Raw genomic sequence first — 56790 nt, forward strand, 5'->3', positions numbered from 1 at the left:
GGGTGGGGGTTCTCGGTGGTGCGGGCCGGGTCGGTGGGTGGGGGTTCTCGGTGGTGCGGGCCGGGTCGGTGGGTGGGGGTTCTCGGTGGTGCGGGCCGGGTCGGTGGGTGGGGGTTCTCGGTGGTGCGGGGTCGGGTCGGCCGGCAGGGGTTCTTGGCGGTGCGGGTCGGGTCGGGGGCGGGGGTTCTCGGCGGCCGGGCCGGGTCGGCCGGCGGGGGTTCCCGGTGATGCGGGGCCGGGTGTTCGGCGGAGCCTCCGAGCCTGCTGGGCCCGGTCCTTCGGCGGAGCCTCCGAGGCCGTGGGGCCGGATCTCTCGGCGGACCCTCCGGTGGGCGGGGCCGCGGCCGACCCGCGCCTCGGTAGAATCGGCCGTACAGCCCCCGCCCGACCACCAGAAGGCACCCCGTGTCATCAGCGACTCACACTGCCGCCGCCCCCGACACCGTCCTGGTCGTCGACTTCGGCGCGCAGTACGCCCAGCTCATCGCCCGTCGAGTCCGCGAGGCCCGGGTCTACAGCGAGATCGTGCCGAGCACCATGCCGGTCGAGGAGATGCTCGCCAAGAACCCGGCGGCGATCATCCTCTCCGGCGGCCCCTCGTCCGTGTACGAGGAGGGCGCCCCCCGCCTCGGCCGCGAGATCTTCGAGGCCGGCGTCCCCGTCTTCGGCATGTGCTACGGCTTCCAGCTGATGGCGCAGGTCCTCGGCGGCACCGTCGACAACAGCGGCGCCCGCGAGTACGGCCGTACCGACATGCGCGTCTCCAAGTCGTCCTCCACCCTCTTCGAGGGCACCCCGGCCGAGCAGCACGTGTGGATGTCGCACGGCGACGCCTGCTCCGCCGCCCCCGAGGGCTTCACCGTGACCGCGTCCACGGACGTCGTCCCGGTCGCCGCCTTCGAGAACGACGACAAGAAGCTCTACGGCGTCCAGTACCACCCCGAGGTCATGCACTCCACGCACGGCCAGCAGGTGCTGGAGCACTTCCTCTACCGCGGCGCGGGGCTGAAGCCGGACTGGACCACCGGCAACGTCATCGAGGAGCAGGTCGCCGCCATCCGTGAGCAGGTCGGCGACAAGCGCGCGATCTGCGGCCTGTCCGGCGGCGTGGACTCCGCGGTCGCCGCGGCCCTCGTCGCGCGCGCCGTCGGCGACCAGCTGACCTGCGTCTACGTCGACCACGGCCTGATGCGCAAGGGCGAGACCGAGCAGGTCGAGAAGGACTTCGTGGCCGCGACCGGCGTCAAGCTGGTCGTCGTGGACGCCGAGGAGCGCTTCCTGGACGCGCTCAAGGGCGTCAGCGACCCCGAGGAGAAGCGGAAGATCATCGGCCGCGAGTTCATCCGCGTCTTCGAGCAGGCGCAGGCGGACATCATCGCGGACGAGGGTCCGGCCGTGGAGTTCCTGGTGCAGGGAACCCTCTACCCGGACGTCGTCGAGTCCGGCGGCGGCACCGGCACCGCGAACATCAAGTCGCACCACAACGTCGGCGGCCTCCCCGAGGACCTCGAGTTCAAGCTGATCGAGCCGCTGCGCAAGCTGTTCAAGGACGAGGTCCGCATGGTCGGCCAGGAGCTCGGCCTGCCGGAGGAGATCGTCCAGCGCCAGCCGTTCCCCGGCCCGGGCCTCGGTATCCGTATCGTCGGCGAGGTCACCAAGGAGCGCCTGGACCTGCTGCGCGACGCCGACGCCATCGCCCGTGAGGAGCTGACGGCGGCCGGCCTCGACCGCGACATCTGGCAGTGCCCGGTGGTCCTGCTCGCGGACGTCCGCTCGGTCGGCGTCCAGGGCGACGGCCGCACCTACGGCCACCCGATCGTCCTGCGCCCGGTCTCCTCCGAGGACGCCATGACCGCGGACTGGTCGCGTCTGCCGTACGAGGTGCTGGCGAAGATCTCGACGCGCATCACCAACGAGGTGCGGGACGTGAACCGCGTGGTCCTGGACGTGACGTCCAAGCCGCCGGGCACCATCGAGTGGGAGTAGGTCCTCCCGGGGCCTCCTAGGTCCTCCTAGGTCCGTTTGAGAGTGCGCACCGGCTCTCCGGGCTTCCAGACCTGGACGACCAGGTACGTGTCGTTCTCGACGCAGGTCCGCACGACCTCCGTCAGCTCGGTGCGGAAGAGGTGGAACGGCTCCGGCGGTTCCACCTCTTTCACGTACGCGCCCTTCGCCTCCGGATCGTCGACCTCGACCGCCCGCCCGCTGATCCTTACGTCCCCTCCGCCCATCCCGGTGCCCTCGCCCGGGTTCGCCTGGAGCGCGAAACGGGAGTCGCGACGCAGGTCGAGCGCCTTGAGCGAGTCCGGCATCATGCCGAGCCACAGCTCGCCGGCGAGGAAACGGACCTCCAGACCGCTGGTGCGGGGCGAACCGTCCCTGCGGAGCGTGGCGAGGGTGTGGTGGGTGAACGCCCCGAACCGTCCCTCGACGGTCCTGGCGAGATCCGGTGCGGCGGTGGAGAAGGTGTCCCAGTTCGCTGCCATACGGCGAGTGTGGCGCGGATACCCGACATCTTCTGTCGGGTATCCGGGTGGTTCGCGGCCCGGGGGCCCGGGGCCCGGCGGTGCGGGTGGCCTGGTGGTCCGGTGCAGACGGCTCGGCGGTGCGGTGCGGTGCGGTGCGGCCGGGGGCCGTGCGTCACGACTCGTGCGGCACCGGACGGACGTACCGCTCCCGTCCCTGCTGGTCCTGCACCGGCACGCACCCCGCGGCCGTGAGCCGTTCGGCCGTCTTCGCGCGCTTGGCCGTGTTGATCCGCAGGGCGCCCAGCAGGACGACCGGCGGCAGCGCGGCCAGCGGGACCAGTACGGCGTACTGCCCGGTCAGCACGGCCAGCAGCAGAAACACGAGCGGGAACGACCAGGACATCGCAATGAACTTCCTGCGGTCGACGGCCGAGCCGAACGCGTCGTACCGGATGAGGGCCATGAGCACGTCCACCTCCGCCTGCGCCTCCGGCAGCGGGGTGAGGGTGCCCTGCCGCATCCCGGGCACCGCGCCCCCCGCACCGGCCTGCGGGAACGCGGCCGCGTTGGCCGCCGCCCGGCGCAGCGCCCCCTCGTCGTGCTCCCGCACGAGGTAGACGTGCATCGTCTTCTGCTCACCCTCGACACGGGCGTCCGCGTACCGGAAGCCGTACGCCTCCGCGATGTACGCCAGCGAACCGACCGTCTGCGCCTTCGCATAGGGGTGGTGGAGCTCGACGACGTCCTGGGACGCGACCTGCCGCATGACGGCGGTGATGTGCTGCTCGGTGAGGCTCACGAGGGCTCCTGACTGCGGTGGCCGGAAACCGGCGCTGAACTGCTGATTCCGGAACCCAGACCGGTGAACCCTTCCCAAGGTTGTGTGCTGCTTCTCTGTTGCGTACGTCATCTTCACGCAACAACCTGTCCTCCCGGGCGGACCGGCGGTAACTTCCGCCCCGTACAGCACACCTCTCCTGGAGGACTCGATGCACGGGACGCCCGGGCCGACCCCACCCCCCGCCCTCCCGACGGACAAGCTGCGGTTCGCCATGCCGCCCATGCACGACTCGGTCGAGGACGAACGCCGGCACCGCAAGGAACGCCTCGCGGGCGCGCTGCGCCTCTTCGGGAGGCTCGGTTTCGAGGACGGGGTCTCCGGTCACATCACCGCCCGCGACCCCGAGTACAGCGACTGCTTCTGGGTGAACCCGTTCGGCATGCCCTTCCGCCATGTCACCGTGAGCGACCTCGTCCTCGCCAACTCCGACGGACAGGTCGTCGAGGGCCGCTACCACGTCAACCAGGCCGCCTTCACCGTCCACGCCCAGGTCCACGCCTCCCGCCCCGACGTCGTCGCCGTCGCGCACTGCCACTCGGTGCACGGCCGCGCCCTCGCCGCCCTCGCCGAACTGCTCGACCCCATCACCCAGGAGAGCTGCGCCTTCTACGAGGACCACGCCCTCTACGACGCCTACACCGGAGTCACCGTCGACGCCGAGGAGGGCCGCCGTATCGCCGCCGCGCTCGGCTCCGGCAAGGCCCTCGTCCTGCGCAACCACGGCCTGCTGACCGTCGGCGGCTCGGTGGACGCGGCGGCCTGGTGGTTCATCACCATGGAGCGCTCCTCCCAGGTCCAGCTGACCGCGCGCGCAGCCGGCCGGCCCGTCCTCATCGACCACCGCATGGCCGTCGCGACCCGTGAACAGCTCGGCGGCGACCTCGTGGCCTGGATCAACTACCAGCCCCTGTGGCAGGACATCAGCCGCAGCGAACCGGACCTGCTCGACTGAGCCGGCCTGGCCTGGCCTGGCCTGGCCTGGCCTGGGCTGGCCTGGGCTGGCCTGGGCTGGGCCGGACCGGACCGGACTGGTCCGCGGGTTCAGGCGTGGGGTCAGAGGCCGCGTGACACCGCCGCCCCGTCCTCGCGAGCTCCTCGTCCGCGAGGACTCCCTCCCGGTGCGACGCGCCCGGCTCCCGTCACGCCGGATGATCTCGGCCGTGGGGAAATCCTCCCAGGAGGGTCGACATGGACCCGTTCCCCTTCACCGCTCCTCGAAATTCCGGTAGTTCTCGGACTGAGCGGTACCTCCCTTTCCTACGTATCGTCGATCGGGGGGCACGTCACGTGGGCGAGAGGCGGCTGTCAGCGATGACTCACGGTATGCGCACCAATACTCATTCCTACCCGGACGGTCGCGACTGGCGTGCCACCGCCACCCATTACGCGCTCCTTCCGCTGCGGGTCTTCCTCGGCGTCACCTTCGTCTACGCGGGCCTCGACAAACTCACCGACAGTGCCTTCATGAAGGACTCCGGTGCCGGTTCCATCGGCGAGATGATGCGCGGCGTCCGTGACTCCGCCGCCATCCCCGCCCTGGTCGACATGGCCCTGAAGAGCCCCGTCGGCTTCGGCTACGCCATCGCCTTCGGTGAGCTCGCCGTCGGCCTCGGCGTACTGATCGGCCTCTTCACCCGCATCGCCGCCCTCGGCGGCGCGCTGATCTCCCTCAGTCTGTGGCTCACCGTCAGCTGGGCCTCCGATCCGTACTACTACGGCAACGATCTCGTCTACCTGATGGCCTGGCTCCCTCTCGTCCTCGCCGGTGCGCCCTATCTCTCGCTGGACGCGGTTCTGCGCGACCGGCGCGAGGAACGAGTCGGCGCCTACCGCTAGAAGCCGCCCTTCCGGTGCGCGCCGCCTCGGCGGCCCGGTGCGCCGCGAGAGGGCATGGCGGCTATTCAAGTTTTACTAATGTTGTCGCCGGGTATACGCTCCCCGTGGCCAGCTAGATAAACTTGACTAGCCCTTCTCCGGCCTCGCCCCTGTTCCCCTGGAGGAGCCTGTATGACCTTCCTGCCCGACACCGGATACACCCCGACCGCCGACGACCGCGCGAGCCTGGACGCCTGGTTCGCCGACTACGACGCCGCGAGCGGCCGACGTGACATCGAGCGCATGGCGGACATGGCGGTGTTCCCGCTCAACCTCGTGAGCGACGACTCGGCGGGCAACGGGCGCTCGGCACAGTGGGACCGGGATCAGTTCGTCGCGACCATGACCCAGGTGATGGGCGAGGGCGACCAGGACATCACCTTCGAGTCCACCCGGACCCCGGTGTTCCTGTCCTCCTCCATAGCTGTGGTCCTCACCGACTCGACCATGACCGTGGACGGCCACTCCCAGCAGCTCCGCTATGCCGACGTCCTGCTCAGGCGGGACGGGAAATGGTCCTTCCAGACCATGATCCAGAGCGGCTGGGGCGACCACCTGTAACCCGCCGCGGCAGCCTTCGTCCGTTCGCGCTCCAGGCCCCTTCGGCCCGAAGCCCGAACCTGGTCCGCGAGAAGGCGAGGGTGCGGCGGGCCCCGGCCCGGAGCGTGGTCTAGGACCCCGCTCCGGCCTCGGCCGTGCCGCCCCCGCGCCGACGTCTCATGCTCCGGCCCGCCAGACCCACCGCCCCCGCCAGACAGAGTCCGCCCACCACGACGGGGATGGCCACGAACCACGGCGTCTCCCAGGCGCCTCCCGCGTCACCGGCGTAGAGCACGCCCGCGACGGTGACGAAGAACCCGGCCACCAGCTTCCCCGGCCTGAACTCATGACGCAGCACGGCTCACCTCCGCCTGTCCGACACCGACCTGGAGGTCGAGTTCGATGATGCCCCCGGCCTTCGTGCCCTTGACCGGCGCCAAGGTCGTCTCCTTGCTCCTGCCCGCCGCCACATCGACGTCGTGCTTGCCCTCGCCCGGCAGCTGGATGTCGCCGACGCCGACCTCGATGTTCGCCTTCACGGTCACGTCCGGCGGCACGACGATCCGCAGCCGGCCCACCCCGACCTCGGCGTCGGTGCTCACCCGCTGCCCCTCGGCCAGGTCGAGCCGGGACAGGTCCAGCGTGCCGACACCGGTGCCCAGGTCGTACCGGGGACGGACATCGGCAACGGTGGCGGGCCGCCAGGTCGTGCGGTTCCACTCGGTGCCGATGTCCTTGGGCAGCGCGGCCGCCCCGGCCAGCAGACCGGCGGTGAGGATCGCGAGGAACACCGACCCGGCCCCCGTGCGTCCCAGGAACGCGCTCACCGTTATGCCCAGGCCGAGGACGATCAGCGCGCAGGCCAGCCCTGCCTGCACGCTGGTCCCCAGCGGATGCTCCTCCCAGGTCAGCCGGGTGGTCAGGGCGCCGCCGAGCAGGGCGAGCAGGAAGATCCAGCCGCCGATCCAGCGAGGGCCGCGAGGCTTGCGCGTCTCGGTCCGCGGGGAGTGGGGCGCCCGTGCGCCGTGCGGATAGCCGGCGAGGTCGAGATCGACGCCGACCGCGGCCGCGATGTCATGGTCGCCGGAGTCTCTCGGACCCCACAGATAGCCGGTGCCGCCGACATGGGTGCCGTCCTTGACAATCGGGTCCCGCCACCAGGACGGGTAGGAGGCGGGTGCGGGCGGTGCCTTGGCCTCCGGAGGGGCGTCGGCCGCGGCCTGCGCGGCCAGTGGATCGGGGTCGGCCGCGCCCCGTTGCTGCGACCAGTACCCGGCACCCGCGAGCAGAAGCGAGAGTATGACGGCGAAGCTGAGCACCCCGCCGTTGTTCAGCATCGTCAGGAAGACCCCGCAGCCGACCAGGGCGAACAGCACGCCGGCGAGGGCCTGGCCGTCGACCCGGCCCGTCAGCAGCTTGCGGACCTCGTTCTCCTCCTCGTCGTCGTACGGCACGAACAGCCATGCGAAGCCGTAGAAGATCAGGCCGATGCCGCCGGTGGCGGCCAGCACGGCCAGCGTGATCCGGAAGATCACCGGGTCCATGTCGCACTGCCGGCCCAGGCCCGAGCACACCCCGGCGAGCACCTTGTGCCGCCGGTCCCGGTGGAACCGGCGCATCGGCTCCGGGGATTCGGAACCGCCCGCGCCGACAGGCTCACCCGCACCCGCGCCGGGAGGTCCTGCGGCGGATCCGGCTCCACCCGAGGACCCGCCCGCCGGTCCGCCCACGGATCCACCCGCGGCGGAGGCGGAGGCGGCGGTGCCGGCCCGGGCTGTGCCGGCCGCATCCGTCCGCTCGTTCCGCGTGCCCGCCCGCCCGTGCGCACCCGCGCCCGCCTGCGTGCGCGTGCCCGCGTGCAGGCGGGGGTCCGCGCCCGCGGAGTCCGCGGGCGGCGGGCCGGACACGGTGCCCGAGTCGGGCCCGGCGTCCGCGGCGTGCTGGTGATCAGTCATGAGTCCATGGTGACGGGCGAGCCGCCGCGGCGGCAGTCGGTATGACCCTGGCCGGACCCTGATATCTCCCCCGAGACGGCGGCGGGCGGCGTGCGTCGGGCACGCCGGTCGAAGATCAGGGGCGTCTCGGGGGCCAACCCTGATGCCCCGCCGCGCCCGCCCGTGTGAACATCGATGGCATGCCGGAAGCCGCAGCGCCACCCATCGTCGAACCGCGGCCCCCGCGCAAGCTCTACCGCAGCAGCGACGGACGCTGGCTGGGTGGCGTGGCGCGAGGGCTCGCCGGGCATCTCGGGCTGCCCGTGATCTGGGTGCGGCTCGTCTTCGTCGGCCTGTTCATGGCGGACGGCCTCGGCGCGCTGCTCTACGCCGCCTTCTGGTTCTTCGTGCCGCTGGGCGTGGGCGGGGTCGAGGCGCAGAGGCCGCCCTTCCCGGTGACCGCCGAGACCGCGTCCGACGGCCGCCGCAGACTCGTCGCCCGCAAGCCGGACAAGGGCCAGATCGTCGCCCTGCTCCTGATGGTCGTCGTGGCCATGGTCTTCGTGGGCAATGTGAATCTGGGCAACGGCGCCAGGGCTTATCTCTGGCCCACCGTGCTCGTCGGCGCGGGCGTCGCTCTCGTCTGGCGGCAGGCGGACAACGCCCGCCGGGCCCGCTGGGTCGAGGTCGGCCGGCGCCGGCGCACCCTCACACTGCTGCGTGCGGTCGTCGGCGTCCTGCTGGTCACGGCAGGTGTCACCGGGGTCTTCGTCCTCCAGGGCTCGGCGGCCCACCTGGGGTCGGTCCTCCAGGCCGCCCTCGCGGTCCTCGTCGGGATAACGCTCCTCGCGGGGCCCTACCTGGTGCGCATGACCCAGGACCTCTCCGAGGAACGTCTGATGCGTATCCGCGCCCAGGAGAGAGCGGAGGTCGCCGCTCATGTGCATGACTCGGTGCTGCACACCCTGACCCTGATCCAGCGCAACGCGGAGAACGCGAACGAGGTGCGCCGGCTCGCCCGCGCCCAGGAGCGCGACCTGCGCACCTGGCTGTACAAACCCGAGGGCACCGGCAAGGACGAGGCCGACGAGCCGTCCACCCTCGCCGACGCGGTGCGGCACAACGCCGCCGAGGTCGAGGACAAGCACGGTGTCCCGATCGAGGTGGTCGTGGTCGGGGACTGCCCGCTCGACGAGAAGATCGGGTCGCAGATGCAGGCCGCGCGCGAGGCGATGGTGAACGCCGCCAAGTACGGTGGCGAGGGCGGCGCCGTACAGGTCTATGCCGAAGTCGAGGGCAGGACGGTCTTCGTGTCCGTCCGGGACCGTGGCCCCGGCTTCGACCTGGACTCGATACCCGCCGACCGCATGGGCGTCAGAGAATCGATCATCGGCCGTATGGAGCGCAACGGCGGCACCGCGAGGCTGAGGGCGGTGCCCGACGGGGGCACGGAGGTCGAGCTGGAGATGGAGAGGGCGGAGAAGACGTCATGAGTGACCCGACCGAGACGAACGGCACGGCGGGAGCCGCGGAGGCGGCCGGGACCGCGGAGACGGCCGGCGGCCCGGGCGGGCGGCGGGTGCGTGTGGTCCTCGTCGACGACCACCGGATGTTCCGCACCGGCGTCCAGGCCGAGATCGGGCAGACCGCGCAGACCGGCGTCGAGGTGGTCGGTGAGGCCGCGGACGTCGACCAGGCGGTCACCGTCATCACGGCGACCCGACCGGAGGTCGTCCTGCTGGACGTGCATCTGCCGGGTGGCGGTGGTGTCGAAGTGCTGCGCCGGTGCGCCGCGTTGATGGCCGACGCCGAGCAGCCGGTGCGTTTCCTCGCACTGTCCGTCTCGGACGCGGCCGAGGACGTGATCGGCGTGATCCGCGGGGGTGCCCGGGGCTATGTGACCAAGACGATCACCGGTTCGGATCTGGTCGGCTCCATCTTCCGGGTCCAGGAGGGCGACGCGGTCTTCTCGCCCCGCCTGGCGGGCTTCGTCCTCGACGCCTTCGCCTCCACCGACGCCCCGCCGGTCGACGAGGACCTCGACCGGCTCACGCAGCGCGAGCGCGAGGTGCTGCGGCTGATCGCGCGCGGGTACGCGTACAAGGAGATCGCCAAGCAGCTGTTCATCTCGGTGAAGACGGTCGAATCGCATGTCTCGGCGGTGCTGAGGAAGCTTCAGCTGTCCAACCGCCACGAGCTGACGCGGTGGGCGACGGCGCGGCGGCTGGTGTAGGGCTCCCCGCCGGGCGGGCCGGGGGCTTCCTACCGGTGCCCCGGCAAGGGGCCCGGCCCCAGGACCCTTAGTGCCCAGCGGTAGTGCCGTACCGCCTTGGTCGCGCCTATCAGGCCGGTCAGCCAGAGGATCATGCCGATGCCCATGCCGAGGGCGACATCGGCGTAGGTGGACCGGCCGGGCCGGGCGCCGGCGGCCGAGGCGAGGGACGCCCACAGGCCGGTCGCGCCGACGGCGAGGGAGGACAGCAGCCAGAAGAGGCTGAGCCCGGGCGAGCGCAGGCGGGCGTCCCAGGACGGGTGGCTGTCCAGGGCGAGCCAGGCGTCGAGGAGTCGGCGCAGATGGCCGTCGCGGTGCACGGCCAGGGCGACGGCCACGACGGAAGGCACGAAGGCGGCCAGGCCCAGCAGCCCGAAGACCGGGCCCAGCAGGAAGGCGGTGGGGTCCTCCTCCGCGAGCTGCTGGAACGGCAGCATCAGCAGCGACCAGCCGATGATCGCGGTGAGGGCCAGCAGCCACAGCAGCAGCACCCGGTGCACACCCAGGCTGCGGCGTCGCAGTTCCTCCAGTGCCCGGGCCCGGTCCGCGAGCAGGGCCGCGCGGTCCGGCCAGGTCCGCAGATACGGCGGGGGAGGGAAAGGCGGCAGCGAGGAGCGGGGCATCGGGACCTCTCGGCGGGGACACGGCGGGGCCGGTGCGGCCACCGTCCCCCACGACGACGCTACCGTGCCGCCGTGCCCATGCCATGCCGGGAGTCCGGCGGACGGCCGGGTTCACACCACCCTGGTCGCCCCCGCGAACGGCATCTCGTCGAGCGGTGCGACGCGTACCGGCGCGGACGGGTTGGGGGCGTGGATCATCCGGCCGTTGCCGATGTAGATGCCGACATGGCTGATTCCGGAGTAGAAGAACACCAGGTCGCCGGGGAGGAGTTCGGAGCGGGAGACACGGCGGCCGGCACCGATCTGGGCGTACGTCGTGCGGGGCAGTTCGACGCCGGCGGAGCGGTAGGCGGCCTGGACGAGACCGGAGCAGTCGAAGGCGTTCGGCCCGGTGGCGCCCCATACGTAGGGGCTGCCGAGCTTGCTGTAGGCGTACGAGACGGCTGCGGAGGCGCGCGAGCCGGGGGCCGACGCGGCCGACGCGGCCGAGGCGCCTGTCGCGGAGGCGGGGGCCTGGAGACCGTCGCGGGCGGCTGCCGCGTCGCGTGAGGCACGGACAGGGAGGGTGCCACGGTCGCCGGTGACCTGGGCGCGTTCCTCGGCCGTGAGCCGGGACAGCAGACGGCGGGCCGTGTCCAGTTTCCCGGTGACGGTCGTGCGATGCCGTTGCAGTTCGGCCTGGCGGGACTTGAGCGAGGCCAGCTCGACGCGGGCCGCGCCGCGCAGTTGCTCGATGTCCCGGAGCTGTGCGCGTGCCCGGCGGACGGCGGCGGACCGGCGGTCGCCCGCGCGTTCGGCGAAGGAGGCGTGGTCGAGGTACGCGTCGGGGGCGTCGGACAGGGCGAGGGTCAGCGCGGGGTCGAAGCCGCCCTGCCGGTACTGGGCCGCGGCGAACGAACCGAGGGCGTCCCTCGTCGTGTTGAGCCGCTCCTCCTTGCGGGCCGCCTCGTCCCGGAGTTCCTTGAGGCGCCGGGCGGCGGCGTCGGCCTTCTCCTTGGCGCCGTTGTACTTCTCGGTGGCGGTCTCGGCCTCCTGGTACAGCCTGTCCACCTTGGACTTGACCTGCGCCGGTGTCAGTTCGGGGGCGGCCTGGCCGGTGCCGTCGAAGGCGGTCGTGGTCGCCGCGCCCGCGAGGGCGATCGTGGCCGCCGTACGGACCGTGCTGCCGCCGACCGACCGCTGTCTGGACCTTCGGTGCGCTGCCACGTGGACCTGCACGTCCTTTCCTGGGACCGCCGGGACCCGTGGCCACAGGAGGACACGGCCGCCAGGGGAGTGGCGCGCGGGCCCGGGGACGGCCCGCGGTCCGACGGCGGCCGCACAGGGGGAGCGGACGCCGCCGGACCTATTCGGCGGTGGTGTCCGGCTGCCGCCCCTGGCCCGGGCGGCGGTGGGGAGCCGGTCACCTGGGGGAGGACGCTAAACCCGGGCGTGACGGCCCGGTGACGCATTGTGCGGAAGTGTCGTCAGTGGTTCGGCAGGTGACCGCATCTGTCCGCGGCCGGGGACCGGGGCGGTCGACTTCACGGAGCGCGCTGACCGATGCGGGTGTTCGAGAGCCTCGGGCGGGACGGGGGTGCTATGGAGCGCATATATGCAGGGGTGGCCCGGTGTCCGAGGGGCTTGGGGCCGCTCACTAGGCTCCGGCCTCATGGACGTACTCATCCACTTCTTCGTGGGCCTGCACATCATCGGCATCGCCTCGCTCCTCGGCGGCTTCCTCACCCAGATGAAGGCGATGGGGCGGGGCACCGCCCGCTTCGTCCCCGCGATGCTGCACGGCGCACTGACGATGCTGGTCACCGGCATGGTCCTGGTCGGCCTCGACCAGGCCGACGACCAGCCGGTGAACAACATCAAGATCGGGGTGAAGCTGGCCCTGCTGGTCGTGATCCTCGGCCTGGTCTATGTGAAGCGGGACGAGGAGAAGGTGGACAAGAGCCTGTTCGGCCTGGTCGGCCTGCTGACCACGGCGAACGTCTTCATCGCGGTGCTCTGGACCTGACCCCTTCCGCGCCGGGCCGGGGCGCCGGGCGGCGCAGCTCGTCCCGGGCGTTCAGCACGGCCGCGGCGCCGACCGCCAGCCAGGCGGCCACCGCGATCCACAGCAGCACCTGCCCCGGCCCCTTCGGCCAGGGCGTGTCCAGGGCGGCGGCGACGGACAGCATCGCCGCCGCCGTCATGCCCATGGGGAACACGGTCGCCCAGCGCCGCACGTCGTAGCGCGGACGCGGCCACCCCGCCTCGGCGACGAGCAGGACCACGTACCAGGCGAGGGCGAGGACGAGCAGTGCGGAGGTGACCGACCGCAGCACGTCGTGGGCGTCGTCGTTCCACAGCGGCAGACGGGCGCTGTCGGCGGCGATCAGCCGCGATCCGGCCAGCGCCGAGATCGCGAGCGCGCCGCCCGCGACCCACTGGTCCCCCGCCCCCCGGGTCACCTGGTGCCGGTCGAAGCAGGGCAGGGCGAAGCAGTAGAGGACGATCCCGAGCCAGAACAGCACCATCGCCGCGCGCGCGAGCCAGGCGGTGTTCTGCGCCGCCGCGAGCGTCGCGCCGAGCACGGCGAGGCCCTCCGTGGCCACACAGCCGAGGAACACCGCCCCCGGCATGTGCTTCTTCCAGCGTCCGAGGACGTCCACCAGCAGGACCGGCCACATCAGCGTGGCGAGTGCCAGCAGTGCGCCGGCCAGTGACTGCCAGCCCAGGGCCGACACGCGTGTGCCCAGCACACCGGTGGCGGCGACCGCCGTCAGCGCCGCCGGTGTCCCGGCCTCGGCGAGCCACCGTCGCCGCTCGTGCAGCAGCCGGGCGAGGAAGTCCGCGGCCAGTGCCAGCCAGGCGGCACCGGCCAGCACCAGCAGGATCCGGGACAGCACCTCGTGTCCGGTCAGATGAAGGCCGACCGAGAGGATGCCGGTCGCCATCACGGCGGCACCGGCGGCGGGCGGACGCTGCGCCCACCAGGAGCGAAGGGGTGAGGTACCGGGCATGCCGCCGATGCTAGGAAGCCCCACGCGCCGTGCGCGCGGGCCACGCGCGCACACCCGCACGAAACCACGCGGGCGCACGCCGAAGACCACACCATGGTGCGCACCTCGCGTGCGCCAAGACCCCGGCGCGCGCCTGTTCACCCCGGCGCGCACGGCGCGCACCGAGCACCTGGCACGCGCCACTCCCTGGAGCGTGCCCCCGGAACGAGCCACGCCCCTGGAGCGGGCCGCACCCCGCAGGAACGCGGAGGGGGGCGCCACACACCAGCACGCCCGGTCGTGGAGAAGCGCCGTCACGCTCCTCCACGACCGGGCGTGCCCGGATGGACCTGCCGGACCGGGCGTCTCCGCCGGACCGGGCGCTTCCGTCAGGCCGGCCGCACCACGCTGTGGATCGCCGACTCCCCGTCGTAGTAGATGGACTCCTCGCGGACGTACGCGCCCGGCTTCGGGGCGTGGATCATCATGCCGTTGCCGATGTACAGACCGACGTGGCTGATGTCGCCGTAGAAGAAGACCAGGTCGCCGGGCTGGGCGTCGGCGAGGGAGACGGTGGTGCCGGCGTTCACCTGGTCCCAGGTGGTGCGCGGGAGGGTGACGTCGGCGGCCCGCCAGGCGGCCTGGGTGAGACCGGAGCAGTCGTAGGAGTCGGGCCCGGTGGCGCCCCAGACGTACGGCTTGCCGATCTGGGTGCGGGCGAAGGCGAGCGTCTTCTCCGCCTTGGTGGAGTAGCCGGAGCCTACGGAGGGGGACGAGGAGCCCGTCGAGCCGGACGTGTCCGTGCCGCCGGTGGACGGGGACGCGTCACCGGTCACGGCCTCCTGCCGCGCCGCCTCCTCGGCGGCCTCCCGCTGCCGCTGCTCCTCCGCCTGCTGGGCGGCCAGCTCGGCGGCCTTGCGGGCGGCCTCCTCGCGCTCGCGTTCCTCGATCGCCGCGAGCCGGGCCTTCTCCTCGGCCGTCAGCCGCGACAGCAGCTCGCGGGCGTCGGCGAGCTTCTTCTGGACGGTGGCCTTCGCCGTCTTCAGGTCGCTCTGCGAGTCGGTGAGCGTCTCGAGGCTCTGCGTGGCCTCGCGGCGCTTCTCCATCGTCGCGGACTGCTCGGTGACGTAGTCGTCGACCGCTTCCTTCTGACGGCCGGTGAGGCGGTCCATCAGCTGGGTCCGGTCGAAGTAGTCCTGCGGGGTGTCGGCGAGCAGGAAGGTCTCCGTGTCGGGCGCGGCGACGCCGGTGCGGTACTGGGCGGCGGCGAAGGAACCGAGCTCCTCGCGCGCCTCGTTCAGCTTCTGGGTGCGCCGGGCCACGTCGTCGAGCAGGGTGTCGACCTGCTTGCGCTGCTTGGAGGTGCGTTCCCTGGCCGAGTTGTACTTCTCGGTCGCCGACTCCGCCTGGCGGTACAGGTCGTCGACCTTCTTCTCGACCTCCTCCAGGCTCGGCCGGTCGTCGTCCGAGGGGCTGGCGTTGGCCGTCTGGGACAGCAGGGCCACGGAGGTGAGGGCCGCCGTGGCCAGGGCGGGGGTCCGTATGCCTGCGACGCGCGTACCAGCGGGACGCGCCTTGCGGTGCGACGCCAAGAGAGGCGACTCCTTCCATCGGCCGCCTACCGGGTTAGCTGTCGGGTTCGGGCGGATGGTTCGGAAGGTTTGCCCTACGGCGCTCCCCTGAGGGAGTGGGCCGATTCACCCCAGGATCGGTGGGTCCCCGGCTCCGCGCCGTGTGGGCGCATCGGACTCGGCGGAGGCCGCGCGGCCCGGCGACGTTCGCCGGTGGGGGTCGTACGGCCTGCCCGGCACCGTAGCCAACTCGTGTGGCCCTTGTGAAGGTTGATGGGCGATATGCCCGATACATTTTCGTGACCTTGTCGTGCACGCGCTTACTGCGCCGCAGGCAGTGTCAGTGGTGCTACGTAGGGTGGCGGCCGGGGAGTTCCCCGGACGGCGGCCGGTTGTCGGCGGCGCCCCCTAGACTCGGAGAGCGATGAGCAGCCTCTTTGACGACAGCTTCCTGGCGGACCTCCAGGCCCCTCGCGGGCACGAGGAGGAGCCTCCGCCGCCGCCCGAGCACGAGCACGCTCCGGAGCCGATCCCGGACGATCTGTTCGGCGGGAAGTTCGACGTGCCCCCGGACCGGGACGAGTACTACCGCGACGGCGCCCCGCGCCCCGCGGTCGACACCGCCGCACTGCTGGAGGGCCTGAACGACAACCAGCGCGCGGCCGTCGTCCACTCCGGCTCCCCGCTGCTCATCGTGGCCGGCGCCGGCTCCGGCAAGACCCGTGTGCTCACCCACCGCATCGCCCACCTGCTGGCCGAGCGGAACGTGCACCCCGGGCAGATTCTCGCGATCACCTTCACCAACAAGGCCGCGGGCGAGATGAAGGAGCGCGTCGAGCAGCTCGTCGGCCCGCGCGCGCACGCGATGTGGGTCATGACCTTCCACAGCGCGTGTGTGCGCATCCTGCGCCGCGAGTCCAAGAAGCTCGGCTTCACGTCGTCCTTCTCGATCTACGACGCCGCCGACTCCAAGCGCCTGATGGCCCTGGTCTGCCGCGACCTGGACCTCGACCCGAAGCGCTTCCCGCCGAAGGCGTTCAGCGCCAAGATCAGCAACCTGAAGAACGAGCTGATCGACGAGGAGGACTTCGCCGCCCGGGCCGCCGACGGCTTCGAGAAGACCCTCGCCCAGGCGTACGCCCTCTACCAGTCGCGGCTGCGTGAGGCGAACGCCCTCGACTTCGACGACCTGATCATGACGACGGTCAATCTGCTGCGTGCCTTCCCGGACGTCGCCGAGCACTACCGCCGCCGCTTCCGCCATGTCATGGTCGACGAGTACCAGGACACCAACCACGCCCAGTACACCCTGGTGCGCGAGCTGGTGGGCACCGGCGCACACTCCGCCGAGGCGCCGTCCGGCGAGTACGGCGTCCCTCCCGCCGAGCTGTGCGTCGTCGGTGACGCCGACCAGTCGATCTACGCCTTCCGCGGCGCGACCATCCGCAACATCCTCCAGTTCGAGGAGGACTACCCGGACGCGACGACGATCATGCTGGAGCAGAACTACCGCTCCACGCAGACGATCCTCTCCGCGGCCAACGCGGTCATCGAGCGCAACGAATCCCGCCGCCCCAAGAACCTCTGGACCAACGCGGGTTCGGGCGCGCGGATCACCGGCTACGTCGCCGACACCGAGCACGACGAGGCACAGTTCATCGCCGACGAGATAGACCGTCTCACGGACGCGGGGGACGCGAAGGCCGGTGACGTCGCCGTCTTCTACCGCACCAACGCCCAGTCCCGGGTCTTCGAAGAGGTCTTCATCCGCGTCGGCCTGCCCTACAAGGTCGTCGGCGGTGTCCGCTTCTACGAGCGCAAGGAGGTCCGGGACGTCCTCGCCTATCTGCGGGTGCTGGCCAACCCGGAGGACTCCGTCCCCCTGCGCCGGATCCTCAACGTGCCCAAGCGCGGTATCGGCGAGCGCGCCGAGGCGATGGTCGACGCCCTGTCCCAGCGCGAGAGGATCAGCTTCCCGCAGGCGCTCAAGCGCGTGGACGAGGCGTACGGCATGGCCGCGCGCTCGACGAACGCCGTCAAGCGGTTCAACGCGCTGATGGAGGAGCTCCGTACGATCGTCGAGTCGGGCGCCGGTCCGGCCACGATCCTGGAGGCGGTCCTCGAACGCACCGGCTATCTCGCCGAGCTGCAGGCATCCACCGATCCCCAGGACGAGACCCGTATCGAGAACCTCCAGGAACTCGCGGCCGTGGCGCTGGAGTTCGAGCAGGAGTCCGGCGAGGGCGAGACCTCCGGCGGACTGGCCGCCTTCCTGGAGCGGGTCGCGCTCGTCGCCGACTCCGACCAGATCCCCGACGAGGACGAGGAAGGCTCCGGCGTCATCACCCTGATGACCCTGCACACCGCCAAGGGCCTGGAGTTCCCGGTGGTCTTCCTCACGGGCATGGAGGACGGCGTGTTCCCGCACATGCGCGCCCTCGGCCAGACCAAGGAGCTGGAGGAGGAGCGCCGTCTGGCCTACGTCGGCATCACACGCGCGCGGGAGCGGCTCTACCTCACCCGCGCGGCGATGCGCAGCGCCTGGGGCCAGCCGTCGTACAACCCGCCCTCCCGCTTCCTGGAGGAGATCCCGCCGCACCACGTGGACTGGAAACGCACGGGGGCGACCGCGCCCGTCTCCTCCGGCCCGGCCTCCGGGATCGCCGCCTCGCTCTCCTCGTCCCGCTCGCGCTCCTCGGCGTCGGGTGCCTCCGGGTTCGCCACCCGCCGCGCAGCGGAGAAGTCCGTCGTCTCACTCGCGGTCGGCGACCGCGTCACCCACGACCAGTTCGGCCTCGGCACCGTCATGGCCGTCAAGGGCACCGGCGCCAACGCCGAGGCGACGATCGACTTCGGCGAGGCCAAGCCCAAGCGGCTGCTGCTGCGGTACGCCCCGGTCGAGAAGCTGTAGCACGACGACATGGGTGAGCCCCGCTGTCTTGGACAGCGGGGCTCACCCATGACATCCGAAGGGGTGCGGGACTTACGAGGGCTCCAGCCCGTGGCTGCGCAGCCAGGACAGCGGGTCGATCGACGAACCGCCGCCCGGACGCACCTCGAAGTGCAGATGCGGACCGGTGGAGTTGCCGGAGTTGCCCGAGTAGGCGATCGTGTCACCGGCCTTCACGGTCGTCCCGGAGGCGAGCTGGTAGCTGGACAGGTGGCAGTACCACGTCTCCGTGCCGTCCATCGCCGTCACGATCATCATGTTGCCGTACGCGCTGTTCCACTGCGTCCGCACGGTGCCGTCGGTCGCGGCCAGCACCGGAGTGCCGTACGAGACGGGGAAGTCGATGCCGGTGTGCAGGGACATCCAGTTGACGCCGGACTGACCGTAGTAGGCGCTGAGCCCGTGCTGGGCCACCGGCAGCGCGAACTTGGGACGCAGCCGCTCCTTGCGCGCGGCCTCCTCCGCCGCCCGCTTCTTCTCCAGGTCCTGCTGCGCCTTGAGGTCGATGCGCTCCTGGGTGCGGCTGGCGCGGTCGGCGAAGTCGTCGGCCCCGGCGGAGAGGCTCTCCAGCTGGGTGTCCAGCTTGTTGTTGGCGGCGGCCGGCTTCACCGGCTGGGCGTCCGACTTCGTTGTCGCGGTCGTCTCCTTCTCGCCGCCGGTCAGGGTGCCGACCGAAGCCGCGGCGATCCCGGCGACCCCCATCACGCACGCCGAGGGCACGGCCACGGTCAGCAGCGCGGAGCGCTTGGCCGGGGTGCGGCGGCGGGCGCGGGACGCGCTGCGCGAGGCCGCGCGCGGAGCCGGGGTGAACTCCTCCTGGTCGTCCAGCAGTTCCACGGCGGGCAGTTCACCGGTGTCGCCCGGGCCGCCCTCGCCGTAGGAGGTGTGCTCGTCGTGGGAGGTGTGCTCGTCGTACGACGCCTGCTCGTCGTGCCCGTCGTACGAGGTCTGTTCGTCGTGTCCGTCGTACGGGGCATGTTCGTCGAACGAGGTCCGGCCGTCGTGCGCGACCTGCTCGAAGGTCGCGGTGGCCTGCTGGTGGAAGGCCAGGTCGTACTCGCCGGTGCCGGTGCCCGTGGAGGCCGAGCCGTCGGAGTTCCACTGCGTGGCGTCGTAGGCGCCGGTGTCGTAGCCCTGGGCGCCCCAGGCCCACTGCTGGGTCCCGTCGGCGTGGACGGCGGGCTGCTGCCAGGCGCTCGCGTCCTGGTCCCAGCCGGGGGACTCCCAGCCGCCGGTGTCGGAGGCGGTGGCCTGCGGCGGGACGAGGGGCAGCTGCTGGCCGGCGGACCACGCGCCGGCGTCGTAGGCGCCGGTGCCGTAGGCGGTGTGGTGCTGGGCCGCGTACGCGTCGTAGTCCGGGGTGTGGTGGCCGTCGGCGGACCACTGCGTGCCGTCGTAGGAACCCGTGTCGTGGCCGGCGCTGTGCGAGGCGCCGAAGAGGGGGTCCGCGGCGTACGTCCCGGCGGCCTCTCCGGTCGCGAAACCGCTTGCGTCGTAACCGCCGTAGGTGGTGAAGTCGCCGTACGCGGCTTCCTGGGTGCCGTACGACGCATAGGGCGCCGAAGAGGCGTCGGAAGCCGGGGCCGGGGTGGTCATGGTCCCCGACAGGTGACGGTCGTTCACCAACTTCTCTTTCGCCTCGACAACAGGGGCTGCCAGAGCAGTGCGGTGACTGTACCCGGCGGTATGCGGGCACGACAATCTTCCTCAGGTTTCGCGTACGAAGGAAACGGGCATTCGGCCGTGTTTCGGGGGGCCGTGGGCACGATATTGGCTTTGTGTTCGAGAGTTGTTCGATAATCGAGGCCCCTCGGACGACACCGGAACACCTTGTGAACGGCGTCAGGCCACGGTCAGGCCGCCCCCCTCCACCGCCGTCCCGGCCGGAGCGCGGGTGCCGTCCAGCGCCTGCCGCACCGCGCTCGCCACGGCGGGATGCACGGTCAGCGCGAGGTGGCCGATCCCGGTCACCTGCACGTTGTGCGCCAGCAGGTCCGGGTGGTCGATCCGGGCCGCCTCCACCGGGTCCATCAGATGGTCGAGATCGCTCCAGAAGCTGACGAACTCCGTACGGCAACCGGGGGCCGGCCGGGCCAGCTCCTCGATGACCTTCGAACCCGGGCGCATCTGGCGCACGATCGGGTGCGCGTCGGCGAGGGGCAGGACCCGGGTGCCGGAGTGCGGGCTGCCGAGCGTGATCAGCATCCGCACCCGCTCGTCACCGCCCAGCCGTTGCACGTAATAACGCGCGATCAGCCCTCCCAGACTGTGCCCGACGACGTCGACCCGTGTGCTGCCGGTGTGCTCGCAGATCTCCTCGACCTGCCGGCCGAAGATCTCCGCGGCGGCCCGGATGTCGGTGGTGAGCAGCGAGTAGTTGAGCGACTCGGTGCGCGGTCTGCCCTGCCGGCCCAGGGAATGGCGCAGCAGCAGGAACACCGAGCGGTTGTCCATGAACCCGTGCAGCAGCACCACCGGGGCCCGCTCCTTCGAGGGCAGCCGCGATGCGCCCTCGGCCGGGCCGGGAGAAGTGCAGGGGCGGCGCTCCTGGGCGATGCCGGAGGGATAGAGGAGCAGATGGCCGGCGAGGATCGCCAGTTCCAGAGCGGTCGCCTTCAGCAGGGCGACGGAGAGGCCGGTCAGCCTGTCGGTCGGCAGGCGCCGGTACAGCGACTCCAGGGACGACAGATCCTGGGTGACCTTCATGGCCGACCTCCCAACGGCACGCCGGAGGACTGCCCTGTCCCCCGTATGCCCTCGTGGAAAGCCTCGGCGAGTGCGCTCGGCCGGCCCCGGCGGGGCGCGGGTCCGTGACGCGGCGGGTGGCGCGGAAGGCGCCCGGGTGATGGTGAGGTGCCCCGCCGGTGCTGCGGCCTCGTCGCAGCTCTCCTTGCGCGCGTTCCGCCTCGGACCGCGGTCCCTGTGCCACGGAACCCCGCGGCGCGTGGGCCGCGAAGACTCGGAACGATGCGCGGCGAACGTGTCCCACCGTGTGGTTTCCCCCTCGCCCTCCTCCGCGAAACGGCCGGCCGCGGGATCCCGGCGACGACGTGCGCTCACGCCCCCGGTCCGTACAATCCGGGGCGCCCGTGCCGCGCCCGGTCTCCCGGCCGGGGGCGGGGCGAGTGCGGCGCCCTCTCCGATGTGCCCGTGACCTGCGTCATGTGCGCCGGGTGTCCGATGTGTGCGGTACTTGTCGGAACGGATGCATGACGTCGCTTCATGGAGGCAGTGATGGGTGTGGCAGCCGGTCCGATCCGCGTGGTGGTGGCCAAGCCGGGACTCGACGGCCACGATCGCGGGGCCAAGGTGATCGCGCGGGCCCTGCGCGACGCCGGTATGGAGGTCATCTACACCGGCCTCCACCAGACGCCCGAGCAGATCGTCGACACCGCCATCCAGGAGGACGCCGACGCGATCGGGCTGTCCATCCTCTCCGGCGCCCACAACACGCTCTTCGCCGCCGTGATCGAGCTGCTCCGTGAGCGCGAAGCCGAGGACATCCTCGTCTTCGGCGGCGGGATCATCCCCGACGGCGACATCGCGCCGCTCAAGGAGAAGGGCGTCGCCGAGATCTTCACCCCGGGAGCCACGACGGCGTCGATCGTGGACTGGGTCCGCGCGAACGTCCGTCAGCCCGCCGAGGCGTAGCCCTCCGGGCGGGGCACGGAAGGTCCGGTCCGGAGAGTCGCAGGTCCGGAGAGTCACCGGCTCGGCGGACCCGCCCGCCGGGCCGGGCGGACCCGCCCGACCGCCTGCCCCGCGACCCACCGGACGGAGCTGTACGGCCCTCTGTGCACCTGTACGGCCTTCTATCCGCGCGCCGCCGTCCCTTCGCCCGCCACCACCCCGAGTTCCTCCGTCATGGCCGCGCGCAGCCGCAAGGTCGAGACAAGACGCTGGAACGCCTCCGCCCAGTAGCCGCCGGCACCCGGTGACGCGTCCTCCGGTTCCTCCGGCACGGCCAGCAGACCATCGAGCCGACGAGCCTCCGCCGGGTCCAGGCAGCGCTCGGCCAGACCCATCACGCCGCTGAAACTCCAGGGGTAACTTCCCGCGTCCCGCGCGATGTTCAGGGCGTCCACCACGGCCCGGCCCAGCGGCGCCGCCCAGGGCACCGCACAGACACCGAGCAGCTGGAACGCCTCCGACAGACCGTGCGTCGCGATGAACCCGGCCACCCAGTCGGCCCGCTCCCCGGCCGCCAGGGTGCCCAGCAGCCTGGCTCGCTCGGCCAGCGACACCGCACCGGGGCCGCCCGCCTCGGGAGCCGACGGCGGACCGAGGAGCGCTCTCGACCAGGCCGCGTCGCGCTGCCGTACCGCGGCCCGGCACCAGGCCGCGTGCAGCTCCCCCTGCCAGTCGTCCGCGACGGGCAGGGCCACGATCTCCCGCGGCGTACGTCCGCCGAGCCGTCCCGGCCAGACACCGAGAGGCGCGGCTTCCACCAGTTGGCCCAACCACCATGAACGTTCTCCCCGTCCCACCGGAGCCTTCGCCACGACACCGTCCCGTTCCATGCCCGGGTCGCACTCGTGAGGTGCCTCGACACTGATCGTCGGAGATTCGAGCGTGTGGTCGAGGGCCACGCTCACCGCGGCCCGGACCGCCATCCGCGCGGCGAAGGCCGAGTCCGGCAGCGCCGAGAGCATCTCCGCCGCCGTCGCCCGGACGTTGCGGCTGCGGTCGTCCAGCGCCTGCTCCAGGAACGGCTCGTCCCGCGGCTCCAGCCGCACCCGCAGCGAGTCGAGGAACATCAGCCGGTCCTCGGCCCGCTCCTGCGCCCAGGTCGAGGAGAGCAGCTTCCGCGCGGCCGCGGGCTCCCGGGACCGGATCGCCGCCAGCAGGGCGACCCGCTCGGCGAACAGCCCCTCCCGCCACAGCCGCCGGACCGCCTCCGTGTCGTCGGGACGGGGCATCGACGCGCCCCCGCCGGGCGTGGCCCGCAGGGCGAACCGCCAGTCCGGGTTGAGCCGGGCCAGCCACAGCGCGCGCGGGCCCGCGAAGGCCAGAGCCGCCGGCCGCAGATCCGTCCGGCCCCGTGCCGCGTCCAGCAGGGCGGGCAGCAGCTCCGGGGGCGGCGCGTAGCCACGGGCGTTCGCCGTGTGGAGCCACTGCGGCAGCAGTTCCATCAGGTCCGGAGCCGTGCCTCTGCGGCCACCGCCGGCCGTGCCCGGCCGTTCGGCCAGCAGCATCGCCAGCCGGCGGGCCGCGGCGCCGGGCAGCGCCGGGCGGGGATCCACCGGCGCCGCTTCCGGCCGCCGCGCCGCCCGCGCCGCCCGCAGTCCGGCCCGCCGCCGCAGAGTCTCCTGAGCTGCCGCGTCCAGCAGTGCCACGGGCGCGGAGGCGCTGCGCCGAGGCCCGTCGGCGGAGAGGTCGCGACGGCCCGTGACGGGTCCGGCCGGTGATGCGCGGCGGCCGGTGCCGGGCCCGCCGGACGGCGCGGCGCGGTTCATGCCGGGGCCGCCCGGTGGCGTGGAACGGTCCGCACCGCTCCCGGCCGGTGGTGTACGGCGGTCCACGTCGGGTCCGGCCGGTGGCGTACGGCGGTCCGTGCCGAGCAGGGCTGTGGTGACGAGGTCCTCCCAGAGGCCCGGCTCGGGGGCTTCCGCGGAGGAGGGTCGCCTGGTCATCGGCTGCTTCCTTTCGGGGCTCGCGTTCCGTCGGGTCGGGGGAGAGGGAAGCGGGAGGACCGGCCTGCGCGGGGTCCGCGCGCGGGGGCGTCCGGCGCGGCGACGGGGCTGTTCCTCCTCAGCACAGCGCCACGGCCCCACCCGCCCCCTGCGGCCAGGCGGCCAGCGGATTGAAGCCGCGATGGCCGCACTCGCCGAAGACCTTCACCGGTGCGCCGCCCGCCAGCGACACCAGCCGCCACAGGCCCGGCCGGGCGCGGGCGGCCGGGGTGAGCGGCAGCGCCGCGTCCTCGGCCGCGTCGGCCAGGTGCCAGGAATCGCCGTCCGGCACGGGCACGACCCTCTCCAGCGTCACCGGAACCGACTCCAGCCACGGATCGTCCCGCAGCGCCTCGCCGTACAGCGCGACGGCCCGCGTCACCGGCACACCCGGCGGCCGGGTCACCGCGGGCGCGGGCGGCCCGAACCGCTCACCGAGGACGCCGCGCAGTCCGCCCGGATAGGCGGACACCTCCGCGTCCAGTGCCAGACCCACCGGCAGCGTCAGCTCCGGAGCACGGCCGGCGGCGCCGTAGGACAGCACCAGGGCGGTGCGGCCCGAACCGCTGCCGTGCAGCCATGTCCGGCGCGTCGTCAGCTTCGGGTCCTGTGTGTCGTACTGGGCGAGAACCAGCCAGTCGTCCCGCAGCGGCGGCCCCTCGGGAGCGGTGGGCAGGCCCACGCGGGAGCGGACGGCCGCCGCCAGGGCGGGCGGCAGCCGCTCCCGGTGCAGCCAGCCCTGGCCGAGAAGGTGCAGCAGGGCGCACTCCTCCAGCAGACGCGAGGGCCAGTCCGCACCGGACGGCACCGTCGCCCCCGACTCCCGCGCTCTCGCGGCAAGTCCCGGGGCCTGCGCGTCGACCATGCGGGCCGCGATCTCCTCCCACAGCCCGTCTCCGGTCCGCTCCACCGAGGCCAGACCGCCGCGCAGCAGGTCCATGAGGCGCTGCTCCAGCTCGGTCACCCCCGCCGTGATCCGCTCGGCGCGCCGCTCCGCCCTGCGCCGCGCCGCCTCGGGATCGGAGGGTCCGCCCTCCGGACCGGACCGGCCCGAAGCCGCCTTCCGTCCGGCCCGCGCTCTTCTCCCCTCCCTCCACTCCTCCACCCACTCCGGTGCCGGCCCCCTCGACACCACGCCGCCGCCCCCGTCCGCCCACAGCAGCAGCAGCCCGAGCGCATGCCGGCACGGGGACCGCCGGCTGGGGCAACTGCATGTGTACGCGGGGCCGGAGACGTCCGCGAGGTCGGCGGCCGTGCGGTACGGACCGCTGCCCCCGCCCTTGAACAGACCCCACACCGCCCCCTCGCCGGAACTCCCCGCCCCCGACCACGGACCGGCCGCACCGAGCCTGCTGCCCGCCTCGCGTGACGCGACGTCAGGCGCCAGTGCCAGCACCTGGTCCGCCGTCCAGCGCACCTCCTGCTGTGTCATGTCATCGAAGGTAGATCCCCCCACTGACAATCGGCTCGGAGAGCACATTTCCGCAGGTCAGAGCGCATTGTCAGTGGTGTGGTGCACGGTGGACACCAGATCCGAACCGGCCGAGCCGGAGGGGGCACTCAGCCATGTCCGTGTCCATCGAAACGAAGCCCGAAGATCCCACGACCGAGCCGAAGGTGCTGCGGCCGCACGCCGAGCACGCCTTCGCCGAAGAACTCGCCGCGCTGGCCGCGCACGACGACCGGCCGCGCCCCGAACGCTGGAAGCTGTCGCCGTGGGCGGTGGCCCTGTACCTGCTCGGCGGCACCCTGCCCGACGGCACCGCGATCACCCCGAAGTACGTGGGGCCGCGCCGGATCGTCGAGGTCGCCGTCACCACACTCGCCACCGACCGCGCCCTGCTTCTTCTCGGGGTCCCCGGCACCGCGAAGACCTGGATGTCCGAGCATCTGGCCGCGGCCGTCAGCGGCGACTCGACCCTCCTCGTGCAGGGCACCGCCGGCACCCCGGAGGAAGCCGTCCGCTACGGCTGGAACTACGCGGAGCTCCTCGCGCACGGGCCCAGCCGCGACGCCCTCGTGCCCAGCCCCGTCATGCGGGCGATGGCCCGCGGCATGACGGCCCGGATCGAGGAACTGACCCGTGTCCCGGCCGATGTCCAGGACACGCTGATCACGATCCTGTCGGAGAAGACCCTGCCGATACCGGAACTGGGCCAGGAGGTGCAGGCGGTCGGGGGCTTCAACCTGATCGCCACCGCCAACGACCGCGACCGCGGGGTCAACGAGCTGTCCAGCGCGCTGCGCCGCCGTTTCAACACCGTGGTGCTGCCGCTGCCCGAGAGCATGGAGGCGGAGGTCGACATCGTCTCCCGGCGCGTCGACCAGATCGGCCGCTCCCTCGACCTGCCCGCGGTGCCCGACGGGATCGACGAGATCCGCCGTGTGGTGACCGTCTTCCGCGAACTGCGCGGCGGGGTCACCGCCGACGGCCGTACGAAGGTGAAATCGCCCAGCGGCACCCTCTCCACGGCCGAGGCGATCTCCGTCGTCACCAGCGGTCTGGCGCTCGCCGCTCACTTCGGCGACGGCGTGCTGCGGCCGGGCGACGTCGCCGCCGGGCTTCTCGGCGCCGTCGTCCGTGACCCTGCGGCCGACCGGGTCGTCTGGCGGGAGTACCTGGAGACCGTCGTCCGTGAGCGGGACGGCTGGACCGATTTCTACCGCGCCTGCCGGGAGGTGACCGCGTGAACAACACATCCATCTGGGGACGGACGAAGAGCCGCCCGGCCGCGGCGAAGGCCGGTGTCTGCGGCGGCTCCGAAGACGACACGCGCTGGCCGGGCCGGAAGGCGCGGCGCAAAGGGGCGATGCGTGAACGGAGTTGAACCCGCTCCGGCCGGACCTACCGGTGAAGGGCCCGTGCTGCTCGGTGTGCGGCATCACGGGCCCGGGTCGGCACGAGCCGTGCGGGCGGCCCTCGACGCGGTGCGGCCCCGTGCCGTGCTGATCGAGGGGCCGCCCGAGGCCGACGCGCTCGTGCCGCTGGCCGCGGATCCCGCCATGCGGCCGCCGGTGGCCCTTCTCGCCCACGCCGTCGACGAGCCCGGCCGGTCGGCGTTCTGGCCTCTGGCCGAGTTCTCACCGGAGTGGATCGCCCTGCGCTGGGCCCTGGACCACCGGGTTCCGGCCCGTTTCGTCGATCTGCCCGCCACCCACACGCTGGCCTGGGAGAAGGACAAGAAGGAGGAGAAGGAGGGGGAGGAGTACACACAGGACGCGCCGCATGCGCGGGACGCGCACGACACCCGCGACACGCCGGACAACGGGGATCCGGACGGCCCGGGCCGGGCCGACGTCCGGGTCGATCCGCTCGTCGCGCTCGCCGAGGCCGCCGGGTACGACGATCCCGAGCGCTGGTGGGAGGACGTGGTCGAGCACCGTGACGCGGGCGACGCCGATGTGCTCGCCCCGTTCACGGCCGTGGAGGAGGCCATGAGCGCGTTGCGGGACACCTGCGGGAGCGGCGGTGACGACCGGGATCCGGTGCGTGAGGCGTACATGCGCCTCCGGATACGGGCGGCACAGCGGGAGTTCGGCGGTGCCGTGGCCGTGGTGTGCGGGGCGTGGCATGTGCCGGCGCTGCGGCGGCGGACGACCGTCGCCGCGGACCGGGCACTGCTGAAGGGGCTGCCGAAGGTGAAGGCCGAGCTGACCTGGGTGCCCTGGACGTATCGCAGACTCGCCCGGGCCGGCGGATACGGGGCGGGGATCGACTCGCCCGGCTGGTACGGACACCTGTTCGCCGCGCCGGACCGGCCCGTCGAGCGGTGGATGACCAAGGTGGCGGGGCTGCTGCGGGCCGAGGACCGGCCCGTCTCCCCGGCGCATGTCATCGAGGCCGTGCGGCTGGCCGAGACGCTCGCCGCGCTGCGCGGACGCCCGCTGCCCGGCCTGGGCGAGACCACCGACGCGGTGCGGGCGGTGATGTGCGAGGGCTCGGACGTCCCGCTGGCCCTGGTGCACGACCGGCTGGTGGTGGGGGACGCCCTGGGGCAGGTCCCCGCCTCGGCGCCGGCGGTGCCGTTGCAGCGGGACCTCGACCGGTCGCAGCGCAGGCTGCGGCTCAGGCCCGAGGCGGCCGGGCGCGAGCTGGAGCTCGACGTGCGCAGGGAGACGGACGCGGAGCGCAGCAGACTGCTGCACCGGCTGCGGCTGCTGGGCGTGCCCTGGGGCGAACCGGCGGCCTCGCGCGGCAGCACCGGGACGTTCCGGGAGACCTGGCGGCTGCGCTGGGAGCCGGAGCTGTCGCTGCGGGTGGCCGAGGCCGGGGTGTGGGGGACGACCGTGCTGTCCGCGGCGACCGGGAAGGCCGAGGCGGACGCCCTCGCCGCGCGGAGCCTGGCCGACGTGACCGCGCTGGCCGAGCGGTGTCTGCTGGCCGGCCTGGCGGAGGCGCTCCCCGCGGTCATGCGGATCCTCACGGACCGGGCCGCCCTCGACACGGACGTCGGCCGTCTCGCCCAGGCATTGCCGGCCCTGGTCAGATCCCTGCGCTACGGAGACGTGCGCGGCACGGACACCGGCGCGCTCATGGAGGTCGCCGTCGGTCTCGCCGAGCGGGTCTGCGTCGGACTGCCCCCGGCCTGCACCGCGCTGGACACGGACGCGGCCGAGGAGATGCGCCGTCATGTGGACGCCGTGCACGGGGCGGTGGGGCTGCTGGCCGAAGCGGAGACACCGGGCCGGGCGTACCACGCAGGGCTGCGGGTCCGCTGGCAGCGGGCGCTGGAGATCCTCTCCGGCCGGGACGCCGTGCCCGGGGTCGTCCGGGGCCGGGCCGTGCGGCTGCTGCTGGACGACGGGCGGCTCGCGGTCGAGGAGGCGGCTCGGCTGATGGGGCTGGCGCTGTCGCCGGGAACCCCGCCCGCCGAAGCAGCCGCGTGGATCGAGGGCTTCGTGGGCGGCGCATCCGGCGGAGGACTGCTGCTGGTGCACGACGAGCGGCTCCTCGGCCTGGTCGACGACTGGCTGACCGGTGTGCGGGCGGAGTCCTTCACCGACGTACTGCCGCTGCTGCGGCGCACGTTCTCGGCGTACGAGCCCGGAGTGCGGCGCACCCTCGGTGAGCTGGTGCGGCGCGGTCCGGGGGAGCGGGGCAGAAGCATGACCGCGCGCCCCGGTGTCCCCGGCTTCGCCGCCGGCCTCGACCCCGGCCGGGCCGATGCCGTGCTGCCGGTGGTGCGGCTGCTGCTGGGCCTGGACGGGGAGCCGCCGAGGGCGGACGGCGACGAGGTGACGGGGGTGAACGTATGAAGGCGATCGACCCTGGAGAGCAGGAGCAGGAGCAGGAGCAGGAGCAGGAGCAGGAGCAGGAGCGAGACCGGGAGCAGGAGCGGTTGCGGCGGTGGCGGCTCGTTCTGGGAGGCGGAGAGGCGGACGGCACCGGGCACGGGCTCTTGGGGCGGGACGCCGCGATGGACGGGACGCTCGCCGCGCTCTACGGAAAGGAGGACGGCCCCCGGGCGGGGCGGGAGCGTGCGGCGGGCCTCGGCGCGTCGGCGCCGTCCGTGGCGCGCTGGCTGGGGGACATCCGGACGTACTTCCCCTCCCCGGTGGTCCAGGTCATGCAGCGCGACGCCATCGACCGTCTGGGGCTGTCGGCGCTGCTGCTGGAGCCGGAGATGCTGGAGGCGGTCGAGCCGGACGTGCACCTCGTCGGCACGCTGCTGTCCCTCCACAAGGCGATGCCGGAGACGACGAGAGAGACCGCGCGGGCCGTCGTGCGCAAGGTCGTCGAGGATCTGGAGCGGCGGCTCGTCCGGCGCACCAGGGCCACGCTCACCGGAGCCCTCGACCGCAGTGCCCGGGTGCGGCGGCCCCGCCACCACGACATCGACTGGAACCGCACGATCGCCGCCAACCTCAGGCACTACCAGCCCGAGCACCGCACGATCGTGCCCGAGCGGCTCGTCGGCCACGCGCGGGTGTCGCGGTCCGTGCGGAAGGAGGTCGTGCTCTGCGTCGACCAGTCGGGTTCGATGGCGGCGTCGGTGGTGTACGCGTCGGTGTTCGGGGCGGTGCTGGCGTCCATGCGGTCGATCAGCACCCGGCTCGTGGTCTTCGACACCGAGGTCGCCGATCTCACCGACCGGCTCGACGACCCCGTCGACGTCCTGTTCGGCACCCGGCTCGGCGGCGGGACCGACATCAACCGGGCGCTCGCGTACTGCCAGACGCGGATCACCGCACCCGCTCAGACGGTGGTCGTGCTGATCAGCGATCTGTACGAGGGCGGCATACGGGACGAGATGCTGCGGCGGGTCGCGGCGATGAAGGCGTCGGGGGTGCAGTTCGTGACGCTGTTGGCGCTGTCCGACGAAGGAGCTCCGGCGTACGACCGGGATCACGCGGCGGCGCTGGCGGCGCTGGACGCTCCGGCTTTCGCCTGTACGCCGGACCTGTTTCCCGAGGTGATGGCGGCGGCGATCGAGAAGCGCCCGCTTCCGATTCCGGACACCTCATGACGGAGAAGGGAAAACGGATATGAGTGCCCATCGGTAACAGGGGGCTTGCACAACCTCAGGAGTCCCGTGCAAGGATCGACGCCCGTTGCCTGTGCGCCGTGCGCCGCCGGTCCTCACCGCATCTCACCGCACCGCGTCGCAGCGCCCGCGATCCGTTGTGCCGCACGGGAGGACCCGCCCCCAGGTGATCTGCTCGGCCTTGGCGCCCGGTGCCGCCGTACGTCTGATGCGTACGGCGGTCGGGCGGCATGCGCTGCGGGTGCTGCTGGTGGGCGGGGTGTTCGCGCTGGGGCTGCTGTACGGCGGCCAGGCGCGGGCGGCCGAGTCGGCACCGGCGGTCGCGGAGTCCGGGCCCAGGGCCACGGCCGGAGCCGACGTCCTGTCCGGCACGGTCCACGCCGACGGACAGGTCCTCCGGTCCGTGGCCGGACGTACCGAACCTGCCGAAGGTGCCGCGCGAGGCGAGCGGTCCGTGGACGAGCGGATCGTGCAGCCGCTCGGCGAAGCGGCGGGAACAGCGCAGGGGCTGTTCGGCCGCGTCCCCTCCGTGCAGGCGTCGGACCTGCTGCCGCCCCTCCCGCGTCTGCCCTCCCTTCCGGCCCCGTCCGGGCTGCCCGAGCCGCTGCCCGAGCCGCCCTCGCGGCCCGACACGCCGTCCGGGCAGGAGCAGAAGCATCCGCGGGACGCGCCGCCCGAGCCCGCCGACACCCAGAAGCAGAAGCAGAAGCAGGCGCAGGCGCAGGTCCTTGCGGCCGAGACTGCCGAGACTGCCGAGGCGGCCGGGGGCACGGTGTCGGGGAACCCCCGCCGCATCGACGAGCCCGTCGTCCTCGCGCACGGACCGCGTGTCGCCGCGTTCCCCGCGGACACGCCGTCCCGCACCGCGGCCCGGCCCGGCCACCGCAGATCCGCCCACGGCGTCGACGTACCACTCGGGCCGGAGCCCGTGGACGGTGCGGCGGGCGACGGCGCGGCGGGGGACGGCGGCCCGCCGCGGCACGCCGACACGTACGCCGTGACCGCGGACCACCGCGCGCCGACGGGGCTCCTGCCCGGCGCCGTCGCGTCGGCCGAGGTGCCGGGTGTCAGGGACCGCCACCGGGACGTCCCCCTCTTCCCCGGCTAGAGCGGGCCACACCCCCGTCGGCCTGCGGGCGACGTGCCGTGAGCTGTCCGCCGGTGGGACCGCGTCCCTGGGGCACCGGGTACGAGGTGGGACCGCGTCCCCGGGGCACCGGGTACGAGCCCGGCCGGTCGTCACCCGTTCGGCGTAACGGCCGCGTGCTGTTCCGCCTCCGGGCCCCGCCGGGTCCGGCCCGGCGGGACCTCCGACTCCGCCCCTCCTCCCCCGGACAGCCGAATGCCGTCGGCCGGTCCGGGAACGGGGTGGCGGACAGGGAGCGGGAGATCCCCATTGGGGTGGGGATCTCCCGCTCCCGCCCCCTGCGGGGCTGCTCACGGGGCCTCACCGGGCCCACCCCAGTCCGGTGAGGTCCTGCCCCGCCGCTCACAGGTGGCACGGCGTGTCAGTGAGGGAGGCATCATGTGACAGGTATCACCGCTCAGGTGTGACCCGCGATTTAGGGGGCTCACGGAAGCAGCGATAACCTGCGAGACGGACATGCCGCGCGCTCGGACACCGTGTGCGCTCCCCTTGTGACACAGCGGACGTCACGTTGCCCTTCGCGGCACGCCCACGCATCCAACGAACCGCGAGATCACTGATAGGGACGGAAGCGCGTGGACCTGTTCGAGTACCAGGCGAGGGACCTCTTCGCCAAGCACGATGTACCGGTGCTGGCCGGTGAAGTCATCGACACGCCTGAGGCGGCCCGCGCAGCCACCGAGCGTCTCGGTGGCAAGTCCGTCGTCAAGGCCCAGGTGAAGGTCGGCGGCCGCGGCAAGGCCGGTGGCGTCAAGCTCGCCGCCACGGTCGACGAGGCCGTCGAGCACGCCACCAACATCCTCGGCATGGACATCAAGGGCCACACGGTCCACAAGGTCATGATCGCCGAGACGGCCCCGGAGATCCTGGAGGAGTACTACGTCTCCTTCCTCCTCGACCGTGCCAACCGCACCTTCCTCTCCATCGCGTCCGTCGAGGGCGGCATGGAGATCGAGGAGGTGGCGGCCACCCGTCCGGAGGCCGTCGCCAAGATCGCGGTCGACGCCGTCGACGGTGTGGACGAGGCCAAGGCCCGCGAGATCGTCGAGGCCGCGAAGTTCCCGGCCGAGGTCGCCGACAAGGTCGCCGACGTCCTGATCAAGCTGTGGGACACCTTCATCAAGTCGGACGCCCTCCTCGTCGAGGTCAACCCGCTCGCGAAGGTCGCCTCCGGCGAGGTCATCGCGCTCGACGGCAAGGTGTCGCTCGACGAGAACGCCGAGTTCCGCCACCCCGAGTACGAGGAGCTCCACGACAAGGACGCCGCCAACCCGCTCGAGGCGGCAGCCAAGGCGAAGGGCCTCAACTACGTCAAGCTCGAGGGCGAGGTCGGCATCATCGGCAACGGCGCGGGTCTCGTCATGAGCACCCTGGACGTCGTCGCGTACGCCGGTGAGAACCACGGTGGCGTCAAGCCCGCCAACTTCCTCGACATCGGCGGCGGCGCCTCCGCCCAGGTCATGGCGAACGGCCTGGAGATCATCCTGGGCGACCCGGACGTCAAGTCCGTGTTCGTCAACGTCTTCGGCGGCATCACCGCCTGCGACGAGGTCGCCAACGGCATCGTCCAGGCCCTGCAGCTGCTGGAGGACCGTGGCGAGAACGTCTCCAAGCCGCTGGTCGTCCGTCTCGACGGCAACAACGCCGAGCTCGGCCGGCAGATCCTCACCGACGCCAACCACCCCCTGGTGCAGCGCGTCGACACCATGGACGGCGCGGCCGACAAGGCCGCCGAGCTGGCCCACGCCGCCAAGTAAGCACTCAGGACGAGGACAGAACACACCATGGCTATCTGGCTCAACAAGGACAGCAAGGTCATCGTCCAGGGCATGACCGGCGCCACGGGCATGAAGCACACCAAGCTCATGCTGGGCGACGGCACCAACGTCGTGGGCGGCGTGAACCCGCGCAAGGCGGGCACCACCGTGGACTTCGACGGCACCGAGGTACCGGTGTTCGGCACCGTCAAGGAGGCCATCGAGGCCACCGGCGCCAACGTCTCCGTCATCTTCGTGCCGGAGAAGTTCACCAAGGACGCGGTCGTCGAGGCCATCGACGCCGAGATCCCGCTGGCCGTCGTGATCACCGAGGGCATCGCCGTGCACGACACGGCCGCCTTCTGGTCGTACGCCGGCAAGAAGGGCAACAAGACCCGCATCATCGGCCCGAACTGCCCCGGCATCATCACCCCGGGCGGCTCGAACGTCGGCATCATCCCGGGCGACATCACCAAGCCGGGCCGCATCGGCCTGGTCTCGAAGTCCGGCACGCTGACGTACCAGATGATGTACGAGCTGCGTGACATCGGCTTCTCGACCGCCGTCGGCATCGGTGGTGACCCGATCATCGGCACCACGCACATCGACGCCCTCGCCGCGTTCGAGGCCGACCCCGACACCGACCTGATCGTCATGATCGGTGAGATCGGCGGCGACGCCGAGGAGCGGGCCGCGGAGTTCATCGCGAAGAACGTGACCAAGCCGGTCGTCGGCTACGTCGCGGGCTTCACCGCGCCCGAGGGCAAGACCATGGGCCACGCCGGCGCCATCGTCTCCGGCTCCTCCGGCACCGCCCAGGCGAAGAAGGAGGCCCTGGAGGCCGCCGGTGTCAAGGTCGGCAAGACCCCGACCGAGACCGCCAAGCTGGCCCGCGAGATCCTCGCCGGCTGACGCCCCCACAGGCGACACGAGGCCCGCACCCCGTCCGGGGTGCGGGCCTCGCGCCGTCCGGACCGCCGCGGGCGCGGTCCGCGCAGGCTCATCCGGGCCGCGGCACCAGCCGCTCCGGCCCGTTGAGCGGCTCCCGCCGCAGCTTGGCGCGCAGTTCGCGGTCCGCCTGCGACAGCGGACCGGGGGCCGCCCGTGGGGGCACGCCCTGCACGGTCTCTCCGGGGGCGACCGGCGGCTCGTAGTGCGTGGGAGCCGTACGAGCGGTCAGTGCGGTGGCGCCGATGATCGCGATGGTGAAGGCGATCGCGGCACGGGTCCAGAACCGCGCCCGGCGCTCGCTGCCGTTCCGTACGACCGCCGGACGGGACGCCCGCAGCCGTTCGGCGGAGGCCAGCTCGGCCAGCCGCCGGCCCAGCTCGACGGGGTCGGACAGCTCGGGCAGCCGGGTGGCGATCTCCTCACGGGCGTGCAGCAGCCGGCGCGCGGCCGCCGGGGTGCTCGCCTCGGTCTCCGCGGCGGTCTCCTGCAGACGCAGGCCGACCCCGTCGTGCAGCACGAGCGTGCGCCGGTACGGCACCGGGAGCTCCAGCAGGACGTCCAGCAGCACGCGGTCGGAGGCGTCGGCGGGGGGCGGCTCGGGGTGCCGGTAGCGGGGGCGGAAACGGTGCCAGGGGGAGAGGGCGTACTCGTAGGCGGTCGCCCGCACCCAGCCCGCCGGGTCGGGGTCGACGGCCACCTCGGGCCAGCGGTCCCAGGCCAGCTGGAACGCCCGTTCGACTGCCTCCCGTGCCAGTTCGCGGCGCCCGCTGAGCAGATAGGTCTGCCGCACCAGGGCGGGCGCGCAGAACGCGTACAGCGCGTCGAACGCCTGAGTGGGCGTCAGTGTCTCCCCGCGCTGCGGTTCCGGTCCGGCCCCGGACCGCACGGCGGAACCGGCGGCGGCCGCCCGCTCCACGGCGACCGGTTGACGTGCCGTCACCTCGGCCTTCTCCCGTACCTGCCCCTGCGGGGTCTCGTCCTCGGGGGTCCCGGCGGCGAGCCCGGCGAGTTCGGCCAGCAGCTCGGCGTAGGCATCCCCCTTCCGGCCCTGCGGAGTCCTGCGGCCCGCCTCCCACGCGCGCACCGTCTCCCGGCTGACGCCCACCCTGGCCGCGAGCTGAGCCTGGGTCAGCGCACCGGCTTCGCGCAGTCGTCGGCGTTCCTTCGGGGGAGGGAGGGGGGTCGCAGGGCTCCGCGTCACAGGGCGCCCTTTCGTCCGATAAAGAACATAAACACATATTGGGTGACACGTCGGAGGTTCGCCTGTTACGACGGGAAAGCGCGTGTCGTTGGGAGCATGGCGGGCGTGATCCCGATGACCGCTCGCCGACCGCCGTTGTCGCTCCTGCTCCTGCGCCTGCGCAGACGTTCGTCCGGACTGGCCGCGAGCCTCCTGGGCGGCGCGCTCGCGGCGGGCCTGGGACTCGGTTCGCTGGCGGTGCTGGTGATGATGCTGTGGATCAGCTCGCCGTACCCGGACAGCGGCCCCGGAGGCGCGCTGCATGTCGCCGCCGCGCTGTGGCTGCTGGCGCACGGAGCCGAACTGGTGCGTGTCGACACGCTCTCCGGCGGGCCCGCGCCCGTGGGGCTGACCCCGCTGCTGCTGGCCCTGCTGCCGCTGTGGCTGCTGCACCGCGCCGCGCGGGACGCCGTGGACGGCGGTGAGCAGGAGGTGCCGGTGAGCGGACGCACCGCCTGGGCGGGGGTCGTCGCCGGCTATCTCGCCGTCGCCGCCCCCGCCGCGCTGTACGCGGCCGGCGGTGATCTGCGGCCCGACTGGACCTGGAGCTGTGTGTGTCTCCCGCTCGTCGCGGCGGCGGCCGCCGGGGCCGGGGTGTGGACGGCGTACGGCCGTCCCCGCGACGCCCTCGACGGTGCACTGCTCCTGCTGCCGGCCGGGCCGCGCCGCCTCGGCTTCGACGAGGACGCCCGGGACCGCCTCGGCGCGGCCGCGCGGGCCGCCGCCGCGGGGCTCGCCGTCCTCGTCGGGGGCGGTGCCCTGCTGGTCGGGACCTCGCTGGTGTGGCACGGCGACTCGGCGCGCGCGTCCTTCGCCCTGCTGACCGAGGGCTGGTCGGGCCGTTTCGCGGTCCTGCTGCTCTGTCTGGCCCTGCTGCCCAACGCCGCCGTCTGGGCCGCCTGCTACGCCCTCGGTCCCGGCTTCGCCCTGAGCGCCGGGCACGTCACGGGCCTGCTCGCCTCGGATCCGGCCCCGCTCCTGCCGCCCTTCCCGCTGCTGGCCGCCGTGCCGGAACCCGGTCCCGGCACGCTGCTGAACTGGGTGACGGTGGCCGTGCCGGTGGCGGCCGGGCTGACGGTGGGGCGGTTCACGGCCCGGGCGTCGACCCCGCCGCCGGTCCCGGCGGGAACCGACGTCAGGGCCGGTGGTGCAGGGCCGGGGGAGACCTGGACCGCGCGGCGCACCGCGGAGGTCACCGTCCTCGCGGTCGCCCTGTGCGCACTCGCGTTCGCCGCTTCGGCCGCGTTCGCCGGGGGCCCGCTCGGTGTCTCCGCGCTCGCCCGGATCGGGCCGGTGTGGTGGCAGGCCGGGGTGGCGGCGCTGGGCTGGGGCGTCCTGGTCGCGCTGCCCGTGGCCCTGGGCGTCCGGGCCTGGCGCTGCCGCGGCCGGGTCCCGCGCCGTGCGGGCATCGCCCGGCAGCGCTCCCGGACCCCCGGAGCCCGGCCCCGTACGGGCTCCGGGCCGAGTGCCGCCGTACGGGGAGCCAGGGTCCCGGAACCGTCCGTCCCCGGGACCGACGCCCTGGACCGCGGACCCGGCACCCACGACGGCCCCGAGACGTACGGCCGTCCCGACGCCTACGGCCGCTCCGACGCGTACGACGGAACCGGGGTGTACGACGGATCCGGGGCCTGCGACGGCACCGACGGCCACCCCTCTTTCGGGCCGTACGGCTCTCTGTCCGAGGATCCCGGCCCGGAGTCCGGCACCCCGTGGCCCGACGGCCTCACCCGCGAGGTGCGTCCGGGCGCACTGAAGGAGGCGGCCATGCCACGGGACGAGCCGGCCGCCACGCCGGACGGGACGGAGCCCCCGGAGCCTTCCGGGTCCCCCGGTTAGCCGCCCGCTAGTTCTCGGCGCCCAGGATTCCGCGCAGCTCCTCCGGCAGGAGCCGGCTGCACGACTGTTCGGCCGCGTTGGTCAGGGCGTCCTGGGTGCAGGTGTAGTAGTCGCGGTAGACCAGCTGGGCGGTGAAGGACGCCGCGACCAGGACGACGGCCAGGGACGCCGTGACGATGCCGCCGACGGCGGCGGTGGTCGGCGGGCGGGCGGGGCTCTCGGCGGCGGGGCGGTCGGGGCCTGCGGGGCGGGGGTGCGTGCGCAGCGCGCTGATGCCCCAGTACAGGGCGAGCGCGCCGAGCATCAGGGCGACGTACGGCCAGCCGAAGAGGGCGAAGAAGAAGCCCCACATGCCGGACAGCAGTGCGTAGCGGGCGCGGCGCTGCGCGGGGTCGGCGGGGTCCCAGCGCGTGCCGGGGCCGGGACGGCCGCCGCCCGGGCCGCCGTCCTGGTCACCGCGGGGCCGATCGCCGAAGCCGTCGGGGGAACGGCCGGGCTGGCGGTCGCTCCACTGATCGCCCCACGGGGAGTTCCCGTCCGGGGAGCCCTGGGACCCGTCCCGGTCGCCGGGGGCCGGGTGCCGCGGCTGCCAGGGGCGGTCGGGCGTGCCCTCCGGCGGCGGCGCGAAGGGGTTGTCCTCCTGGTCCCGGCGTTCGTCGTCCGGTCCGCCCGAGGGCGCGTCCGGTGCCGAGGAGGGGCGCTCCCGCCACAGCAGGCCGCCGCGCTTCCCTCCGTGCGCCGACTGCGGGGGGAGCGTGAGAAGTCGCAGGCTGCGGTCCGGCATCAAGTGAGCGTCTTCCCCTTGGTGGATAAGGCTGTCTCGTGCGAGCTGTCGTCTCATGAACGTCCCGGCCCCGGGCGGCGTTCCCGATCCCGCTCCTCCCAGACGCTACCCTCCGCCCGCGCCCCCGTCCCACGGGGCCCGTCCGGTGTGCCGGTATCGTTGCTGACGGCCGGCCGCTTCGTAGGCTTCCCCGTATCGGAGGACGCGAAGCATTCGTATGAACGTACAGAATCGACGGACGTACGGTCGCCGGCCCGGACAGACGCACCCCCGAGAAAGGGCCCCATCGTGGCCGCCAAGCCCGTGGCCAAGCGCCTCGTCGTGCTGGTCTCCGGATCCGGCACCAACCTCCAGGCGCTGCTCGACGAGATCGCCGCCACCGGATCCGGGTCCTACGGCGCCGAGATCGTGGCCGTCGGCGCCGACCGCGAGAACATCGAGGGGCTCGCCCGCGCCGAGCGCGCCGGGCTGCCGACCTTCGTGTGCAAGGTCAAGGACTTCGCGGCCCGCGAGGAGTGGGACGCCGCGCTCGCCGGGGCCGTGGCCGCGTACGAGCCCGACCTGGTGGTCTCCGCCGGGTTCATGAAGATCGTCGGCAAGGAGTTCCTGGCCCGCTTCGGCGGCCGGTTCGTGAACACCCACCCGGCCCTCCTCCCCAGTTTTCCCGGTGCCCACGGTGTGCGTGACGCGCTCGCGTACGGCGCCCGGGTCACCGGCTGCACCGTCCACTTCGTCGACGACGGCGTCGACACCGGACCGATCATCGCCCAGGGCGTGGTCGAGGTCCGGGACGAGGACGACGAGAGCGCACTGCACGAGCGCATCAAGGAAGTCGAGCGAAGGCTGCTCGTCGATGTCGTGGGGCGGCTCGCCCGCAACGGCTATCGCATCGAGGGACGAAAGGTAGTTATCCAGTGACCGCCGAGAGCAACAAGCGGCCCATCCGTCGCGCACTGGTCAGCGTCTACGACAAGACCGGCCTGGAGGAGCTCGCGCGCGGGCTGCACGAGGCCGGCGTCGAGCTGGTGTCCACCGGCTCCACGGCCGGACGGATCGCCGCCGCGGGCGTCCCCGTCACGAAGGTCGAGGAGCTCACCGGCTTCCCCGAGTGCCTGGACGGCCGGGTGAAGACCCTGCACCCCAAGGTCCACGCGGGCATCCTCGCCGACCTGCGCCTGGAGGACCACCGGCGGCAGCTGGCGGAGCTGGGCGTCGAGCCGTTCGACCTGGTCGTCGTCAACCTCTACCCGTTCCGGGAGACCGTCGCCTCGGGCGCCTCGCCCGACGAGTGCGTCGAGCAGATCGACATCGGCGGCCCGTCGATGGTCCGCGCCGCCGCCAAGAACCACCCCTCGGTGGCCGTGGTGACCAGCCCGGCCCGTTACGCGGACGTCCTGGCGGCCGTGCAGGACGGCGGCTTCGACCTCACGACCCGCAAGCGGCTCGCCGCCGAGGCGTTCCAGCACACGGCGTCGTACGACGTGGCGGTCGCCTCCTGGTTCGCCTCCGAGTACGCCCCGGTCGACGACTCCTCCTTCCCCGACTTCCTCGGCGCCACCTGGGAGCGCAAGAGCACCCTGCGCTACGGCGAGAACCCGCACCAGCCCGCCGCGCTCTACGTCGACACGGCGTCCGTCAGCGGCTCCGCCGCGGGCGGCAGCGGTCTCGCGGAGGCCGAGCAGCTGCACGGCAAGGAGATGTCGTACAACAACTACACGGACACGGACGCCGCGCGCCGTGCCGCGTACGACCACGACGAGCCGGCCGTGGCGATCATCAAGCACGCCAACCCCTGCGGCATCGCGGTCGGCGCGGACGTCGCCGAGGCGCACCGCAAGGCGCACGCCTGCGACCCGCTGTCCGCGTTCGGCGGTGTGATCGCCGTGAACCGCCCGGTCAGCAAGGAGATGGCCGAGCAGGTCGCGGAGATCTTCACCGAGGTCATCGTCGCCCCGGACTACGAGGAGGGCGCGCTGGAGGCCCTCGCGAAGAAGAAGAACATCCGGGTGCTCAAGGCTCCGGCCGCCCCGGCGAACCCCGTCGAGGTCAAGGCCGTCGACGGCGGCGCGCTGCTCCAGGTCGCCGACCGCCTCCAGGCCGACGGCGACGACCCGGCCGGCTGGACGCTGGCGACCGGCGAGGCGCTGTCCGCCGAGGAGCTGGCCGAGCTGTCCTTCGCCTGGAGGGCCTGCCGCGCGGTCAAGTCCAACGCGATCCTGCTCGCCAAGGGCGGCGCCTCCGTCGGCGTCGGCATGGGCCAGGTCAACCGCGTCGACTCCGCCAAGCTGGCGGTCGAGCGTGCGGGCGCCGAGCGGGCGCAGGGCTCCTACGCGGCCTCCGACGCCTTCTTCCCCTTCCCCGACGGCCTGGAGATCCTCGTCGAGGCCGGCGTCAAGGCGGTCGTCCAGCCGGGCGGCTCGGTCCGTGACGAGCTGGTCGTGGAGGCCGCGAAGAAGGCGGGCGTCACGATGTACTTCACCGGCACGCGGCACTTCTTCCACTGAGCCGTTGCCGGCCGGGAGAACACCGAGGGCCGCGTCCTCCCCTCGGGGAGGACGCGGCCCTCGGCCGTGACGCGGTGTCAGTAACGCGGGCGGTTGAACCACGCGGAGCCCGCCTGGTTGCCGACGAACACGGCGACCAGGATGGCGAGAACGGTGTGGATGAGGCCGACCAGCACGAACGGGTAGATGCCCGCGATCGCGGTGACGATGGCGAACACCATGGTGGTGATGCGTATGCCGTTGCCGCCGCTGCCTATCTTGACGGCCAGCACGATCGCGAACACGGCCCAGGCCACGGCGAACGCGGTCAGACCCCACAGCATGCCGGCCGAGTAGTCGGCGAGCTGCTGGAAGGCGGCGTCGTCCTTGAGCGACTCGTCCTCCTGCGCCGCCTTGACGCTGGCGGCCGCGAAGCCGAACAGGGCCACACCGAGCAGCTGAAGGCCGACGATGACCCACAGCAGGACACGGGCGGTGCTCACGGTGCCGGGCATGGTCGTGGGCACCGGCGCGTAACCGCCGACCGGCGGAGCGGCCGGGTAGCCGTAACCGGGCTGCTGGGGCTGGCCGTAGCCCTGCGGCTGGCCCTGCGGGGGGCCGTAGGGGTTCTGGGGGTCGCCGAAGCTCATGGCGGTCTTTCCTCCGTTGTTCCTGGCGCGGGGACGCGCGGCACGGTGCGGAGGAAAGTCACAGAAGCGGTCCGTCCCCCCGGTACTGCCCGCGGCACTGTGCTGCTCATCGTTCTTCAGCTCTCGCACGCTTGTCCAGCCGGGAAGCTCAGGTGTTGTGCAAGTGCAACACCTCACGCACGGGAGAAAACGGACGTATCGCCGGCGTGGGGCCCATGGCGGGCCCGGATTGGAACCGGGGGGCGGTCATCCGGGAGGATGGGGGCATGACCGCCCAGATTCTCGATGGCAAGGCCACCGCAGCCGAGATCAAGTCCGATCTGACCGCCCGTGTGGCGGTGCTGAAGGAGAAGGGCGTCACGCCCGGCCTCGGCACGATCCTCGTCGGGGACGACCCCGGCAGCCAGAAGTACGTAGCCGGCAAGCACCGCGACTGCGCGGAGGTCGGCATCGCCTCCATCCAGCGGGAGCTGCCCGCGACCGCGACCCAGGAGGAGATCGAGGCGGTCGTCCGCGAGCTCAACGAGGACCCCGCCTGCACCGGTTACATCGTCCAGCTGCCGCTGCCCAAGGGCATCGACGAGAACCGCATCCTGGAGCTGATGGACCCGGCCAAGGACGCCGACGGTCTGCACCCGACCAACCTCGGCCGGCTGGTGCTCAACGAGCCCGCCCCGCTGCCCTGCACCCCCAACGGCGTCCTCACCCTGCTGCGCCGCTACGGCGTCGAGATCAAGGGCGCCGAGGTCGTCGTCGTCGGCCGCGGTGTGACCATCGGCCGGCCGATGCCGCTGCTGCTGACCCGCCGCAGCGAGAACGCCACGGTGACGCAGTGCCACACCGGCACCCGTGACCTGTCGGCCCACCTCAAGCGTGCCGACATCATCGTCGCCGCCGCCGGTTCCGCCCATCTGGTCCGCGCCGAGGACGTCAAGCCGGGCGCGGCCGTCCTCGACGTCGGCGTCTCCCGCAGCGCCGAGGGCAAGATCGTCGGCGACGTCCACCCGGACGTGCGCGAGGTGGCCGGCTGGATCTCCCCGAACCCCGGCGGCGTCGGTCCGATGACCCGTGCGCAGCTGCTCGTCAACGTCGTCGAGGCGGCGGAGCGCAGTGTCGGACGGTAGGACCCCCGAGGGCATCGGCGAGAGCGGGGAGCCGACGGCGCGGGACGCGGTCAGCGCGCCCGACGCCGAGGGCCGTCCCCGCCGGGTCACCCGGCGCTTCCCGCTGTTCACCCGGGACACCGCGCGGCCCGAGGGCAGCGGCCGGGCCGCGTCCGGTGCCGCCCCGGCGCCCGCCCGGCAGTGGCCGATGCTCGCCGTGCTCGGCACGGTCGGACTCGGTCTGCTGCTCACCGCGCTGGACCGGTTCCGCGTCGGCACGCTGCTCGTCGGGATCGCCCTGCTCGGCGGTGCCGTGCTGCGCTGGCTGCTGCCCGGCGTCGGCATGCTCGCGGTGCGCTCCCGCTTCACGGACATCGTCACGTACGGCGTCCTGGGGCTGGCGATCGCGCTGCTCGCGCTGATGGTGCAGCCCCACCCCTGGCTGGAGATCCCCTTCTTCAAGGACGCCCTGCACTTCACCGTCGACAGCTGAGACGCGGGGCGCGGCCGCCCGTCCCCGTGACTGCCGAGGTCGCGGGGACGCGTGAGGTCACGCTTGTGTGTCCGTTGTGCCGATGTGCTGGCACGTTCGGGGAAGCGGCGGGACGCTGCCCCACACCGGGGTTAACGTGTCCCGATCGGGACGGTCCGGGCCGTCCCGGGAACGCGCGCGAGGGGTTGCCGCCGACAGCGGGCGGAGACGGTGGAACACTGGACCGTGGACCCGCGGGAGTGCAACGGTGCACGCCCACGGCCCCGGCGATCCCGTGCGCCCCCACCCCGGGAACTGAGATCCTGATCCGGCGCATCCTTGTGGACAGCCGGAACGGGGCTCGGCAGGAGGGCACCACGCGCGGGGGGAAATATGAGCACGTACCGGGGGGAAGAGGGGGGAAGCAATGCCTCGCTGGAAGGCCTTGCCCGATGAACTCGATCCACAGATCAGAGAGTTCACCAGCCAGCTGCGGCGACTCGTCGACCGCAGCGGCCTGAGCGTCGCCGCGGTCTCCGACCGCACGGGCTACAGCAAGACGTCCTGGGAGCGTTATCTGAACGGACGGCTGCTGGCGCCCAAGGGCGCGATCGTGGCCCTGGCCGAGGTCACCGGTACCAACCCGGTCCACCTCACCACCATGTGGGAGCTCGCCGAGCGCGCCTGGAGCCGCTCGGAGATGCGGCACGACATGACCATGGAGGCGATCCGGATCTCGCAGGCGCGCGCCGCGCTCAGCGAGTTCGGGCCGTCCCCGGCCAACGCCCAGGGCGGCCGGGCGGCCGCCCGCAGGGGCGGCGGCGCCACGGTCGCTCCCGGTGCCGCGGGCCCCGCGGGCGGGGCACCCTCGGTGCCCGCGCAGCCCATGGGCCCGGACGCCGACGTGCGCGACGACGAGCGGCGCTCCGCCGGTCCGGCGGAGCCGGGCGTGAACTCGTGGAACATGGCCGGCTACCGCGGACCCGCCCCCTCGGGCGGGGTCAGGCCCGGCACGGGCCCGGCACGCACGGGGGACCAGGCGGGGCCGGGCGCGGGTGCCGCGGCCGGTGCGCCGCGGCCCGCGGGCACGTTCGGCGACGCTCCGCGCGGCAGCCGTCGGGCCCCGTCCGGCCGTGGGGGCGGCCGACGGGTGACGATGTTCCTCGCGGGCGCCGTCGGCGTGGTGGTGGTCGCCGTCGCCGCGTTCCTGTACCTCGGCGACGGCGACAAGAAGAACGAGGGCACCGATCCGAAGCCCTCGCCCACCGCCACCACCGAGCCCGAGCTGCCTCCGGGGGTGGACTGCGTCGGCGCGACCTGCACCGGCAAGGACGCCGAGGCCATGGGGTGCAGCGGCGACCTGGTCACCACCGCGCAGACCGCCACCGTCGGCACCACCGTCGTCGAGGTCCGCTACAGCGAGATCTGCCGGGCCGCGTGGGGCCGGATCACCGGTGCCGCGCAGGGCGACGAGGTGAAGGTCACGGCCGGCAAGAGCAGCGAGACCGGCTCGGTCACCACGGCCGGCGACACCAGCGCGTACACCCCGATGGTGGGAGTGAAGGACGCGGGCGACGCGGTCGCCTGCGTGACGCTGGCCGCCGGGACGAGCGGCTGCACGAAGTAACGGCCCGAGGGCCGTCTCTCCGCGGGAATCCGGGCGCACCGGGTTCCCGCGAGAAATTCTCGACGCACCAGGAATGGACGCCGGGATCCGGGGCACGCGTCCGGTACCCCCCCACGGGAGTCCGGCCAGATCGGTACCCCCGCCCGGCGGCCGCCCTCGTCTCTCCTCTCCCGGACGGGCGGCCGCCTTCCCCGTCCACGAGGTTCTTCCCCGTCCGTGAGGCCCTTTCCGCGGGAGCGCCGACGGGCGTGCCGCGGGACCGGCGGCGGAACGGTCCGTGCAGCGGTCTGCGGGGCGGTCCGTGAAGCCGTCTGCGGAACGGTCCGTGCAGCGGTCTGTGGGACGGGCCACACCGTCCCGGACACCCGGGGTCACGCGGGCGCGATAGCCTGACCGCTGGTGGATCTCTTGATACCAAGAGATCGATCATCTGTACGTCCGCACCGGGGCAGTGCCGCCCCACCGCCAGCTTCATACGGAGAACGCCATGACCCGCACTCCCGTGAACGTCACCGTCACCGGCGCGGCCGGCCAGATCGGTTACGCCCTGCTCTTCCGCATCGCCTCCGGCCAGCTGCTCGGCGCGGACGTGCCGGTCAAGCTGCGCCTGCTGGAGATCACCCCGGCGCTCAAGGCCGCCGAGGGCACGGCCATGGAGCTGGACGACTGCGCGTTCCCGCTGCTCCAGGGCATCGACATCAGCGACGACCCGAACGTCGCCTTCGACGGCGCCAACGTCGCCCTCCTCGTCGGCGCCCGCCCCCGCACCAAGGGCATGGAGCGCGGTGACCTGCTCTCCGCCAACGGCGGCATCTTCAAGCCGCAGGGCAAGGCCATCAACGACAACGCCGCGGACGACATCAAGGTCCTCGTCGTCGGCAACCCGGCCAACACCAACGCGCTGATCGCCCAGGCCGCCGCCCCGGACGTACCGGCCGAGCGCTTCACGGCGATGACCCGCCTGGACCACAACCGCGCGCTGACCCAGCTGGCGAAGAAGACCGGCACCACGGTCGCCGACATCAAGCGTCTGACCATCTGGGGCAACCACTCCGCCACCCAGTACCCGGACATCTTCCACGCCACGGTCGCCGGCAAGAACGCGGCCGAGGTCGTCAACGACGAGAAGTGGCTGGCCGAGGACTTCATCCCGACCGTCGCCAAGCGCGGTGCGGCGATCATCGAGGCCCGTGGCGCCTCCTCCGCGGCCTCCGCCGCCAACGCCGCCATCGACCACGTCCACACCTGGGTCAACGGCACCGCCGAGGGCGACTGGACCTCCATGGGCATCCCGTCGGACGGCTCCTACGGCGTCCCGGAGGGCCTGATCTCCTCCTTCCCGGTCACCTGCAAGGACGGCAAGTACGAGATCGTCCAGGGCCTGGAGATCAGCGAGTTCTCCCGCACCCGCATCGACGCCTCCGTGCAGGAGCTGGCGGAGGAGCGCGAGGCGGTCCGCGCCCTCGGCCTGATCTGAGCCACGACGTGACTTCGGCGGCCGGTGTGCGCTATAGTTGATCACACACCGGCCGCCGGAAGTCACGGAAGCCGAATGTGCGTTGGTGGTCCAAGGAAAGACGCCCCGCTTCCTGCGGGGAAATGCAGGTGCAAGGCCTGCCCGGCGCTCTTCTCACAAGTCCCGTCCTGCTTCGGCAGGGCGGGACTTCGTGCGTCGTACGGCAGGTCGCGCGGCCCGATGGCCCGCCAGGACCACCGCCGTCGAGCCGAGCACCAGCAGCCCGACCGTGCGCAGCGCCGGGGCCATTCCCTCGGCGAGCCCCGCGTGCGAACCGAGGACCGTCCCGGTGACCGCGACCCCCAGAGCCGCGCCCACCTCCCGGGCCGCCGCCCCGAGGCCCGAACCCAGGCCCGCCCGGCCGGGCGGCAGGGAGGCCACCACCCCGAGGGTCAGCGGGGGCATGCACAGCCCCGTGCCGGCCGACAGCACCAGCATCCAGCAGGCGTACACCCCGTACGGTGTGCCCGCGTCCGCCGTGGACACCCCGAGCAGGCCCAGCCCGATCAGCGCGAGCCCGCCGCCGATCACCGGCCGGGGACGCGCCGACCAGCGCGCGGCCAGCTTCGGCACCAGCGCCATGCCGACGGTCAGCGGGACGATCGCGAGCCCGGTCAGCGCGGGCCCGTAACCCTGCACCTCCTGCAGGTACTGCGAGTTGACGTAGAAGAACGAGAACAGCCCGAAGAAGCCGGTCGCCGTGCCGAGGGTCGCCGCGCGCAGCCGGCGGGCGGCGAAGACGCGCGGGTCGAACAGCGGGGCGGGGGAGCGCAGGGAGTGCGCCGTGAACGCGGCGACCAGCAGGCCGCCCGCGGCGAAGGCGCCGAGGATGCGGGCCGAGGTCCAGCCGTGGACCGGGCCCTCGATGATGCCGAACAGCACGGCGACCAGCCCCGAGGTGAGCAGCAGGGTGCCCAGCGGATCCAGGGCGGCGTGCGGGGAGCGCCCGGTGCGCGGCGTCGTGACGGCGACCGCGAGGGCGAGCAGCGCCGCCAGCGGCACCATCACGCCGAACAGGGCCCGCCAGGAGAAGAACTCGCCGGCCAGGCCGCCGCCGAGGTTGCCCGCCAGGCCGCCCAGGCCGATCGCCAGCGTCCAGGACGCCATGGCCTGCGCGCGCCGCTCGGGACCGGCGAGGTGCAGCACGAGCGACAGCGTCGCCGGGGTGATCAGCGCGGCCCCGGCGCCGGAGACACCGCGCCCGGCGATCAGCGCGGCGGGCCCTTCGGCCAGGGCGCTCAGACCCGCGCCCGCCCCGAGCAGGGCGAGCCCGCAGAGCAGGGCGCCCTTGCGGCCGTACCGGTCGCCGAGCGCGCCGGCCGGGACGAGCAGACCGGCGAAGACGATGACGTAGGCGTCGACCGTCCACAGGATCTCGGTGTGCGAAGGGTGCAGCGAGGACGAACTCAGCTGCGGGATCAGCAGGTTCACGGCGGCCACCAGGCTCTGCGCGACCAGTACGCAGGCGCACAGGGCCAGCAGGGTCGAGCGCTTCAGCGCCGGTTCCGGGACAGGCGAGGGCACGGCTCCTCCTCGGAGCGAGTGGGTGAGGGATGCCCTGTCACCGTAGGCTCGGAGGCAGACTGTCTTCCAGTGCAACCTTTGCAGGGGATGAATGCGTGTGACGCAATCGGGCAAGGTCGATCTGAATCTGCTGGTCGCGCTGGACGTGCTGCTGGAGGAGCGGAGCGTGCAGGGCGCGGCCCGGCGGCTGCATCTGTCCGAGCCGGCCATGAGCCGCACCCTCGGCCGGGTCCGCAGGGCGCTGGGCGATCCGGTGCTGGTGCGGGCGGGGCGCGCGATGGTGCCGACCCCGCGCGCCCTCGCGGTGCGGGCCGAGGTGAGCGCGGTGGTGGAGCGGGCCCGCGCGCTGTTCGCGCCCGCGGACACCGATCTGCGGACCGTGGAGCGCACGTTCACGGTCCTCGGGCAGGACGCCATGGCGGCGGCGCTCGGTGCCGGGCTGTTCGCGCGGGCCGCCGCCGAGGCGCCCGGGGTGCGGCTGCGGTTCCTGGCCGAGAGCCCGGTGGACGCGCCCCTCCTGCGCGAGGGCACGGCCGATCTGGAGGTCGGGGTGATCGACACCGTGGCACCCGAGGTGCATCGCGAGCATCTCTGCGAGGACCGCATGATCGGTGTCGTACGGCGTGGGCATCCGCTGCTGGAGGGGGAGCCGACGCCGGAGCGGTTCGCCGCCGCGGAGCATCTGACCGCGTCGCGGCGGGGCCGTCTGCACGGTCCGGTCGACCGGGCGCTGGCCGAACTCGGTCTCGCCCGGCGGGTGGTGGGCAGCGTCGGGACCTTTCCGGCCTCGCTGTTCGTGCTGCGCGACACCGATCTGGTGGGTCTGATCAGTTCCTGGGGGCTGCCGCTCGCGACCGCGCTGGGCCTCGCCACGTTCGAGGTGCCGCTCGGTCTGCCGCCGCTGCGGCTGGGGCTGGCCTGGCATCCCCGCCATGACGCCGATCCGGCGCACGCCTGGCTGCGGCGGACCGTGCGGGAACTGGTCGTGCCGCCCGGCGCGTGACCGCGGTCAGGTGCCCTGGAGCTCCTGCCGGAGCCTGCCGATGTCGACGCTGTCGTCCGGTGACGGGGTCTTCGTCGGCACGGGCTTGTCGTAGTCGTCGAAGGTCACGGTCGTGTCGGTGCCGCCGCCGCGCTGTGTCATCTCCACGGCCCGGTGCGGGGAGTCCGCCGTGACGTACATCGTGACGTTCTTGCCGTCCTCCCTGCCGGTCAGGGGGATGACCTCGGTGCCGTCGCGCTCGGTCCGCTCGCCCTTCTTCAGGTCGGTCGCCCGTGTCTCGCCCGCGCCGACCTGCTTCTGGAAACTGTCCAGGTCGCACAGGTCGGCCATGCCCCTGAGCATCGGGTCGTGGACGGAGCCGTGGATGTAGCGGTCCTCGAACAGCTCGGCCGCCGCGTCGCCCTGGCCGCCGGGGACCTGCGCCTTCCAGAAGTCGGCGTCCGGCTTCATCCACACCTCGTCGCCCTGCTTGACGATCTCGACGTGGCCGCCGTGCCGGGCCATGTCCATGACGCCGACGCAGTTGCCGTCCCGGTCCAGGGCGAGATCCAGCGACGTCGGGGCGGTGCGGGACGAGGCCGTGTCCTTGCTGCGGTCGGTCAGCTTCAGACGGACGGACTCGGCGTCGAGGAGGTTGTCCAGGGCCTCGTCGGCGAGTTGGCGGGCGCCGGGGTCGTCCGCCGCTGCCGCCGCCGGGGCCAGCAGCAGGGTCGCGCTCATCGCGGCCGGGATCAGGGTCGACACGACCATGGCGTCACCTCCCGGGTGCGCATCCTCCCTCAGGCTACTTTTCGCCCTATTTGTCCGCATGTTCAGTGATGCAGCGCACTTCTGGCCATGGATCGCGCATGCATCGGAGGTCCGGGGGCATGCGCTCACGGTCTCCGAGGGTGACATGGATGTGACTCAGGGGAACCGACCAGGAACGGAAGGCAGCACCGACCATGGCAAGGCAGCACGAACGACGGACGATCCATGTCGACGGCGAGTGGCGGGAAGCGGTCCGCGGGGCCACCCGCGAGATCGTCGACCCCGCCGACGCCCAGCCCTTCGCCGTCGTCGCGGAGGGCGACGAGAAGGACGCCGACCTGGCCGTCGAGTCCGCCCGCCGTGCCTTCGACGCGGGCCGCGGACCCTGGCCCCGCACCCCCGTCGCCGAGCGCGCCGCCCTGCTGCGGCGAGTGGCGGACCTGCTCGTGCGCGACCGCGAGCAACTCGGCCTGCTGGAGAGCCGCGACGCCGGCAAGACCCTGGAAGAGGGCCGCGTCGACATCGACTGCGTCGCCGACGCCTTCCGTCACTTCGCCGACCTCGTCGCCGCGGAGGCCCCCGGCCGGGTCGTCGACGCGGGCACGCCGGACGTGCACAGCGTCGTCGTCCAGGAACCCGTCGGCGTGTGCGCGCTGATCACGCCCTGGAACTACCCCCTGCTCCAGGCCAGCTGGAAGATCGCCCCCGCCCTCGCGGCCGGCAACACCTTCGTCGTCAAGCCCAGCGAGATCACCCCGCTGACGACCGTCGCCCTGATCGGCCTGCTCGCCGAGGCCGGTCTGCCCGCCGGGGCCGCCAACCTCGTCACCGGCCCCGGCCACTCGGTCGGCGCCCGTCTCGCCGAACACCCCGACGTCGGCCTGGTCTCCTTCACCGGCGGCCTGGACAGCGGCGTCAAGGTGGCCCGGGCGGCCGCGGCGACGGTCAAGAAGGTCGCCCTCGAACTCGGCGGCAAGAACCCCAACGTCGTCTTCGCCGACGCCTGCACCACCGACGAGGGCTTCGACACGGCCGTCGACCAGGCCCTCAACGCGGCCTTCATCCACAGCGGGCAGGTCTGCTCGGCCGGCTCCCGCCTCATCGTCGAGGAGTCCGTCCGCGACCGCTTCGTCGCCGAACTCGCCCGGCGTGCCGCCCGGATCCGCCTCGGCCGCGGCACCGACGAGGGCGTCGAGTGCGGCCCGCTCGTCTCCGAGCAGCAGCGCGCGAGGACCGAGGCGTACGTCGCCTCCGCACTGGCGGAGGGGGCCGTGCTGCGCACGGGAGGCAAACGGCCCGAGGGGCCCGGCTACTTCTTCGAGCCGACCGTCCTCGACCACTGCCACCGCGAGATGAAGGTCGTACGGGAGGAGGTCTTCGGCCCCGTCCTCACCGTCGAGACCTTCCGCACCGAGGACGAGGCCGTCGCCCTCGCCAACGACACCGAGTACGGTCTGGCCGGCGCGGTGTGGACCGCCGACGCCGGACGCGCCCGGCGGGTCGCGGGCCTGCTGCGCCACGGCACCGTCTGGATCAACGACTTCCACCCCTATCTGCCGCAGGCGGAGTGGGGCGGCTTCGGCCGCAGCGGAGTCGGCCGCGAGCTGGGCCCGTCCGGCCTCGCCGAGTACCGCGAGACCAAGCACGTCTACCAGAACCTCGCGCCCCGCCCCGTCCGCTGGTTCGCGGGCTGACCCCCCGCGTCCCGCTTCCTTCCTCTCCTTCTTCGCACGCCCCGGCAGGAGTACCCCATGTCCGAGAACACTCACGTCTACGACTACGTCGTCATCGGAGGCGGCACCGCGGGCTCCGTCATCGCCTCCCGCCTCACCGAGAACCCCGATGTCACCGTCGCCGTCGTCGAGGGCGGCCCCAGCGACGTGGGCCGCGACGACGTGCTGACCCTGCGCCGCTGGATGGGCCTGCTCGGCGGCGAACTCGACTACGACTACCCCACGGTGGAACAGCCCCGCGGCAACTCCCGCATCCGCCACAGCCGCGCCCGGGTGCTCGGCGGCTGCTCCAGCCACAACACCCTCATCGCCTTCAAGCCGCTGCCGTCCGACTGGGACGAATGGGAGGCGGCCGGCGCCGAGGGCTGGGGCGCGGCCCGGATGGAGACGTACTACACGCGTCTGCTCAACAACATCGTCCCCGTCGACGAGAAGGACCGGAACGCCGTCGCCCGCGACTTCGTCGAGGCGGCCGGGACGGCCCTGGGCCTGCCGCGCATCGAGGGTTTCAACCGGCAGCCCTTCACCGAGGGCGCCGGCTTCTTCGACCTCGCCTACCACCCCGAGACCAACAAGCGCTCCTCGGCGTCGGTGGCGTACCTGCACCCGGTGATGGACGAGCGGCCCAACCTGACGATTTTGCTGGAGACCTGGGCGTACCGCCTGGAACTCGACGGCACCCGGGCCGAGGGCGTCCACGTCCGCACCGAGGACGGCGAGGAGACCCTGCTCAGGGCCCGCCGTGAGGTCGTCCTGTGCGCGGGCGCCGTCGACTCGCCCCGGCTGCTGCTGCACTCGGGCGTCGGGCCGCGCCAGGACCTGGAGGCGCTCGGCATACCCGTGGCGCTCGACCTGCCCGGAGTCGGCGAGAACCTCCTCGACCACCCCGAGTCGGTGATCGTGTGGGAGACGCACGGTCCGATCCCGGAGAACTCCGCGATGGACTCCGACGCCGGCCTGTTCGTCCGCCGCGACCCCGGACACCAGGGCCCCGACCTGATGTTCCACTTCTACCAGATCCCCTTCACCGACAACCCCGAGCGGCTGGGCTACGAGCGGCCGGAGTCCGGCGTCTCCATGACCCCGAACATCCCCAAGCCGAGGAGCCGGGGCCGGCTGTACCTCACGAGCGCCGACCCCGCCGAGAAGCCCGCGCTGGACTTCCGCTACTTCACCGACGAGGACGACCACGACGCCAGGACGCTGGTCGACGGCATCCGCATCGCCCGGGAGATCGCGAGGACCGAACCGCTGGCCGGCTGGCTCAAGCGCGAGGTCTGCCCCGGTCCGGAGATCACCGGGGACGAGGAACTGAGCGAGTACGCCCGCAGGGCCGCCCACACCGTGTACCACCCCGCGGGCACCTGCCGCATGGGCGCGGCCGACGACGAACTCGCCGTCGTCGACCCCGAGCTGAGGATCCGCGGCCTGTCGGGCATCCGCATCGCCGACGCGTCCGTGTTCCCGGCCATGACGGCCGTCAACCCGATGATCGGGGTGCTCATGGTCGGGGAGAAGGCCGCGGAACTGATCGGCGGTGACGCCCGATGAGCACGACGCCTGTCTTCTCGGTCCGCAACCTGTGGAAGGTGTTCGGCCCGAAGGCGGAACAGGTCCCCGCCGACCCCGCCCTGTCCGCGCTGGAGCCCGGCGAACTGCGCACCCGCACCGGCTGCACGGCCGCCGTCCGGGACGTGTCGTTCGACGTCCGCAAGGGCGAGGTGTTCGTCGTCATGGGCCTGTCCGGCTCCGGCAAGTCCACCCTCGTGCGCTGTCTCACCCGGCTGATCGAACCGACGGCCGGCGACATCGCCATCGACGGCGAGGACGTCCGCGCCATGGACACCGCCCGGCTGCGCGAACTGCGCCGCCACCGCGCCGCGATGGTCTTCCAGCACTTCGGCCTGCTGCCGCACCGCACGGTCCTCGACAACGTGGCCTACGGTCTGGAGATCCAGGGCGTCGGCAGGGCCGAACGCCGTCAGAAAGCCGCCGAGTTCGTCGACAAGGTCGGCCTCGCGGGTCTGGAGCGGCGCCGGCCCGGCCAGCTGTCCGGCGGTCAGCAGCAGCGCGTGGGCCTCGCCCGGGCGCTGGCCGTCGACCCGGAGGTGCTGCTGTTCGACGAGCCCTTCAGCGCGCTGGACCCGCTCATCCGGCGGGACATGCAGGAGGAGGTCGTCCGGCTGCACCGCGACGAGGGCCGCACGATGGTCTTCATCACCCACGACCTCAACGAGGCGCTCAAGCTCGGCGACCGCATCGCCCTCATGCGCGACGGCCGCGTCGTCCAGCTCGGCACCCCGGAGGAGATCGTCGGCTCCCCGGCCGACGACTACGTCCGCGACTTCGTCCGCGACGTGCCCCGCGAACAGGTCGTCACCGTCCGCGCGGCCATGCGCCCGGCCTCCGCCGAGGAGGCGGGCTCCGGCCCGGCGGTGGCACCCGGCGCGACGGTCGCCGAGGCGATCGAGGCGGTCGCCCGGGCGGGCGAACCGGCCCGGGTCGTCGACCGGGGCCGCTGCCTCGGCGTGGTGGACCACGCGACGCTGCTCGGCGTGGTCGCCGGCCTCCCCGTCGGCGGTCCGGCGCTGCCCGCCCCGCGCCGCCCCGAGGCCCCGTCGGCCGACACCGGCGCGGAGGTCGTCTGATGGCCGCACTCACCACCACGCCCCCGCGCACCCTGCCCGCACTGCTGCGCGACCGCAGAGCCGGCAAGCTCCTGCTGCTGGCCCTCGCCGCGGCCGTCCTGGTCCCGGTCGCCGTCACCCGCTGGCCGGGCGCCGCCTGGCCCGCCGCGCTCACCGTCGACCTCGACAGGCCCCTGACCGGCGCGGGCGACTGGATCATCGACAACCGCGACAGCCACCCGGTCTTCCTGTACGGCCTCGGCCACCTCAGCAACGCGGTCGTCCTCGCCGTACGCGCCGTCTACCTCACCCTGCTCGCCGCCGGCTGGGCCGGGGTCACCGCGCTCGGCGCGGCCGTCGCCTGGCGGGTGGCGGGCGCACGGCTCGCCCTCGGCACGGCCGCCGCGTTCCTCGCCTGCGGCGCGCTCGGCATGTGGGTGCCGACCATGCAGACGCTCGCCCTGATGGCCGTCGCGGTCGCCGCCTCGGTCGCCGTCGGCGCGCTGCTGGGACTGGCCGGCGGGCTGTCCGCCCGGATGCACCGGGCCCTGCGCCCGGTCCTGGACACCATGCAGGTGCTGCCGGCCTTCGCCTACCTCCTGCCCGTCGTCCTGGTCTTCGGCATCGGTGTCCCCGCCGCGGTCCTCGCGACCGTCGTCTACGCCGCCCCGCCCATGGCCCGGCTCACCGCGCTCGGCCTGCGCGGCGCCGACCGGGGCGTGCTGGAGGCGGTCGACTCGCTCGGCGCGACCCCGCGCCAGCGGCTGCTGACCGCCCGGATCCCGCTGGCCCGCAGGGAACTGCTGCTCGGCCTCAACCAGACGATCATGATGGCGCTGTCCATGGCGGTCATCGCGTCGGTGATCGGCGCGGGCGGCCTCGGTGACCGCGTCTACCAGGCGCTGGCCGCCGTCGACGTGGGCGCGGCCCTCGCGGCCGGCATCCCCGTCGTGCTGCTCGCCGTCGTCCTGGACCGGGTGACGGCCGCCGCCGGACGCACCGGCAGCGCCTCTGCCGCCGGCCGTTCCGCAGGGCTGTACGTGCTCGGCGGCGCCGTCGTGATCGCGCTCGCCGCGCGGCTCGCCGGCCGCCTCGAATGGCCCCGGGCGTGGTCGCCGGAGATCGCCGGACCCGTCAACCGTGCGGTCGACTGGATGACCGCGCACCTGTACTCGGGCGTGCCCGTGGTCGGCGGTACCGCCGACTGGGCGGGCCGCTTCACCACCTGGGTGCTGGACCCCCTGCGGGACGGCCTGCTGTGGCTGCCCTGGTGGGCGGTGCTGCTCGCGGTGGCCGCCGCGGCCTGGCTGATCGGCACCTGGCGCACCGCGCTGACCGCCGTCGCCGCCATGGCGGCGATCGGTGTGCTCGGTGTGTGGGAGCCCGCCCTGGACACCCTCTCCCAGGTCCTCGCGGCCGTCGCCGTCACCCTCGTCCTCGGTTTCGCGACCGCCGTCGCGGCCGCCCGCAGCGACCGCTTCGAACGTCTGCTGCGGCCCGTCCTGGACGTCTTCCAGACGATGCCGCAGTTCGTGTACCTCATCCCGGTCGTCGCCCTGTTCGGCGTCGGCCGCGCCCCGGCCGTCGCCGCGGCCGTCGTCTACGCGCTGCCCGCCGTCGTACGGATCACCGCCCAGGGGCTGCGCCAGGTCGACCCGGCCGCGCTGGAGGCGTCCCGCTCGCTCGGCGCCACCGGCCGCCAGCAGCTCCGGCAGGTCCAGCTCCCGCTGGCCCGGCCCGCGCTGCTGCTCGCCGTCAACCAGGGCGTCGTCCTCGTCCTCGCCGTCGTCATCATCGGCGGCCTGGTCGGCGGCGGAGCCCTCGGCTACGACGTCGTCTTCGGCCTCGCCCAGGGCGACCTGGCCACCGGCCTCGTCGCGGGCGCCGCCATCGTCTGCCTGGGCCTGATGCTCGACCGCGTGACCCAGCCCACCGAGCGGCGCGCGAGGAAGGGAGCCTGACATGCGTACCCGTACCACCGTCTGCGCCGCCGCAGGCGCGCTGCTGCTGCTCACCGGCTGCGGCGCCGCCGACATGACCCGGCAGGCATCGCCCTTCGCGGGCGCCCGGGGCGCGAAGACCGTGACCCTGTCCGTGCAGTCCTGGGTCGGCGCCCAGGCCAACGTGGCCGTCGCCCGGTACCTGCTGGAGCACGAGCTGGGCTACCGCGTCGACACCGTCCAGGTCGACGAGGTGCCCGCCTGGGACGCCCTCAGCCAGGGCCGCGTCGACGCCCTCCTGGAGGACTGGGGCCACCCCGAGCAGGAACAGCGCCATGTGCGGGACAAGAAGACCATCGCCCCCGGCGGCGGCCTCGGCGTCACCGGGCACATCGGCTGGTTCGTGCCGACGTACTTCGCCGAGCGGCACCCCGACGTCAAGGACTGGCGCAACCTCGACAAGTACGCCGCGCAGATGCGCACCCCCGAGAGCGGCGGCAAGGGCCAGCTCCTGGACGGCTCACCGTCCTACGTCACCAACGACAAGGCGCTGGTGGAGAACCTGGACCTGGACTACCAGGTGGTGTTCGCCGGTTCGGAGGCCGCCCAGATCACCCAGATCCAGCAGTTCGCCAAGGAGCGGAAGCCGTTCCTCACCTACTGGTACGCGCCCCAGTGGCTGTTCGAGAAGGTCCCCATGACCGAGGTGAGGCTGCCCGCGTACAAGGAGGGCTGCGACGCCGACCCGGACAAGGTCGCCTGCGCCTACCCGCACACCCCGCTGCAGAAGTACCTCAACGCGGACTTCGCCCGCGACGGCGGTGAGGCGGCCGCCTTCCTGAAGAGGTTCCGGTGGACCACGCAGGACCAGAACGAGGTCTCCCTGATGATCGCCGACCAGCGCCTCACCCCCGAGGAGGCCGCGAAGAAGTGGGTCGACGGCCACCGGGAGACATGGCGGGCCTGGCTGCCCTGACGGCCACCGGACCGGCGCGGCCCGGACGGCCTCGGGGCGGCTCCGCCCCGAGGACCGCGGGCCTGCGCCGCCCCGCCGGTCACCACTCGGCGCTGCCCGCGGGGATGCGACGGGTCACCATCAGCCGGTTCCAGCTGTTGACGACGGTGATCAGCGCGACGAGGTGGGCGAGCGAGACGTCGTCGAAGTGCGCGGCGGCCCGCTCGTACACCGCGTCGGGCACGAAGCCGCCGGTGAGCACCGTGACCGCCTCGGTCAGCGCCAGCGCGGCCCGCTCGCGTTCCCCGAAGACCTCCCCGGCCTCCTCCCAGGAGGCCAGCAGATCCAGCCGGCGCTCATCCACCCCGTGTCTGCGCGCGATCCCCAGATGCAGGTCGAGACAGAACGCGCAGCGGTTCAGCTGCGAGGCGCGGATCTGGACCAGCTCGGCGAGCTCCGGGTCGCCCAGACCCCGCTCGGCGGCCG

The 56790-nt window shown here is 72.9% G+C and carries 46 protein-coding genes and 1 riboswitch (1 of these 47 running past the window's edge); of the genes, 28 read left to right on the forward strand and 18 right to left on the reverse strand.

All coding sequences use genetic code 11. The features are described from left to right. The first annotated feature begins 405 nt into the window (after window positions 1-405). Window positions 406-1986, forward strand: coding sequence for a glutamine-hydrolyzing GMP synthase (guaA, locus tag ACIQGV_RS21610; protein WP_402496656.1), 1581 nt, complete (start codon window positions 406-408; stop codon window positions 1984-1986). 26 nt (window positions 1987-2012) lie between these two features. Here guaA and ACIQGV_RS21615 read toward each other — a convergent pair whose 3' ends face one another. Further along, window positions 2013-2486 carry a pyridoxamine 5'-phosphate oxidase family protein gene (locus ACIQGV_RS21615; protein WP_402496657.1) on the reverse strand — a complete coding sequence of 158 codons (474 nt, stop codon included), beginning with the start codon at window positions 2484-2486 and terminating at the stop codon, window positions 2013-2015. A gap of 154 nt (window positions 2487-2640) precedes the next feature. Further along, complete coding sequence (locus tag ACIQGV_RS21620; protein ID WP_402496658.1) at window positions 2641-3267, reverse strand: hypothetical protein; 627 nt, start codon at window positions 3265-3267, stop codon at window positions 2641-2643. 190 nt (window positions 3268-3457) lie between these two features. Here ACIQGV_RS21620 and ACIQGV_RS21625 point away from each other — a divergent pair, with 190 nt between their 5' ends. The 3 genes from ACIQGV_RS21625 (at window position 3458) to ACIQGV_RS21635 (ending at window position 5745) form a co-directional block, all read left to right on the forward strand. Continuing rightward, window positions 3458-4261 carry a class II aldolase/adducin family protein gene (locus ACIQGV_RS21625; protein ID WP_402496659.1) on the forward strand — a complete coding sequence of 268 codons (804 nt, stop codon included), beginning with the start codon at window positions 3458-3460 and terminating at the stop codon, window positions 4259-4261. 359 nt (window positions 4262-4620) lie between these two features. Then, window positions 4621-5145: a DoxX family protein gene (locus ACIQGV_RS21630; protein WP_402496660.1), complete on the forward strand. Its 525-nt coding sequence runs from the start codon at window positions 4621-4623 to the stop codon at window positions 5143-5145. A gap of 171 nt (window positions 5146-5316) precedes the next feature. Continuing rightward, a complete protein-coding gene (locus ACIQGV_RS21635) occupies window positions 5317-5745 on the forward strand; it encodes a nuclear transport factor 2 family protein (RefSeq protein WP_402496661.1) in 429 nt (142 codons plus the stop codon). A gap of 109 nt (window positions 5746-5854) precedes the next feature. Here the strand turns inward: ACIQGV_RS21635 and ACIQGV_RS21640 are convergent, their stop codons facing one another. Together ACIQGV_RS21640 and ACIQGV_RS21645 are read right to left on the reverse strand one after the other, a co-directional pair. Then, window positions 5855-6082, reverse strand: coding sequence for a hypothetical protein (locus tag ACIQGV_RS21640; RefSeq protein WP_402496662.1), 228 nt, complete (start codon window positions 6080-6082; stop codon window positions 5855-5857). Continuing rightward, complete coding sequence (locus ACIQGV_RS21645; RefSeq protein ID WP_402496663.1) at window positions 6069-7679, reverse strand: PspC domain-containing protein; 1611 nt, start codon at window positions 7677-7679, stop codon at window positions 6069-6071. The genes ACIQGV_RS21640 and ACIQGV_RS21645 overlap by 14 nt, the downstream gene beginning before the upstream one ends. A gap of 179 nt (window positions 7680-7858) precedes the next feature. Here ACIQGV_RS21645 and ACIQGV_RS21650 point away from each other — a divergent pair, with 179 nt between their 5' ends. After that, window positions 7859-9151 carry a PspC domain-containing protein gene (locus ACIQGV_RS21650; protein ID WP_402496664.1) on the forward strand — a complete coding sequence of 431 codons (1293 nt, stop codon included), beginning with the start codon at window positions 7859-7861 and terminating at the stop codon, window positions 9149-9151. Next, window positions 9148-9891: a LuxR C-terminal-related transcriptional regulator gene (locus ACIQGV_RS21655; protein WP_402496665.1), complete on the forward strand. Its 744-nt coding sequence runs from the start codon at window positions 9148-9150 to the stop codon at window positions 9889-9891. Before ACIQGV_RS21650 ends, ACIQGV_RS21655 begins: the two co-directional genes overlap by 4 nt. 29 nt (window positions 9892-9920) lie before the next feature. Here the strand turns inward: ACIQGV_RS21655 and ACIQGV_RS21660 are convergent, their stop codons facing one another. Together ACIQGV_RS21660 and ACIQGV_RS21665 are read right to left on the reverse strand one after the other, a co-directional pair. Continuing rightward, window positions 9921-10553 carry a hypothetical protein gene (locus ACIQGV_RS21660; RefSeq protein WP_402496666.1) on the reverse strand — a complete coding sequence of 211 codons (633 nt, stop codon included), beginning with the start codon at window positions 10551-10553 and terminating at the stop codon, window positions 9921-9923. Window positions 10554-10664: 111 nt separating this feature from the next. Then, on the reverse strand, window positions 10665-11759 hold the full coding sequence (locus ACIQGV_RS21665; RefSeq protein WP_402496667.1) for an NlpC/P60 family protein: 1095 nt from the start codon (window positions 11757-11759) through the stop codon (window positions 10665-10667). A 445-nt stretch (window positions 11760-12204) separates the two neighbouring features. On the opposite strand from ACIQGV_RS21665, the gene ACIQGV_RS21670 reads away from it, so the two are divergent. After that, window positions 12205-12558 carry a hypothetical protein gene (locus ACIQGV_RS21670; protein WP_402496668.1) on the forward strand — a complete coding sequence of 118 codons (354 nt, stop codon included), beginning with the start codon at window positions 12205-12207 and terminating at the stop codon, window positions 12556-12558. On the opposite strand, the gene ACIQGV_RS21675 is transcribed toward ACIQGV_RS21670, so the two are convergent. Beyond that, window positions 12536-13546, reverse strand: a complete 1011-nt coding sequence (locus ACIQGV_RS21675) for a tellurite resistance/C4-dicarboxylate transporter family protein (RefSeq protein WP_402496669.1) — start codon at window positions 13544-13546, stop codon at window positions 12536-12538. The genes ACIQGV_RS21670 and ACIQGV_RS21675 overlap by 23 nt on opposite strands. Before the next feature lie 368 nt (window positions 13547-13914). Further along, window positions 13915-15117 (reverse strand): NlpC/P60 family protein, encoded by a 1203-nt coding sequence (locus ACIQGV_RS21680; RefSeq protein WP_402496670.1) that lies wholly within the window; start codon window positions 15115-15117, stop codon window positions 13915-13917. Window positions 15118-15124: 7 nt separating this feature from the next. Further along, a riboswitch (cyclic di-AMP (ydaO/yuaA leader) is annotated at window positions 15125-15290 on the reverse strand. Window positions 15291-15520: 230 nt separating this feature from the next. Here ACIQGV_RS21680 and pcrA point away from each other — a divergent pair. Beyond that, the gene (gene pcrA, locus ACIQGV_RS21685; protein ID WP_402496671.1) at window positions 15521-18007 is read left to right on the forward strand and encodes a DNA helicase PcrA; all 2487 of its coding nucleotides are present in this window, start codon (window positions 15521-15523) and stop codon (window positions 18005-18007) included. Window positions 18008-18079: 72 nt separating this feature from the next. On the opposite strand, the gene ACIQGV_RS21690 is transcribed toward pcrA, so the two are convergent. Next, window positions 18080-19669: a M23 family metallopeptidase gene (locus tag ACIQGV_RS21690; protein WP_402496672.1), complete on the reverse strand. Its 1590-nt coding sequence runs from the start codon at window positions 19667-19669 to the stop codon at window positions 18080-18082. A 219-nt stretch (window positions 19670-19888) separates the two neighbouring features. Continuing rightward, window positions 19889-20752 (reverse strand): esterase/lipase family protein, encoded by an 864-nt coding sequence (locus ACIQGV_RS21695; protein WP_402496673.1) that lies wholly within the window; start codon window positions 20750-20752, stop codon window positions 19889-19891. A gap of 528 nt (window positions 20753-21280) precedes the next feature. Between ACIQGV_RS21695 and ACIQGV_RS21700 the strand changes: the two genes are divergently transcribed. Next, window positions 21281-21697 (forward strand): cobalamin B12-binding domain-containing protein, encoded by a 417-nt coding sequence (locus ACIQGV_RS21700; protein ID WP_402496674.1) that lies wholly within the window; start codon window positions 21281-21283, stop codon window positions 21695-21697. A gap of 161 nt (window positions 21698-21858) precedes the next feature. Here ACIQGV_RS21700 and ACIQGV_RS21705 read toward each other — a convergent pair whose 3' ends face one another. Next, window positions 21859-23679, reverse strand: coding sequence for a DUF5691 domain-containing protein (locus ACIQGV_RS21705; protein ID WP_402496675.1), 1821 nt, complete (start codon window positions 23677-23679; stop codon window positions 21859-21861). Between the two features lie 118 nt (window positions 23680-23797). After that, the gene (locus ACIQGV_RS21710; RefSeq protein WP_402496676.1) at window positions 23798-25150 is read right to left on the reverse strand and encodes an SWIM zinc finger family protein; all 1353 of its coding nucleotides are present in this window, start codon (window positions 25148-25150) and stop codon (window positions 23798-23800) included. Between the two features lie 134 nt (window positions 25151-25284). On the opposite strand from ACIQGV_RS21710, the gene ACIQGV_RS21715 reads away from it, so the two are divergent. The 6 genes from ACIQGV_RS21715 to sucD all read left to right on the forward strand — a co-directional run bounded on the left by ACIQGV_RS21715 (window position 25285) and on the right by sucD (window position 34019). Beyond that, complete coding sequence (locus ACIQGV_RS21715) at window positions 25285-26409, forward strand: AAA family ATPase (RefSeq protein ID WP_402496677.1); 1125 nt, start codon at window positions 25285-25287, stop codon at window positions 26407-26409. A gap of 123 nt (window positions 26410-26532) precedes the next feature. After that, entirely contained in the window at window positions 26533-28974 is a 2442-nt protein-coding gene (locus tag ACIQGV_RS21720) for a DUF5682 family protein (protein ID WP_402496678.1), read from the forward strand. Then, window positions 28971-30185 carry a VWA domain-containing protein gene (locus ACIQGV_RS21725; protein ID WP_402496679.1) on the forward strand — a complete coding sequence of 405 codons (1215 nt, stop codon included), beginning with the start codon at window positions 28971-28973 and terminating at the stop codon, window positions 30183-30185. Before ACIQGV_RS21720 ends, ACIQGV_RS21725 begins: the two co-directional genes overlap by 4 nt. 226 nt (window positions 30186-30411) lie before the next feature. Then, complete coding sequence (locus tag ACIQGV_RS21730; protein WP_402496680.1) at window positions 30412-31311, forward strand: hypothetical protein; 900 nt, start codon at window positions 30412-30414, stop codon at window positions 31309-31311. 614 nt (window positions 31312-31925) lie between these two features. After that, on the forward strand, window positions 31926-33107 hold the full coding sequence (gene sucC, locus ACIQGV_RS21735) for an ADP-forming succinate--CoA ligase subunit beta (RefSeq protein WP_402496681.1): 1182 nt from the start codon (window positions 31926-31928) through the stop codon (window positions 33105-33107). A 27-nt stretch (window positions 33108-33134) separates the two neighbouring features. Next, window positions 33135-34019, forward strand: a complete 885-nt coding sequence (gene sucD / locus ACIQGV_RS21740; protein ID WP_402496682.1) for a succinate--CoA ligase subunit alpha — start codon at window positions 33135-33137, stop codon at window positions 34017-34019. A gap of 88 nt (window positions 34020-34107) precedes the next feature. On the opposite strand, the gene ACIQGV_RS21745 is transcribed toward sucD, so the two are convergent. Beyond that, a complete protein-coding gene (locus ACIQGV_RS21745) occupies window positions 34108-35259 on the reverse strand; it encodes a helix-turn-helix domain-containing protein (protein ID WP_402496683.1) in 1152 nt (383 codons plus the stop codon). A 96-nt stretch (window positions 35260-35355) separates the two neighbouring features. Between ACIQGV_RS21745 and ACIQGV_RS21750 the strand changes: the two genes are divergently transcribed. Further along, window positions 35356-37137, forward strand: a complete 1782-nt coding sequence (locus ACIQGV_RS21750) for a DUF6350 family protein (RefSeq protein WP_402496684.1) — start codon at window positions 35356-35358, stop codon at window positions 37135-37137. A 7-nt stretch (window positions 37138-37144) separates the two neighbouring features. Here ACIQGV_RS21750 and ACIQGV_RS21755 read toward each other — a convergent pair whose 3' ends face one another. Then, complete coding sequence (locus ACIQGV_RS21755; protein ID WP_402496685.1) at window positions 37145-37921, reverse strand: hypothetical protein; 777 nt, start codon at window positions 37919-37921, stop codon at window positions 37145-37147. Between the two features lie 288 nt (window positions 37922-38209). On the opposite strand from ACIQGV_RS21755, the gene purN reads away from it, so the two are divergent. Both purN and purH read left to right on the forward strand, forming a co-directional pair. Next, a complete protein-coding gene (gene purN / locus ACIQGV_RS21760; protein ID WP_402496686.1) occupies window positions 38210-38839 on the forward strand; it encodes a phosphoribosylglycinamide formyltransferase in 630 nt (209 codons plus the stop codon). Next, window positions 38836-40425, forward strand: a complete 1590-nt coding sequence (purH, locus tag ACIQGV_RS21765; RefSeq protein ID WP_402496687.1) for a bifunctional phosphoribosylaminoimidazolecarboxamide formyltransferase/IMP cyclohydrolase — start codon at window positions 38836-38838, stop codon at window positions 40423-40425. Before purN ends, purH begins: the two co-directional genes overlap by 4 nt. A 77-nt stretch (window positions 40426-40502) precedes the next feature. Here purH and ACIQGV_RS21770 read toward each other — a convergent pair whose 3' ends face one another. Then, the gene (locus ACIQGV_RS21770; RefSeq protein WP_402496688.1) at window positions 40503-41054 is read right to left on the reverse strand and encodes a hypothetical protein; all 552 of its coding nucleotides are present in this window, start codon (window positions 41052-41054) and stop codon (window positions 40503-40505) included. Window positions 41055-41320: 266 nt separating this feature from the next. Here ACIQGV_RS21770 and ACIQGV_RS21775 point away from each other — a divergent pair, with 266 nt between their 5' ends. The 4 genes from ACIQGV_RS21775 (at window position 41321) to ACIQGV_RS21790 (ending at window position 45733) form a co-directional block, all read left to right on the forward strand. Next, window positions 41321-42178, forward strand: a complete 858-nt coding sequence (locus ACIQGV_RS21775) for a bifunctional methylenetetrahydrofolate dehydrogenase/methenyltetrahydrofolate cyclohydrolase (RefSeq protein WP_402496689.1) — start codon at window positions 41321-41323, stop codon at window positions 42176-42178. Next, window positions 42165-42650: a DUF3017 domain-containing protein gene (locus ACIQGV_RS21780; RefSeq protein ID WP_402496690.1), complete on the forward strand. Its 486-nt coding sequence runs from the start codon at window positions 42165-42167 to the stop codon at window positions 42648-42650. Before ACIQGV_RS21775 ends, ACIQGV_RS21780 begins: the two co-directional genes overlap by 14 nt. Window positions 42651-43056: 406 nt before the next feature. After that, entirely contained in the window at window positions 43057-44256 is a 1200-nt protein-coding gene (locus ACIQGV_RS21785) for a DUF2690 domain-containing protein (RefSeq protein ID WP_402496691.1), read from the forward strand. A gap of 487 nt (window positions 44257-44743) precedes the next feature. After that, a complete protein-coding gene (locus ACIQGV_RS21790; RefSeq protein ID WP_402496692.1) occupies window positions 44744-45733 on the forward strand; it encodes a malate dehydrogenase in 990 nt (329 codons plus the stop codon). Window positions 45734-45886: 153 nt separating this feature from the next. Here ACIQGV_RS21790 and ACIQGV_RS21795 read toward each other — a convergent pair whose 3' ends face one another. Next, entirely contained in the window at window positions 45887-47296 is a 1410-nt protein-coding gene (locus ACIQGV_RS21795) for an MFS transporter (RefSeq protein WP_402496693.1), read from the reverse strand. A 91-nt stretch (window positions 47297-47387) separates the two neighbouring features. Here ACIQGV_RS21795 and ACIQGV_RS21800 point away from each other — a divergent pair, with 91 nt between their 5' ends. After that, window positions 47388-48299, forward strand: coding sequence for a LysR family transcriptional regulator (locus tag ACIQGV_RS21800; protein ID WP_402496694.1), 912 nt, complete (start codon window positions 47388-47390; stop codon window positions 48297-48299). A gap of 6 nt (window positions 48300-48305) precedes the next feature. Here the strand turns inward: ACIQGV_RS21800 and ACIQGV_RS21805 are convergent, their stop codons facing one another. Continuing rightward, window positions 48306-49049 (reverse strand): hypothetical protein, encoded by a 744-nt coding sequence (locus ACIQGV_RS21805; RefSeq protein ID WP_402496695.1) that lies wholly within the window; start codon window positions 49047-49049, stop codon window positions 48306-48308. A 194-nt stretch (window positions 49050-49243) separates the two neighbouring features. On the opposite strand from ACIQGV_RS21805, the gene ACIQGV_RS21810 reads away from it, so the two are divergent. Genes ACIQGV_RS21810 through ACIQGV_RS21830 form a run of 5 tightly spaced genes read left to right on the forward strand, consistent with a single transcriptional unit; the run spans window position 49244 to window position 56325 of the window. After that, the gene (locus ACIQGV_RS21810; protein WP_402496696.1) at window positions 49244-50743 is read left to right on the forward strand and encodes an aldehyde dehydrogenase family protein; all 1500 of its coding nucleotides are present in this window, start codon (window positions 49244-49246) and stop codon (window positions 50741-50743) included. Window positions 50744-50800: 57 nt separating this feature from the next. Beyond that, window positions 50801-52333: a GMC family oxidoreductase gene (locus ACIQGV_RS21815; RefSeq protein ID WP_402496697.1), complete on the forward strand. Its 1533-nt coding sequence runs from the start codon at window positions 50801-50803 to the stop codon at window positions 52331-52333. Then, window positions 52330-53430, forward strand: coding sequence for a glycine betaine/L-proline ABC transporter ATP-binding protein (locus ACIQGV_RS21820; RefSeq protein ID WP_402496698.1), 1101 nt, complete (start codon window positions 52330-52332; stop codon window positions 53428-53430). Before ACIQGV_RS21815 ends, ACIQGV_RS21820 begins: the two co-directional genes overlap by 4 nt. Then, complete coding sequence (locus tag ACIQGV_RS21825) at window positions 53430-55370, forward strand: ABC transporter permease subunit (RefSeq protein ID WP_402496699.1); 1941 nt, start codon at window positions 53430-53432, stop codon at window positions 55368-55370. Before ACIQGV_RS21820 ends, ACIQGV_RS21825 begins: the two co-directional genes overlap by 1 nt. Before the next feature lies 1 nt (window position 55371). Then, window positions 55372-56325 (forward strand): ABC transporter substrate-binding protein, encoded by a 954-nt coding sequence (locus ACIQGV_RS21830; protein WP_402496700.1) that lies wholly within the window; start codon window positions 55372-55374, stop codon window positions 56323-56325. A 79-nt stretch (window positions 56326-56404) separates the two neighbouring features. Here ACIQGV_RS21830 and ACIQGV_RS21835 read toward each other — a convergent pair whose 3' ends face one another. After that, window positions 56405-56790: the 3' portion of a carboxymuconolactone decarboxylase family protein gene (locus ACIQGV_RS21835; protein WP_402496701.1), read on the reverse strand. It continues 61 nt past the right edge of the window; only the last 386 of its 447 coding nucleotides appear in the window; its start codon lies off the right edge, out of view — the gene reads right to left on this strand; its stop codon occupies window positions 56405-56407.

This window comes from Streptomyces sp. NPDC093094 (assembly GCF_044754345.1).
Lineage (GTDB): Bacteria > Actinomycetota > Actinomycetes > Streptomycetales > Streptomycetaceae > Streptomyces.

What these genes read in the sequence shown, in the direction of transcription:
- ACIQGV_RS21650 (WP_402496664.1), top strand. Translation starts at nt 7,859, where the DNA reads ATGCCGGAAGCCGCAGCGCCACCCATCGTCGAACCGCGGCCCCCGCGC.
- ACIQGV_RS21710 (WP_402496676.1), bottom strand. Translation starts at nt 25,150, where the DNA reads ATGACACAGCAGGAGGTGCGCTGGACGGCGGACCAGGTGCTGGCACTG.
- sucD (WP_402496682.1), top strand. Translation starts at nt 33,135, where the DNA reads ATGGCTATCTGGCTCAACAAGGACAGCAAGGTCATCGTCCAGGGCATG.
- ACIQGV_RS21810 (WP_402496696.1), top strand. Translation starts at nt 49,244, where the DNA reads ATGGCAAGGCAGCACGAACGACGGACGATCCATGTCGACGGCGAGTGG.
- ACIQGV_RS21630 (WP_402496660.1), top strand. Translation starts at nt 4,621, where the DNA reads ATGACTCACGGTATGCGCACCAATACTCATTCCTACCCGGACGGTCGC.
- pcrA (WP_402496671.1), top strand. Translation starts at nt 15,521, where the DNA reads ATGAGCAGCCTCTTTGACGACAGCTTCCTGGCGGACCTCCAGGCCCCT.
- ACIQGV_RS21750 (WP_402496684.1), top strand. Translation starts at nt 35,356, where the DNA reads ATGGCGGGCGTGATCCCGATGACCGCTCGCCGACCGCCGTTGTCGCTC.
- ACIQGV_RS21730 (WP_402496680.1), top strand. Translation starts at nt 30,412, where the DNA reads ATGCGTACGGCGGTCGGGCGGCATGCGCTGCGGGTGCTGCTGGTGGGC.
- ACIQGV_RS21825 (WP_402496699.1), top strand. Translation starts at nt 53,430, where the DNA reads ATGGCCGCACTCACCACCACGCCCCCGCGCACCCTGCCCGCACTGCTG.
- ACIQGV_RS21725 (WP_402496679.1), top strand. Translation starts at nt 28,971, where the DNA reads ATGAAGGCGATCGACCCTGGAGAGCAGGAGCAGGAGCAGGAGCAGGAG.
- ACIQGV_RS21615 (WP_402496657.1), bottom strand. Translation starts at nt 2,486, where the DNA reads ATGGCAGCGAACTGGGACACCTTCTCCACCGCCGCACCGGATCTCGCC.
- ACIQGV_RS21820 (WP_402496698.1), top strand. Translation starts at nt 52,330, where the DNA reads ATGAGCACGACGCCTGTCTTCTCGGTCCGCAACCTGTGGAAGGTGTTC.
- ACIQGV_RS21830 (WP_402496700.1), top strand. Translation starts at nt 55,372, where the DNA reads ATGCGTACCCGTACCACCGTCTGCGCCGCCGCAGGCGCGCTGCTGCTG.
- ACIQGV_RS21695 (WP_402496673.1), bottom strand. Translation starts at nt 20,752, where the DNA reads ATGAAGGTCACCCAGGATCTGTCGTCCCTGGAGTCGCTGTACCGGCGC.
- ACIQGV_RS21705 (WP_402496675.1), bottom strand. Translation starts at nt 23,679, where the DNA reads ATGACCAGGCGACCCTCCTCCGCGGAAGCCCCCGAGCCGGGCCTCTGG.
- ACIQGV_RS21715 (WP_402496677.1), top strand. Translation starts at nt 25,285, where the DNA reads ATGTCCGTGTCCATCGAAACGAAGCCCGAAGATCCCACGACCGAGCCG.
- ACIQGV_RS21645 (WP_402496663.1), bottom strand. Translation starts at nt 7,679, where the DNA reads ATGACTGATCACCAGCACGCCGCGGACGCCGGGCCCGACTCGGGCACC.
- ACIQGV_RS21655 (WP_402496665.1), top strand. Translation starts at nt 9,148, where the DNA reads ATGAGTGACCCGACCGAGACGAACGGCACGGCGGGAGCCGCGGAGGCG.
- ACIQGV_RS21790 (WP_402496692.1), top strand. Translation starts at nt 44,744, where the DNA reads ATGACCCGCACTCCCGTGAACGTCACCGTCACCGGCGCGGCCGGCCAG.
- ACIQGV_RS21700 (WP_402496674.1), top strand. Translation starts at nt 21,281, where the DNA reads ATGGGTGTGGCAGCCGGTCCGATCCGCGTGGTGGTGGCCAAGCCGGGA.
- ACIQGV_RS21625 (WP_402496659.1), top strand. Translation starts at nt 3,458, where the DNA reads ATGCACGGGACGCCCGGGCCGACCCCACCCCCCGCCCTCCCGACGGAC.
- ACIQGV_RS21670 (WP_402496668.1), top strand. Translation starts at nt 12,205, where the DNA reads ATGGACGTACTCATCCACTTCTTCGTGGGCCTGCACATCATCGGCATC.
- ACIQGV_RS21635 (WP_402496661.1), top strand. Translation starts at nt 5,317, where the DNA reads ATGACCTTCCTGCCCGACACCGGATACACCCCGACCGCCGACGACCGC.
- ACIQGV_RS21775 (WP_402496689.1), top strand. Translation starts at nt 41,321, where the DNA reads ATGACCGCCCAGATTCTCGATGGCAAGGCCACCGCAGCCGAGATCAAG.
- ACIQGV_RS21755 (WP_402496685.1), bottom strand. Translation starts at nt 37,921, where the DNA reads ATGCCGGACCGCAGCCTGCGACTTCTCACGCTCCCCCCGCAGTCGGCG.
- ACIQGV_RS21815 (WP_402496697.1), top strand. Translation starts at nt 50,801, where the DNA reads ATGTCCGAGAACACTCACGTCTACGACTACGTCGTCATCGGAGGCGGC.
- ACIQGV_RS21785 (WP_402496691.1), top strand. Translation starts at nt 43,057, where the DNA reads ATGCCTCGCTGGAAGGCCTTGCCCGATGAACTCGATCCACAGATCAGA.
- ACIQGV_RS21805 (WP_402496695.1), bottom strand. Translation starts at nt 49,049, where the DNA reads ATGGTCGTGTCGACCCTGATCCCGGCCGCGATGAGCGCGACCCTGCTG.
- ACIQGV_RS21660 (WP_402496666.1), bottom strand. Translation starts at nt 10,553, where the DNA reads ATGCCCCGCTCCTCGCTGCCGCCTTTCCCTCCCCCGCCGTATCTGCGG.
- ACIQGV_RS21800 (WP_402496694.1), top strand. Translation starts at nt 47,388, where the DNA reads ATGCGTGTGACGCAATCGGGCAAGGTCGATCTGAATCTGCTGGTCGCG.
- ACIQGV_RS21675 (WP_402496669.1), bottom strand. Translation starts at nt 13,546, where the DNA reads ATGCCCGGTACCTCACCCCTTCGCTCCTGGTGGGCGCAGCGTCCGCCC.
- ACIQGV_RS21770 (WP_402496688.1), bottom strand. Translation starts at nt 41,054, where the DNA reads ATGAGCTTCGGCGACCCCCAGAACCCCTACGGCCCCCCGCAGGGCCAG.